The sequence below is a fragment of the Streptomyces sp. NPDC005566 genome (assembly GCF_040605575.1).
In the GTDB taxonomy this organism is placed as follows: Bacteria; Actinomycetota; Actinomycetes; order Streptomycetales; family Streptomycetaceae; genus Streptomyces.
In genome coordinates, this window is sequence record NZ_JBEXDB010000021.1 from 74,882 (window position 1) to 132,552 (window position 57,671).

General features: G+C 71.2%; 36 protein-coding genes (1 of these 36 cut by a window edge). 15 read left to right on the forward strand and 21 right to left on the reverse strand.

The window, feature by feature from the left end; translation table 11 throughout:
• Positions 1-693 precede the first annotated feature (693 nt).
• From prfB to ABZS61_RS29050, 3 genes are all read right to left on the reverse strand, one after another.
• Positions 694-1,800, reverse strand: a complete 1,107-nt coding sequence (gene prfB, locus ABZS61_RS29040; RefSeq protein ID WP_356427534.1) for a peptide chain release factor 2 — start codon at positions 1,798-1,800, stop codon at positions 694-696.
• Between the two features lie 70 nt (positions 1,801-1,870).
• The gene (locus ABZS61_RS29045; RefSeq protein WP_356427537.1) at positions 1,871-3,109 is read right to left on the reverse strand and encodes a serine/threonine-protein kinase; all 1,239 of its coding nucleotides are present in this window, start codon (positions 3,107-3,109) and stop codon (positions 1,871-1,873) included.
• Positions 3,110-3,256: 147 nt separating this feature from the next.
• On the reverse strand, positions 3,257-4,915 hold the full coding sequence (locus ABZS61_RS29050) for a serine/threonine-protein kinase (RefSeq protein WP_356427540.1): 1,659 nt from the start codon (positions 4,913-4,915) through the stop codon (positions 3,257-3,259).
• 441 nt (positions 4,916-5,356) lie between these two features.
• On the opposite strand from ABZS61_RS29050, the gene ABZS61_RS29055 reads away from it, so the two are divergent.
• From ABZS61_RS29055 to ABZS61_RS29075, 5 genes are all read left to right on the forward strand, one after another.
• Entirely contained in the window at positions 5,357-8,716 is a 3,360-nt protein-coding gene (locus tag ABZS61_RS29055; RefSeq protein WP_356427543.1) for an FHA domain-containing protein, read from the forward strand.
• A 240-nt stretch (positions 8,717-8,956) separates the two neighbouring features.
• Positions 8,957-10,315 carry an extracellular solute-binding protein gene (locus ABZS61_RS29060; RefSeq protein WP_356427546.1) on the forward strand — a complete coding sequence of 453 codons (1,359 nt, stop codon included), beginning with the start codon at positions 8,957-8,959 and terminating at the stop codon, positions 10,313-10,315.
• A 4-nt stretch (positions 10,316-10,319) separates the two neighbouring features.
• On the forward strand, positions 10,320-11,696 hold the full coding sequence (locus ABZS61_RS29065) for a sugar ABC transporter permease (RefSeq protein WP_356427549.1): 1,377 nt from the start codon (positions 10,320-10,322) through the stop codon (positions 11,694-11,696).
• The gene (locus tag ABZS61_RS29070; RefSeq protein ID WP_356427552.1) at positions 11,693-12,610 is read left to right on the forward strand and encodes a carbohydrate ABC transporter permease; all 918 of its coding nucleotides are present in this window, start codon (positions 11,693-11,695) and stop codon (positions 12,608-12,610) included. Before ABZS61_RS29065 ends, ABZS61_RS29070 begins: the two co-directional genes overlap by 4 nt.
• A gap of 181 nt (positions 12,611-12,791) precedes the next feature.
• The gene (locus ABZS61_RS29075) at positions 12,792-15,032 is read left to right on the forward strand and encodes a bifunctional glycosyltransferase family 2 protein/CDP-glycerol:glycerophosphate glycerophosphotransferase (RefSeq protein ID WP_356427555.1); all 2,241 of its coding nucleotides are present in this window, start codon (positions 12,792-12,794) and stop codon (positions 15,030-15,032) included.
• 91 nt (positions 15,033-15,123) lie between these two features.
• On the opposite strand, the gene ABZS61_RS29080 is transcribed toward ABZS61_RS29075, so the two are convergent.
• The 6 genes from ABZS61_RS29080 to ABZS61_RS29105 all read right to left on the reverse strand — a co-directional run bounded on the left by ABZS61_RS29080 (position 15,124) and on the right by ABZS61_RS29105 (position 26,538).
• A complete protein-coding gene (locus ABZS61_RS29080; RefSeq protein WP_356427558.1) occupies positions 15,124-16,272 on the reverse strand; it encodes a glycosyltransferase in 1,149 nt (382 codons plus the stop codon).
• On the reverse strand, positions 16,269-19,115 hold the full coding sequence (locus tag ABZS61_RS29085) for a CDP-glycerol glycerophosphotransferase family protein (protein WP_356427561.1): 2,847 nt from the start codon (positions 19,113-19,115) through the stop codon (positions 16,269-16,271). The genes ABZS61_RS29080 and ABZS61_RS29085 overlap by 4 nt, the downstream gene beginning before the upstream one ends.
• Positions 19,112-22,567, reverse strand: coding sequence for a CDP-glycerol glycerophosphotransferase family protein (locus ABZS61_RS29090; RefSeq protein ID WP_356427564.1), 3,456 nt, complete (start codon positions 22,565-22,567; stop codon positions 19,112-19,114). The genes ABZS61_RS29085 and ABZS61_RS29090 overlap by 4 nt, the downstream gene beginning before the upstream one ends.
• Before the next feature lie 157 nt (positions 22,568-22,724).
• Positions 22,725-23,642, reverse strand: coding sequence for a TylF/MycF/NovP-related O-methyltransferase (locus tag ABZS61_RS29095; RefSeq protein WP_356427567.1), 918 nt, complete (start codon positions 23,640-23,642; stop codon positions 22,725-22,727).
• An 11-nt stretch (positions 23,643-23,653) separates the two neighbouring features.
• Complete coding sequence (locus ABZS61_RS29100; protein WP_356427570.1) at positions 23,654-24,388, reverse strand: methyltransferase domain-containing protein; 735 nt, start codon at positions 24,386-24,388, stop codon at positions 23,654-23,656.
• Positions 24,389-24,489: 101 nt separating this feature from the next.
• Positions 24,490-26,538 carry a bifunctional glycosyltransferase family 2 protein/CDP-glycerol:glycerophosphate glycerophosphotransferase gene (locus tag ABZS61_RS29105; protein ID WP_356427573.1) on the reverse strand — a complete coding sequence of 683 codons (2,049 nt, stop codon included), beginning with the start codon at positions 26,536-26,538 and terminating at the stop codon, positions 24,490-24,492.
• A 101-nt stretch (positions 26,539-26,639) separates the two neighbouring features.
• Between ABZS61_RS29105 and ABZS61_RS29110 the strand changes: the two genes are divergently transcribed.
• On the forward strand, positions 26,640-30,041 hold the full coding sequence (locus ABZS61_RS29110; protein WP_356427576.1) for a CDP-glycerol glycerophosphotransferase family protein: 3,402 nt from the start codon (positions 26,640-26,642) through the stop codon (positions 30,039-30,041).
• A gap of 33 nt (positions 30,042-30,074) precedes the next feature.
• On the opposite strand, the gene ABZS61_RS29115 is transcribed toward ABZS61_RS29110, so the two are convergent.
• Complete coding sequence (locus ABZS61_RS29115; protein ID WP_356427579.1) at positions 30,075-30,680, reverse strand: TetR/AcrR family transcriptional regulator; 606 nt, start codon at positions 30,678-30,680, stop codon at positions 30,075-30,077.
• A 140-nt stretch (positions 30,681-30,820) separates the two neighbouring features.
• Between ABZS61_RS29115 and ABZS61_RS29120 the strand changes: the two genes are divergently transcribed.
• Complete coding sequence (locus ABZS61_RS29120) at positions 30,821-31,762, forward strand: ABC transporter permease (RefSeq protein WP_356427633.1); 942 nt, start codon at positions 30,821-30,823, stop codon at positions 31,760-31,762.
• Positions 31,763-31,772: 10 nt separating this feature from the next.
• On the forward strand, positions 31,773-32,552 hold the full coding sequence (locus tag ABZS61_RS29125) for an ABC transporter ATP-binding protein (protein ID WP_356427636.1): 780 nt from the start codon (positions 31,773-31,775) through the stop codon (positions 32,550-32,552).
• A 69-nt stretch (positions 32,553-32,621) separates the two neighbouring features.
• Here the strand turns inward: ABZS61_RS29125 and ABZS61_RS29130 are convergent, their stop codons facing one another.
• The 3 genes from ABZS61_RS29130 to ABZS61_RS29140 all read right to left on the reverse strand — a co-directional run bounded on the left by ABZS61_RS29130 (position 32,622) and on the right by ABZS61_RS29140 (position 39,264).
• Entirely contained in the window at positions 32,622-37,634 is a 5,013-nt protein-coding gene (locus tag ABZS61_RS29130; protein WP_356427582.1) for an NAD-glutamate dehydrogenase, read from the reverse strand.
• A 413-nt stretch (positions 37,635-38,047) separates the two neighbouring features.
• Positions 38,048-38,728, reverse strand: a complete 681-nt coding sequence (locus tag ABZS61_RS29135; RefSeq protein WP_356427584.1) for an HAD family hydrolase — start codon at positions 38,726-38,728, stop codon at positions 38,048-38,050.
• A 29-nt stretch (positions 38,729-38,757) separates the two neighbouring features.
• Entirely contained in the window at positions 38,758-39,264 is a 507-nt protein-coding gene (locus ABZS61_RS29140) for a hypothetical protein (protein WP_356427587.1), read from the reverse strand.
• 287 nt (positions 39,265-39,551) lie between these two features.
• Between ABZS61_RS29140 and ABZS61_RS29145 the strand changes: the two genes are divergently transcribed.
• The gene (locus ABZS61_RS29145; RefSeq protein WP_356427590.1) at positions 39,552-39,980 is read left to right on the forward strand and encodes an Rv3235 family protein; all 429 of its coding nucleotides are present in this window, start codon (positions 39,552-39,554) and stop codon (positions 39,978-39,980) included.
• Between the two features lie 248 nt (positions 39,981-40,228).
• Here ABZS61_RS29145 and secA read toward each other — a convergent pair whose 3' ends face one another.
• On the reverse strand, positions 40,229-43,051 hold the full coding sequence (secA, locus tag ABZS61_RS29150; RefSeq protein WP_356427593.1) for a preprotein translocase subunit SecA: 2,823 nt from the start codon (positions 43,049-43,051) through the stop codon (positions 40,229-40,231).
• A 241-nt stretch (positions 43,052-43,292) separates the two neighbouring features.
• Here secA and ABZS61_RS29155 point away from each other — a divergent pair, with 241 nt between their 5' ends.
• Positions 43,293-43,868, forward strand: a complete 576-nt coding sequence (locus ABZS61_RS29155) for a GNAT family N-acetyltransferase (protein WP_356427595.1) — start codon at positions 43,293-43,295, stop codon at positions 43,866-43,868.
• A 76-nt stretch (positions 43,869-43,944) separates the two neighbouring features.
• A complete protein-coding gene (locus ABZS61_RS29160) occupies positions 43,945-45,120 on the forward strand; it encodes a crosslink repair DNA glycosylase YcaQ family protein (protein WP_356427597.1) in 1,176 nt (391 codons plus the stop codon).
• A 30-nt stretch (positions 45,121-45,150) separates the two neighbouring features.
• Here the strand turns inward: ABZS61_RS29160 and ABZS61_RS29165 are convergent, their stop codons facing one another.
• The 7 genes from ABZS61_RS29165 to mtnA all read right to left on the reverse strand — a co-directional run bounded on the left by ABZS61_RS29165 (position 45,151) and on the right by mtnA (position 53,664).
• Entirely contained in the window at positions 45,151-45,891 is a 741-nt protein-coding gene (locus ABZS61_RS29165) for a response regulator transcription factor (protein ID WP_356427599.1), read from the reverse strand.
• A 188-nt stretch (positions 45,892-46,079) separates the two neighbouring features.
• The gene (raiA, locus tag ABZS61_RS29170) at positions 46,080-46,769 is read right to left on the reverse strand and encodes a ribosome-associated translation inhibitor RaiA (protein ID WP_356427602.1); all 690 of its coding nucleotides are present in this window, start codon (positions 46,767-46,769) and stop codon (positions 46,080-46,082) included.
• A 330-nt stretch (positions 46,770-47,099) separates the two neighbouring features.
• The gene (locus ABZS61_RS29175; RefSeq protein WP_356427605.1) at positions 47,100-47,819 is read right to left on the reverse strand and encodes a ComF family protein; all 720 of its coding nucleotides are present in this window, start codon (positions 47,817-47,819) and stop codon (positions 47,100-47,102) included.
• 106 nt (positions 47,820-47,925) lie between these two features.
• Positions 47,926-49,758: an LpqB family beta-propeller domain-containing protein gene (locus ABZS61_RS29180; protein WP_356427639.1), complete on the reverse strand. Its 1,833-nt coding sequence runs from the start codon at positions 49,756-49,758 to the stop codon at positions 47,926-47,928.
• Positions 49,759-49,786: 28 nt separating this feature from the next.
• Positions 49,787-51,823, reverse strand: coding sequence for an MtrAB system histidine kinase MtrB (mtrB, locus tag ABZS61_RS29185; RefSeq protein WP_356427608.1), 2,037 nt, complete (start codon positions 51,821-51,823; stop codon positions 49,787-49,789).
• Between the two features lies 1 nt (position 51,824).
• Positions 51,825-52,514 carry a two-component system response regulator MtrA gene (mtrA, locus tag ABZS61_RS29190; RefSeq protein ID WP_187281934.1) on the reverse strand — a complete coding sequence of 230 codons (690 nt, stop codon included), beginning with the start codon at positions 52,512-52,514 and terminating at the stop codon, positions 51,825-51,827.
• A 4-nt stretch (positions 52,515-52,518) separates the two neighbouring features.
• Positions 52,519-53,664: an S-methyl-5-thioribose-1-phosphate isomerase gene (gene mtnA / locus ABZS61_RS29195; RefSeq protein WP_356427611.1), complete on the reverse strand. Its 1,146-nt coding sequence runs from the start codon at positions 53,662-53,664 to the stop codon at positions 52,519-52,521.
• Between the two features lie 140 nt (positions 53,665-53,804).
• Between mtnA and ABZS61_RS29200 the strand changes: the two genes are divergently transcribed.
• The 4 genes in view from ABZS61_RS29200 to ABZS61_RS29215 are tightly spaced (at most 4 nt apart) and all read left to right on the forward strand, a layout consistent with a single transcriptional unit that may run on beyond the window.
• Complete coding sequence (locus ABZS61_RS29200; RefSeq protein ID WP_356427614.1) at positions 53,805-55,019, forward strand: hypothetical protein; 1,215 nt, start codon at positions 53,805-53,807, stop codon at positions 55,017-55,019.
• A 4-nt stretch (positions 55,020-55,023) separates the two neighbouring features.
• Positions 55,024-55,716 carry a DUF4129 domain-containing protein gene (locus ABZS61_RS29205; RefSeq protein WP_356427616.1) on the forward strand — a complete coding sequence of 231 codons (693 nt, stop codon included), beginning with the start codon at positions 55,024-55,026 and terminating at the stop codon, positions 55,714-55,716.
• A complete protein-coding gene (locus tag ABZS61_RS29210; protein ID WP_356427619.1) occupies positions 55,713-56,954 on the forward strand; it encodes a DUF4350 domain-containing protein in 1,242 nt (413 codons plus the stop codon). Before ABZS61_RS29205 ends, ABZS61_RS29210 begins: the two co-directional genes overlap by 4 nt.
• Positions 56,951-57,671, forward strand: partial view of a MoxR family ATPase gene (locus tag ABZS61_RS29215; protein WP_356427622.1) — the 5' portion only. It continues 299 nt past the right edge of the window; 721 of the gene's 1,020 nt are visible here — the first part of the coding sequence; it begins with the start codon at positions 56,951-56,953; the stop codon falls past the right edge of the window. The genes ABZS61_RS29210 and ABZS61_RS29215 overlap by 4 nt, the downstream gene beginning before the upstream one ends.

A 57,671-nucleotide genomic window follows, 5' to 3' on the forward strand; every position in this document is an offset into this window, starting at 1 on the left:
GGCGCCACCGTCAGCACCGCCATCGGCGCCACCGTCAGCACCGCCATCGGCGCCACCGTCAGCACCGCCATCGGCGCCACCGTCAGCACCGCCATCGGCGCCACCGTCAGCACCGCCATCAGCACCGCCGTCAGCACCGCCGTCAGCACCACCGTCGACCCCGCCGAGGGGGTCGTCGAGGGTCACCTGGGCGCTCAGTCCGTTGTCGCCGGCGTCCACGCCGATACCGAGGCCGAGGCCGGCGGCCTGCGCGGCACCCGCAACCGTCAGCGAGGCACCCGCAGCAATAACCGCACCAGCGGCTATGCGCGCGACGCGGATTCGCGTCTTCTTCGTCATCTGTTGCTACCCCCAGTAGCTGATCTCGTCATTGGAGCAGCCATATGCGGTCCGCGGCCCTGCGGGGTCACGCTCTGCAGGGCCACGCCGTACCGTGGTCATCCCGCCCGCCCCCGATCACACCTGTCCCAGACATACGCATGCTGCTCCAGCAGCCTGGCCAGAGTTAAGGACTACGTCAAGGCCGTTCCGAGGGCATACGCGCCGCTATGGGGGTTCTTGACGGCTATTCGGGACCACGACTGTGACGCATTCACCACACGGTCCCCTCAACTCGCCTTCGCGCGACGGGAGAACGCGGTCGGGCCCGGGGCAGGATTCCCTGCCCCGGGCCCGACCGCCGTACGGGTACGGCTACTTCTCACTCTGCTTGCGCCAGCGGATGCCGGCCTCGACGAAGCCGTCGATCTCGCCGTTGAACACCGCTTCGGGGTTGCCCATCTCGAAGTCCGTACGCAGGTCCTTGACCATCTGGTACGGGTGCAGGACGTACGAACGCATCTGGTTTCCCCAGGAGTTGCCGCCGTCGCCCTTGAGCGCGTTCATCTTCGCCTGCTCCTCCTGGCGGCGGCGCTCGAGGAGCTTCGCCTGGAGGACGTTCATGGCGGACGCCTTGTTCTGGATCTGCGAACGCTCATTCTGGCAGGAGACGACGATGCCGGTGGGCAGGTGGGTCAGGCGCACCGCGGAGTCCGTGGTGTTGACGCCCTGGCCGCCGGGGCCCGAGGAGCGGTACACGTCGACGCGGAGCTCGGACTCGTCGATCTCGACGTGGTCCGTCTGCTCGACCACGGGCAGCACCTCGACACCCGCGAAGGACGTCTGGCGGCGGCCCTGGTTGTCGAACGGGGAGATCCGGACGAGCCGGTGGGTGCCCTGCTCGACGGAGAGCGTGCCGTAGGCGTACGGCACCTCCACCGCGAAGGTGGTCGACTTGATGCCGGCCTCTTCGGCGTAGGCGGTCTCGTAGACCTCGGTCTTGTAGTTGTGCCGCTCGGCCCAACGCAGGTACATGCGCTGGAGCTTCTCGGCGAAGTCGGCCGCGTCGACGCCGCCGGCCTCGGCGCGGATGGTGACGAGGGCCTCGCGCGCGTCGTACTCACCGGAGAGGAGCGTGCGGACCTCCATCTCGTCCAGCGCCTTGCGGACCGACTGCAGCTCGGACTCGGCCTCGGCCAGCGCGTCGGCGTCGCCCTCGTCCTCGGCGAGCTCGAAGAGAATGGAGAGGTCGTCGATGCGGCCGCGCAGGGCCTCGGCCTTGCGGACCTCGGCCTGGAGGTGCGAAAGCTTGCTGGTGATCTTCTGGGCCGCCTCCGGGTCGTCCCAGAGGGACGGCGCCGCCGCCTGCTCCTCGAGCGCGGCGATATCAGCCCTCAGCGCATCCAGGTCCAGGACGGCCTCGATCGACCCCATGGTCGAGGAGAGGGACTTCAGCTCTTCGGAAATATCGACGACTGCCACGGGTCCAGCCTAACGGCTGGACGAGTGAACCTGTTCCTCCCCCGGCGCCGGGCCCTCCCGGGGGTGGTCCTCAGGGCGCCGCCGGCGCCGAATTCTCGGTGTCCTGGGGGGTCGCGCCCGCGTCGTCACCGCTCGTGGCGAGCCAGCCGCCCACTCCTATGGCCACGCACAGGGCGACCACTGCGGCACCAAGGGTGATGCGGCGCTTGCGGACGGCGGCGGACTTGTTGCGTGCCGATCCGGGCCTCGGACGCCCGGGGGCGCGCGGGGCGCGTGCCGTGCCCAGGGGGCCGCCGGCCAGCTCGTCGGGTGCGGGGACGCGCATGCTCGTGTGGGTGTCCCGGTTGGAGTCCGGGGTGGAGCCCGGGACCAGCGGGACCGCGCCTCGGCGGCGCGGCTCGTCCTGGGCGGGTGTGTACTGCTGCTCGTCGTACATCTGCGGCTCGGCCTCGGCATCGGGCTCGTCCACGTCCAGCGGAGGTATCCCGGACAGCAGCGGAAGCAGCTCGCGCAGCCGGACCGCGAGCTCGGAGGCGCGCAGCCGGGACGCGGGGGCCTTGGCCAGGCACTGGACCAACAGCTGCCAGAGCTCCTCGGGGATGCCCGGGAGGGGGACGACCGTCTCGGTGACGTGGCGGCGCAGCACCGCGCCCGGGTGGCCGCCACCGAAGGGCGTGAAGCCCGCCAGGAGCTCGTACAGCACGGTCGCGAGGGCGTAGATGTCCACGGCGGCGCGCGGCGGGAGGCCCTCGACGATCTCGGGGGCCAGATAGTCCGGCGTGCCGATGATCTTGGTGGCCTTGGTGCGGCGCGGGGTGTCGATCAGCTTGGCGACACCGAAGTCGGTGAGCAGTGCCGGGTGCGAGCCCCCGGGGCCCAGGGGGCCCTCCATGTCGAGCAGGATGTTCTCCGGCTTGACGTCGCGGTGGACCACTCCGGCGCGGTGCGCGGCCGCGAGCCCGTCGGCCACGTCAGCGATGATCGCCGCGGCGGCCTCGGGCGCGAGGCGGCGCTCCCGGTCGAGACGGGTGCGCAGATCGGTGCCCCGTACGAGGTCCATGACCAGAGCCAGGTCGTTGCCGTCCACGACGAGGTCGCGCACGGCGACCACGTGCGGATGATCGAGCCCGAGCAGGGCTGTGCGCTCCTGCACGAACCGGCCCACGAGCTCCTGGTCGGACGCGAGGTCCTCACGGAGCAGCTTGATGGCGACGGGACCCTCGGGCCCCTCGCCGAGCCACACCGTGCCGGCGCTGCCGCGCCCCAGAATCTGGTGGGCGGTGTACCGGCTGCCGATATTCCGTGCCAAGACTGCTCCCTCAGCGGCTGGCGTTGACCCCCCGGTCGACAAAGTTACGCGGCTATCGGGGTGTTGCGTGCCCTGGATGGCGCCAACCTTCACTTCTGCGGGCGAAATAGGCCCGCAGAAGTCGACAAAGGCACAGAGTGGGTGACGTTACTGGCCGCTGGGCGGCACGTCACCGCTGCTGCCGCCCAGATCCTCGAACCAACCGGAGACCTTGGAGATCCCGTCCCCGATCGCCTCCCAGTACCCCTTGCCCTGAGCCACCCAGTCCTGCAGGGGCGTCAGTTCCCAGATCAGCCAGCTGGCGACGATCAGCAGCAGCACGGTGAACAGGCACCCCTTGAGGCAGCCGAGCCCGGGGATCCGCATCGGGTTGGAACTGCGCTGCCTGGGCTGGCGCGGGGCCGGCGGCTGGGGCGCCGGCTGCTGCGGAGGCGCGTACTGCTGACGCTGGGGCTGGTGTTGCGGCTGATGCTGCTGCGGCTGGTAGCGCTGAGGCTGCTGCTGCGGGTACTGCTGGTCGCGCCGGGGCTGCGGGCGCTGATCCTGCTGAGGCTGCCGGCGCTGCTGAGGCTGCTGGTGCGGCGGGGCCTGCTGCTGGCGCTGCGGGCGTCGGCGCAGAGGGTCCTGGCTCGGGTCGAGGTACTGGACCTGCGTTTGCTCGTTGCGGTCGCGGGCGGCCCTGAGCTGGGACTGCCAGGGGTGCGGCTCGTCGGGGGACGGAGCACCGGCGGGCCGCGGGGGTACGGGAGGCATGACCGCGGTCGGATCGGCGTGGCCGCCTCCCGGGGTCTGCTGCATCACGCTGGTCGGGGCGGCCGGGTCGTAGGACCCGGCGTTGCTCGGCAGCACCTGCGTCGCATCGGCCGCCCCCGGGGTCTCCGGTACGGCGGCGGGCGCCGGATCGGGCGCGAGCAGGGCGCCGACGCCCTCGGCCGCGGCGATCTGCGCCGAGTTCGCGTGCACCCCGACACCCGCGCCGACGGTACGCAGGGCGCGCGCCAGGCTCACGGCGCTGGGCCGCTGGTCCGGGTTCTTGCGCAGGCAGCGCTCTATGACGGTCCACAGCGGCTCGGGAACGTTGCCGGGCCGCCTGGGCTCCTCGCTGAGGTGCCGGTGCAGCACTTCGAGGGCGGTGCCCCCGGCGAACGGCGGGCGTCCGGTGACCAGCTCGTACAGCAGGATGCCCGCGCCGTAGATGTCCACGGCGGAGGTCTGCGGACGGCCCTCGGCCGACTCGGGCGCCACATAAGCGGGCGTGCCGACGAACTCATGGGTCCGGGTCAGACCCGGGGAGTCCGCGAGGCGCGCGATGCCGAAGTCGGTGAGCATCGGGTGCATCGCACCGTCCCGCTCGTCGAGCAGCACGTTGGCGGGCTTAAGGTCGCGGTGGACGACGCCGTCGGCGTGGCTGGCGGCGAGCGCGTCCGCGATCTGAGCGGTGAGCAGGGCGGCGGCGACCGGGGTGAGCGGGCCGTTCTCGCGCAGGTAACGGTGCAGGTCCGGGCCGTCGATCAGATCCATCACGAGGGCGAGCAGATCGCCCTCGACGACGAGGTCCCGGGTCCGCACGATGTTCGGGTGGGTGAGCCGCAGCAGCACGGAGCGCTCGCGGAGGAACCGCATCACGACATCCGCGTCGTTGGCGAGCTCCTCCTTGAGGACCTTGATCGCAACGGTCTCTCCGGGCTGCCCGGCGACAGCCGCCTCGGCACCCGCGGTCTCCCGCTGGCGGGCTCGCCAGACGGTGCCCGTGGCGCCGCGTCCGAGCGGCTCCTCGAGCAGGTACTTGCTGCCGACTGGCCGCACGTCACGCGCTCCCTGCTGATCGTTGTGCTCGCGGTCCCCCGGGTCCGCCCGGATGTTCCGGCCCACTCTAGTGCCGCCGTACCGGGCACCGGCCGGTCGTCCTCAGGTCGTCCTCAGGTCGTCCTCAGGTCGTGCCGGCGCTGTGTCCGGGGAAGACGCACAGGCGCGACCGTTGGTTGCCGAACGAGTGTGCAGCACTCCCCGGGCAGGACCAAGCAGGCACTTTTGCACCCACAGCCGACCATTCAAGATCACTAAGCGGTCACCCCCGGGCGTGTTGTCAGTGGCAGGTGCGAGGATGCCCCAAGCACGGAACTGTGAGGCTGAGATCCTCGCGCTCCGTGACGACCTGTACCGGACGACGCGTCCGTGCCGGGTGGGGGGAATCACAGGGCACCACCCCCTGCCGGGCACCCCGCGCAGAAGGGACCGCTGACGGCGATGCAGATCCGGCTGACCGTCCTCGCGCCGCGCAGCGGCCAGACCCCCACGCGCGCCTGCGACGTGCTCGTCACCGCCCCCGCGGGGACGGCTCTCGCCGCTGTCGCCTCCGGCCTGGCCGCTGCCGTGTCGGGGCCCGAGGGCTCCCTGGGCGGCGGCGCCGTCGTGTTGTACGCCGGGCGGGAGCGGCTCGACCCGCAGCGCTGCGCCCTGGGTGAGCCGCCCCTGGTCGACGGCGCGGTGCTCTCCCTCCAGTTGCCCGGTGAGGACGAGACGGCGGACGACGCCGTCCCCGCACAACTGCACGTGATCGCGGGGCCCGACGCGGGCGGGGTCCATCTGCTGCACGGCGGGCAGATCCGGATCGGCCGCTCCGCCGACGCCGACGTGCCGCTCGACGACCCGGACGTGTCCCGGCTGCACTGCGCGGTGACGGTCTCCGAGGACGGCCGGGTATCGGTCGCCGACCTCCGCTCCACCAACGGCACCGCCCTGGACGGTACGGAGATCGGCGAGCGCCCGGTCCCGCTGACCCCGGGCGCACTGCTGCGCCTCGGCGAGTCGACACTCCGGCTCACCGCAGGCACCCGTACGCCGGCGCTCGCGACGGCACCCGACGGCGAGGGCCACCTGAGAGTCGCCCGGGCGGACCCCCGGGGCACCGCGGCAGCCGGTGCGAGCGTCCACGGAGACGGGGAGCGGGAGGAGCACGGCGGCTGCGGAGGACACAGCCATGCCTACAGCCCCGCCCCGGCGGCCCCCTCCGGCCACGGCGCGGACGAGGCGTACGGCGACACCCCCGCGGGGCACGGCGAACACCGCAGCGGACCGGCCGCCGCCCGGCCGCAGCCCGCCCACGGCCGCGGCGACGCCCCCACCGAGGGTGACGCTCCGCGGCGCGGCGGCATAGGGGCCTGGGCGCGCCGCCTGACGGGTGGCAAGGGCGACCCGGGCAACGGGGCGGCCGGTGGGCCGCTCCCGGCCGAGGGCGCAGAGCAGGAACTACTCTCCCCCTCCGTGGGATCACCCGCTCCTCCGGCCCCGGCAGGCACCTGGCCCGACCCCGCGACCGTGCTCCTCACCGCGCTCGGCCCCGGCCCGCGTCTGTGGGAGCGCGACACGGCCCACCCGGAGGCCCTGGTCGTACGGCTGGGGACGACGGAGCGGGCCGACCTGCCCGCCGTGCCGGTCACCGTGGGGCTGCGGGAGGCCGGTTCGCTCGGGCTCGCGGGGCCCAGGGCACGACTGTCCGGACTCGTCCGCTCGACAGTGGCGCAGCTCGCCGCGCTGCACTCCCCGTTCGACCTGGAGATCGTGCTGATCAGCACGGACCGGGCCCGCGGCACCGACGAGCGGCGGCGGGAGTGGTCATGGCTCGGCTGGCTGCCGCATCTGCGCCCCATGCACGGCCAGGACTGCAGGCTGCTCCTCGCCTTCGACAGGGAGCAGGCCGAAGCACGTACGGCCGAGCTGGTGCGCCGCCTGTACGAGGGGCCCCTCGGCCCCGGCTGGGCGAGCGCGGACCGGGCCGCGGTGGCCGAGGCCGCCCGCCACCACTCGGGGCCGTACACGGTGGTCATCGTGGACGGCGACCCGGGTTCGGCGGCGCTTCGCGAGAGCACGGCCGGGCTGGCCGGTGCGGGGGCGGCGGCCGGAATCCATCTGATCTGCCTGGCAGAGACCCCGGCGGCCTCGCCCACCTCCCCGGTCGCCGCGACCTACGACACCGCGTGCCGGGCCTCGATCGCCTTCCGCGAGTGCGGGGCGGTCGCCATGCTGAGCGGCGATGTGGCGACCGCGTTGCGGCTGCTGCGTACGGCCGGCGGCCAGGCCGCCGGGCACGGCACCGTCGCCGCGGTGGACGCGGTGTCGGCGGCCTGGGCGGAGCGGTTCGGGCGCGCCTTGGCCCCGCTGCGCGACGAGGGCTCGGCCGCGTTGCCGGGCAGGCCCGTGGCGGCGGCCGCGCTGCCCCCGTCCGCCCGGCTGCTGGACGAGCTGGGCCTCGCCAGGGCCACCCCGGCCTCCCTGATGGCCCGATGGGCGTCCACGGCCGAGGAACAGCCGGGGGCGACGGTGCGCACGGCCGCTCCCGCGGGCGGGGACCTGGACACGACGGGTTCCGGCCGCACCCTGAGCGCCGGCCCCCGGGTGGGACAGCAGCGTCCCGGCTCCGACCAGGGGCACACGCCGTTCCGGGGCAGCGGACCCACCAGCTCCGGGTCGGGGCGTTCCGCGTACTCCCCGGCGGCCGGCGTGCCCGAGCAGCGGCGCGAGGCACAGGCGCCCGCCGCGGCCGTGTCCTCCGGCTATGCCGGGCGGCCCGTGGTCGTGCTCGGCGCCGGACCCCGCGGCCCCCTCTCCATCGATCTGGCCGACGAGGGCCCGCACCTGCTGGTCGAGGGGCCCGCCGGCAGCGGCCGTACGGAACTGCTGCGGGCCGTCGCCGCATCGCTGGCGTCCGCCGCCCGGCCCGACCGGCTCGGCATCCTGCTGATCGACGGGGCGGGCGGCGAACACGGCGAGCGCGGCGAGGGCCTGCGCCCCTGCACGGAGCTGCCGCACGTGTTCACGCACCTGGTCGCCTCCGACCCCGTACGGATGCGGGAGTTCGCCCAGGCGCTCGGCGGCGAGCTGAAGCGCCGGGCCGAGCTGCTCGGCCCGCTGGACTTCACGGCGTGGCACGCGCGGTACGAGGAGTCGCAGGCGCTCGGCAGCCGCCGCCCGGTCAACATCGTCGAACAGCGCGGCGATCTCGAATCACCTGCCAGCGGCACCCTGCGGCTGCGGACCACGGCCCGGTCCACGGATCCCGGCCCTTCTCCGCTGCCCCGGCTCGTCGTCCTGGCCGATGACTTCGATGCCCTGGTCGCCCCCGCGCTCGGCAGCCCCGGCCGCCCGGCCGCCGGATCCGTCGTACGGGCGCTGGAGGCCGTGGCCAGGGACGGCGGACGGCTCGGTGTCCATCTGGTGGCCACCTCCGCCCGTCCTGACCGCACCGAGGACACGGAGCTGGCCCGCGGGGCCCGGCTGCGTATCGTGCTCGATCCGCCCGTCGTACCGCCGTCACCGGACGAAGCCTCCCCGGGCCGTGGCCGGCTGGGGCATCCGGACGGCAGGGTCACCCCGTTCCAGGGCGGCCGGGTCACGGGCCGCATCCCGCGCACGGCGACCCTGCGTCCCACGGTCGTCCCGCTGGAGTGGGAGCGGATGGGCGATCCGCCGACCCGTCGTCCGGTCCGTGAGCTGGGCAACGGGCCGACGGACCTGGCTCTGCTGGCCAGCGCCCTCGATCGGGCGGCCCGTTCGGTGAACGCCGAGCGGCTGCCCCCGCTGGTCCCGTTCCCCGCGTCGCCTTCCTGAACCCGTTCCGCGCGCCTCCGTCCTGAACTCCGCTCTTTCTTCGGCGCGTTGGCCTCACGTCACGAGCCCATCACGATCACCCGGTTGAGGGCGAGGGTGGTATTGCGGCGCCCGTACACCCGGCGTAGGACTGTGCGCACGGACGATGTGAACCGCACGATGTGAGACGTGGCCGGCACCCGAGAGTCCCACCGTCGGTGCTGGTCCGCACACATGCGCGCACGAGAAACGGGGCACGGAATGCGCACAACCCTTCGAATGCGTAGGGCCGCACTGGTGTTCACCGCGATCGGGGCACTGGCCCTCACCGGATGCGGTGACGATGGCGGCGCCAAGGACGAAGCGGGCGAGGGCTCGGGCAAGGAAAGTCCGTCGAGCGTCGCGCTGCCGAAACTGGACGGCGAGAAGGTCTCGGTCGCCGCGGTCTGGACGGGGCCGGAGCAGGCCAACTTCACCAAGGTGCTGGACGAGTTCGAGAAGCGCACGGGCGCGACGGTGACCTTCGTGCCGGCGCAGGACCCGATCGTCAACTTCCTCGGTACGAAGATCGCGGGCGGCCAGCCCCCGGACGTGGCGATGATCCCGCAGGTCGGCGCCATCCAGCAGGCGGTCGCGAAGAAGTGGGCGAAGCCGGTGGGGGCCGAGGCTAAGGCCCAGCTGAGCAAGAACTACGCGAAGGTCTGGCAGGACCTCGGCACGGTGGACGGCACCCAGTACGGCGTCTACTTCAAGGCCGCCAACAAGTCCCTCATCTGGTACAACGCCGCGGCGTTCGAGAACGCGGGCGCGAGTGAGCCGAAGACCTGGAAGGACTTCATGGCCACCGCCGAGACGGTCTCCGCCTCCGGTGTCACCCCCGTCTCCGTCGGCGGCGCGGACGGCTGGACGCTCACCGACTGGTTCGAGAACATCTACCTCTCGCAGGCCGGTCCGGAGAAGTACGACCAGCTGGCCAAGCACGAGATCAAGTGGACGGACCCGTCCGTCAAGGACGCGCTGACCACGCTCGCCGAGCTCTTCGGGAAGCCGAGCCTGATCGCGGGCGGCGCCGACGGGGCGCTGCAGACCGAGTTCCCGGCGTCCGTCACCCAGACCTTCACCGGCGGGGACCAGCCCAAGGGCGCGATGGTGTTCGAGGGCGACTTCGTCTCCATCAACATCGCACAGACCAAGGCGAAGATCGGTACGGACGCCAAGGTGTTCCCGTTCCCGGCCGTCGGCGCGGACTCCCCCGTGGTGACGGGCGGCGACGCCGCCGTGGCGCTCAAGGACAGCAAGGGCGCCCAGGCGCTGCTGACCTGGCTGGCCTCGACGGACGCCGCGAAGATCTGGGCCGAGGCGGGCGGGTTCATCTCGCCCAACAAGGGCCTGGACGTGGCCGCGTACCCCAACGATGTGCAGCGCAAGATGGCCGAGGCGCTGATCGCGGCCGGTGACGACGTCCGGTTCGACATGTCCGACCAGGCGCCCCAGTCGTTCGGCGGGACCCCCGGGAAGGGCGAGTGGAAGACGCTCCAGGACTTCCTGAAGAACCCGAAGGACATCGCGGGGACTCAAGCGAAACTGGAGTCCGACGCGGCCGAGGCGTACAAGAGCTGACGGGATGACCACAGCGACCGCGGGGGGCGCCGGAGCGGTGCCCCCCGTCGACAAGCGTCCTGACGGCGAGCCGAAGCCCGTACGCACGCGCAGGAGCGTGACCGGCACCCGCAGGGTGTTCGCGGCGGCGTTCCTGCTGCCTGCCCTGGTGCTGCTCGGCGCACTCGTCGTCTATCCGATCGTGTACTCCGTCTACCGGTCCTTCTTCGACCAGGCGGGCACGGGCTTCGCGGGCATCGACAACTACACGTCGCTGTTCACCGACGACACCATCCGCACCGCGGTCAAGAACAACCTGATCTGGGTCGTCGTCGCGCCGACGGTCTCCACCGTGCTCGGGCTGATCTTCGCGGTGCTGACCGAACGCATCCGGTGGGGCACGGCGTTCAAGCTGATCGTCTTCATGCCGATGGCGATCTCGATGCTGGCCGCGGGCATCATCTTCCGCCTGGTGTACGACCAGGCGCCGGAGCGCGGGGTCGCCAACGCCGTGGCGGTGGGTGTGCACGACACCTTCGCCGAGTCCTCGGGCTTCCCGAAGGCGCATCCGCTGCCCGTCCATCCGCTGAAGGCGGGCGGCGGCGGTTCCTTCGTCACTAAGGAACCGGTCCGGGCCGGCTCCCCGGTCCAGCTGCCGCTGGTCGGTGTGGCGCCCGCCAAGATGCCGGGCGACGCCGAGCCGGCGAAGGCCGCCACCGCGGCGGACGGGAAGATCACCGGTACCGCGTGGCTGGACTTCACCAAAGGGGGCGGCGGCAGACCCAACGTCGTGGACCCGAAGGAATTCGGCCTGAAGGGCATCACGGTCGAGGCGGTCAAGGACGGCAAGGTCGTCGCCTCGGCGACCGCGGGCGCGGACGGGGTGTTCACCCTGCCCGCATCCGCCGACGGCGCGGAGCTCCGGCTGCCCGCGGCGAACTTCCGGGAGCCGTACAACGGGGTCGACTGGCTCGGCCCGTCCCTCGTGACACCGGGGATCATCGGCAGCTACGTCTGGATGTGGGCGGGCTTCGCGATGGTGCTGATCGCGGCGGGCCTGGCGGGCCTGCCGCGCGAACTCCTCGAGGCGGCCCGGGTGGACGGCGCCAACGAGTGGCAGGTGTTCCGCCGGATCACCGTCCCGATGCTGGCGCCCGTCCTCGCGGTGGTGCTGGTCACCCTGATGATCAACGTACTGAAGATCTTCGACCTGGTCTTCATCATCGCGCCCGGCTCCACCCAGGACGACGCGAACGTCCTGGCCCTCCAGCTGTACCGGTCCTCGTTCGGCACGGACGCGGACCTCGGGGTCGGCAGCGCCATCGCCGTGCTCCTGCTGCTGCTGGTGATTCCGGTGATGCTCTTCAATGTCCGCCGGATACGCAAGGAGGGGCGCCGATGACCACGACCGAGCCGGTGAGGGCCACAGGGGTCCCCGCTGCCACGGCCGGGCCGGTGAAGGCCAAGCCGTCCCTCGCCTCGCGGGCAGCGGCCCGCGCGGGCGGCGGTGTCATGCGGGTCTTCCTCATCCTGGTGGGCCTGTTCTGGCTGATGCCGACCATCGGACTGCTGCTGTCCTCGCTGCGCGGGGCCGAGGACATCGCGGCCTCCGGCTGGTGGAAGATCTTCACCGCCCCCTCGGAGCTCACCTTCGACAACTACCAGCGCCTGCTGGACAATTCGGTCATCACCGATTCGCTCCTCAGCACGGTGCTGATCACCGTCCCCACGACGTTCCTCGTCGTGGTGATCGGCTCGCTCGCCGGATACGCCTTCGCCTGGATGGAGTTCCCCGGCCGCGACTGGTGGTTCCTGGTGGTCGTCGGACTGCTGGTGGTCCCCGTACAGGTCGCGCTGATCCCGGTCTCCGAGCTCTTCGGCACCCTCGGGATATTCGAGACGACGTTCGGCGTGATCATGTTCCACACGGCGTTCGGCCTGCCGTTCGCCATCTTCCTCCTGCGGAACTTCTTCGCGGAGATCCCCCGCGAACTGCTGGAGGCCGCGCGGCTCGACGGTGCGGGCGAGATCCGGCTGTTCACCCGGGTCGTGATGCCGCTGGGCGGCCCGGCGATCGCCTCGCTGGGGATCTTCCAGTTCCTCTGGGTGTGGAACGACATGCTCGTCGCACTGATCTTCGCGGACTCGGAGTCCCCGCCGATCACCGTGGCCCTGCAGCAGCAGGTCCGCCAGTTCGGCAACAACATCGACGTCCTGGCGCCCGGCGCCTTCGTGTCGATGGTCATCCCGCTGGCGGTGTTCTTCGCCTTCCAGCGGCAGTTCGTCTCCGGCGTGATGGCGGGCGCCGTCAAGTAGCGGCACCCCGGCGGCACAGCATCGACGAACATGCGTTCGTCAACGTCGCGGCGGCCCGGTCACTCCTGACCGGGCCGCCCTACCTCGTACTTCCCCCGAATGCCACATCCTGCGTAACCAAGTCACTCCATCGGCCGTTTGCGGGCCACCTGCCCGCCCGCGAGCGACCCCTGGATGTGTTGTGCCCCGGTTCAGTGTCATCGTGCCCGCGTACCGGGTCCAGGCGTACCTGCACGCGTGTCTCGACTCCGTGCTGAACCAGTCCTTCAAGGACTACGAAATCATCGTGGTCGACGACTGTTCACCGGACGCCTGCGGCCCGATCGCCGACGAATACGCCTCCCGCGACCCCCGGGTCAGCGCCGTCCACCTCCCGCACAACTCCGGCCTCGGACCGGCCCGCAACGCCGGTGTGGCCAGGGCGAACGGCGACTACCTGCTCTTCCTCGACGGCGACGACACCTTCGCCCCCGAAGCCCTGCAGACGATCGCCGACCGGCTCGCCGCGACCGGCGGTCCCGACGTCCTGGTCTACGACTACGCCCGCACCTACTGGTCGGGCGAGAGCGTACGCAACACCTTCGCCCAGCACCTCGCCGAGACCGGACCCGCCTCCTTCCGGCTCGCGGAACGCCCCGAGCTGCTCAAGGTCCTGATGGTCGTCTGGAACAAGGCCTACCGCCGCGAGTTCATCGAGGCCGAGGGCTTCACCTTCCCGCCCGGCTACTACGAGGACACCCCCTGGACCTATCCGGTGCTGATGGCCGCCGGATCGATCGCCGTCCTGGACGCGGTCTGCGTCGGATACCGCCAGCGGCGCCGGGGCAACATCCTCTCCACCACCACCCGCAGGCACTTCGACGTCTTCGACCAGTACGACCGGGTCTTCGCCTTCATCGACGCCCGGCCCGAACTCGCCGTCTGGCGGCCGGTGATGTTCCGCCGGATGCTCGACCACTTCTCGACGCTGTTCACCTCCCGCGGCCGGCTCCCGCGCGGAACCCGGGGCCAGTTCTTCCGCCTCGCCCGCGCCCACTGCCGCCGCTACCGCACCCCGGGCGCCCCCGTACCGCGCCGCGCCCGGCTTCGGCACGGGCTGTTCCGGCTGGGCGCCCACCGCACGTACCGCGCCCTGTGGGCCGCACAGCAGCTGCGCGGCCGGCTGCGCCGAGGTACGGAGGCGCTGCGCCGCGTGGTGCGCGGAGCCGTCCTCCAGCTGCACTACCGCGTCCAGCTGCGGCTCCCGGTCCGGCCCTCGGACGCGGTGTTCGCCGCCTACTGGAACCGCGGCTACACCTGCAGCCCCGCAGCCGTCGAGGAGACGGCCCGCGCGCTGGTACCCGGGCTGCGCACCTCATGGATCTGCCGCCCCGAGGACGCGCACACCGTGCCGGCGGCCACCCGGGTGCTGCACCCGGGGACCTTCGCCTACTGGACGGCCCTGGCGCGCTCCAGGTACCTCGTGAACAACGTCAACTTCGACCGGCGGCTGGTGAAGCGCCGCGGCCAGGTGCTGCTGCAGACCCACCACGGAACGCCCCTGAAGACGATGGGCACCGACCTCGTGCACCGTCCGGCCGCAGCCGGCTCCATGGACTTCGAGGCGCTGCTGCGCAACGTCGACAAGTGGGACTTCTCGCTCTCCGCCAACCAGCACTCCACCCTCGTGTGGGAGCGGACCTACCCCTCCGGCTACACCACGCTGGAGTACGGCAATCCGCGCAACGACGTCTTCCGCCGCACCGGCCCCGCCCGGATCGCGCAGCTGCGCGAGAGCCTGGCCGTCCCGGCGAGCAGCACCGCCGTCCTGTACGCCCCGACGCACCGCGACTACCGGCGCGACCAGCAGCACACCCTGGACCTGGACCAGCTCGTCCGCGTCCTGGGCCCGCACTTCGTGATCCTGGCCCGCTCCCACTACCTGGACACCGGATCCGCGGCCCGCACCATCGCCGGGCGCACCCCGCACCCCCAGATCATCGACGTCAGCGCCCATCCCTCCGTCGAGGAACTCTGTCTCGCCTCGGACGCCCTGATCACGGACTACTCGTCGCTGATGTTCGACTACGTCAACCTGGACCGGCCGGTCGTCCTGCACCTCGAGGACAGCCAGGCCTACGAGGCGGCGCGCGGCACCTACTTCGACCTGGAGGGGTTCCCGCCCGGGGCGGTGGCGCGCAGCCAGGACGAGCTGCACGAGATCTTCGCCACGGACCACTGGCGCGGCCCGCGCTCGGCGCAGCGGCGGGCGGCGTTCCGTGCCCGGTTCTGCCCGTACGACGACGGGCACGCGGCAGAAAGGGTGGTGCGCCGGGTCTTCCTGGGCGACACCTCGGGGCTGCCGCTGCCCGTTCTGACCGGCGGCCGGGGCCCCACGGGGGTGCCCCGGCAGGTGACGGTGCGGGAGTACACCAACGGGTGAGGTGTGCGGGGCAGGCCCCCCGCACACCTGCCCCGCACGCCTCACCGTGGAACGCTGGGTGTTCCTGGAGCGCTGAGTGTTCCTGGAACGCTCAGCGCTCCAGGAGCGCGAACAGCTCTTCCCAGCGGCGCACGATCTCCGCCTCGGAGAACCGCTGGACGTTGACCCGCGCCCGGTCCCCCATCGCATCCCGCATCCGGGGGTTGCCGGTGAGCCGCAGGAGCCGGTCGGCCAGCTCACCGATGTCCCCGGCGGGCGCGAGCAGCCCGTCCTCGCCGTCGCGCACGATCTCCCGCACTCCCGGCGCGCAGTCGAACGCCGCACACGGGACACCGCTCGCCATGGCCTCCATAAGCGCCAGCGGGAATCCCTCGCCGCGCGAGGACTGCACGAAGACGGAGGAGGCCGCGAGTGCGCCGGGAACGTCGTCCGTGCGGCCCTTCCACGCGACCGAGCCGTCCAGGCCCAGGCCCGCGCACTGTGCCCGCAGGCCCGCCTCGTCCTCGCCCGCCCCGTACACGTCCAGGCGCCAGTCGGGGCGCTGCGGGGCCACCAGCGCCCAGGTGTCCAGGAGCATGTCGATGCCCTTCTGGTCGGTGAGCCTGCCGATGCTCGCCACCGCCTTCTCGCGTCGCGGGGAGGGCACTTCGGGCAGCGCGGCCAGGGCGTTGGGCATGAAGCCGACGTTGTTCATCCCGTCTCCCGCCCAGATGTCGGCGTCCTCCTCGGTCAGGACGAGCCAGTGGTCGAGCCCCGCGTAGAGGTTCTTGATCCAGCGGTAGCGGTGGCTCGCGCGGGAGTAGTCGTAGGACTCATGGCTCATCCCGACGATCCGCAGTCCGGTGGTGTCCGCCTCGCCGACCCATTCCATCGCCCAGACCTGACTGACGATCACCACGCCGCCGGGCCGGGCGGCACGGAAGATCTCCGAGAGCCGGTCCACCGCCTGCCGTTTGCGGGCCGCGCGGGCCGCCTCCTCGCGCCGGGCCGTGAACCGGAAGCGGTCCCGCACACCCCGGGGGGTCCAGGGGGTCGGCGGATGGGACGGGTACAGCGGTGTGACGGGGTAGCCGGGCGGGTCGGGCAGGGCCATCCTCAGCTCGGCCGCGTGGATGCCGATGGTGTGGACCCGGTGGCCCTGCTCCTGGAACAACTGGGCAGTCCGGTGCATCCACGCGGTGACACCCCCGAGTTCGTCCGTGCTGTTCGCGACGATGAAGACATCACGGCTGCGGCTCATCGGCCCGCCTCCCCGGTACGCGCGGCGGACACATGGCGGGCGAACACGGTGTCCACGACGGCACGTGCCGCGTCTCCCCGGTCGTAGCAGCCGAACTCCGCGGCGAAGGCCCTGCGTGCCGCCTCGAAACCGGTGTCCGCCGCCTTCAGGCGGGCCAGCACACCGAACAGCTCGTCCTCGGTCTCCACCACTGGTCCCGGCGCCTTGGCACGCAGGTCGAAGTAGCTGCCCCGCTCGGCGGCGTACGCGTCGAGATCCGGCGCGAAGAGAACGACCGGCCGGTCCAGGAGCGCGTAGTCGAACATGATCGACGAGTAGTCGGTGACCAGCACGTCGGCGAGCGCCAGCAGCTCGCTGACGTCGTGGTGGCCGGAGACGTCCACGACCGTCCCCGGCGGGCACACCGGCAGACTCGCCGCGTCCAGGTAGTGCGCACGGACCAGCAGCGTGTACTCGTCCCCGAAGCGCTCCGCGAAGCGCGCGGCATCCAGCAGCAGCCGTCGGCGTTTACGCTTCCCCGGCCCGCCCCGGAACGTCGGCGCGTACAGGACCACCTTCCGGTGGTCGGGCAGGCCGAGTTCCCCGGCGAGCGCCGGACGCGGCAGCCGCCCCTCCGCCTCGTCCCTGGCACGCGCGGCCACCAGGACGTCGTTGCGCGGATAGCCGGTGCGCAGCAGCACCTCCTCCGGGAGCCGGTACGCGGCAGCGAGGGTGCGCACATCGTGCTCGGAACGGACGAGGAAGTGGTCGAAGCGGTGCACCGCCTCCTGGAGCCGCTCACGCTGCGGGGCGTTCTGCAGGCGCACCCGGGTCTCGTCGAAGCCCATGCGCTTGTACGCCGATCCGTGCCAGGTCTGCAGGTACGTGGTGCGGGCGGGCTTGCTCAGGGACTGCGGGAAGCCCTGGTTGTCGACCCAGTACTCGGCCCGGGCGAGTGCCCACAGGTACCGCCACGACCAGCGGCGCACGAGCCGTGCGTCGGCCGGGAAGCCGTCCGGGGAACTCTCGTACGACCAGACGCAGCGCAGCGGCAGCCCTCTGCCGCGGACCTCCTCGTGGATGGCCCGGGGACTGTCGCCGTAACAGGTGCCCATGTGGCTCTCGAAGACCACGGACCCCTTGCGCACGGGCATCCGCAGGAACCAGGAGTGGTAGACGGATGCCTTCAGCCCCCGGGCGTGCAGCCGGTCGCGGCGCCTGCCCAGGGCCCGCACCAGGAGCCTCGCCCTGCGGGCGGGGCGGAAGTGGGTCGCGTAGTGGACCAGTCGCCGGACCGTGCGGGCGGGGCGTCGGCCGGCTTCGAGCCTGAGCGCCAGGTGGTCCTTGAGCGTGACGTAGGGCTGCCAGGTGTCCCCGGCGGCCCGGCCCAGGCGGGGCAGGGCGGGACAGCGGTCCGCCGGGCCCACGAGGTCGTGGGCGGCGAAGAGGTCGCTGACCGAGCGCACCGGGCCGTCCTCCAGCACCATCCTGGCGTCCCACACGGTGTCGCCGGCGCCGAGGGGGCGCAGGCCCCGGGTGAGGTCGGCGCGGGCCCGCCAGCTGATTCCGGTGGCGTCGCGCCGGAGTTCGTCGACCGGCAGGCCGAACGTGCGGGAGCCGTCCCGTACCCGGAACTCGAGTCGGGCGCGGGGAGAGTCCCCCGGGCCCGTGTGCGCGGGCAGGACGAGGCGGCCCTCGATCAGGACCCGGCCGCCCCCGGTCTCGTACCGGGTGATCCTGTTCATCAGCTTCAGCTCACCGAACGTTCGGTGCTGGTGGCCGAGTTCGGTGACGTCCAGCGCGGGATCCTGCTCCTCGCCCTGCCAGTACACCCGCCCGTCGTCCCCGGTGGTGAGCGGTGCGGCCACCGTGCCCCGCCTGCGCAGGGCGTACGCCGCCGCGAGCACCCCGTCCGCGTCACCGCGCTCCAGCAGCCGGACACCCACGCGTTCGACAGGCGCCAGGGTGAGCAGCGCGGGTTCGGGTACGCACTCCGGCAGCACCCGGGCTGCTCTCCGGGCGATCCGGTCGCGCTCGGCGGCGGGCAGCTCCGGGAACGACCGCACCAGCGGCACGAGGTGGTCGGTCAGGAAGGCACGCTCGCGCTGCTCGCAGAGGCCGGTGAGCCCTTGGGCCACCAGGACGTGGCACACGCGCCGGTGGGCCTCGACGAGTCCTGCGAGGCCCGGGCCGCGGTCGGGTAATGCCTGCCCGGAGACGATCCGGCGGCGTACCAGCGCGATCCGGCCGACCACCGCCGCCGCCAGAGGACCGAACATGGTTTCGCTGTGGGTGAGGTCCTCGTCGTAGCGCAGCCCGTGCCGCTCCAGGGCGTCGCGCCGCAGGCAGAAGCCCGTCACGAGCGCGTCGTGCACGGAGAGTTCGGGGGCGTCGGTGAATCGGGCGAGGGTCCGCGAGCGTGCGAACAGTGTGCTCTGCCAGGCCGGTTCCTGTTCCTTCACCCCGTCCCCGGTGAGCCGGCTCCAGCACCCGGCGACCAGGTCGGCGCGGGTGCGTGTGCCCGCCTCCCAGAGGGTGCGGCAGGCGTGCTGCTGAAGGCGTTCGCCGCCGCCCAGCACGAGGACGTAGGTGCCCCGGGCCGCGTCCAGCCCGGTGTTGCGCAGAGCGGCGGTGGAACGGGCCGGCGGCTCGGCGACGAGGAGACGGACCCGGTCCGGGGAGAGACCGGCGAGGGATTCGGCCGCCGCGCGGACGGCGGCGTCGCCGTCCGCGCGCAGGACGACGAGGGCCTCGACGGAACGGAGGCTCTGGTCGAGCACGGACTCCACGGACGCACGCAGGGCCGCGGCGTCCGTGGAGTCCGCGGCAGCGGTGACCACACAGCTGAAGTCGGGGGCGTTCACGCCTGCACCCCCTTCAGCATCAGATCCACGACCTGCGCCGACGCCGTACCGTCGTCGAGGTCGCAGAACGACTCACGGAACCGGGCGTACGCGTCCCGGTGGCCGGCGCTCGCGTACTCCGGGTCGCGCAGGGCATCGACGACACCGGCCGAGGTGGGGACCAGCGGGCCGGGCGCCCTCGCCTCGAAGTCGAAGCAGAAACCGCGCAGGGTGTCGCGGTAGTGCTCCAGGTCGTAGGTGTGGAAGATCATCGGCCGGCCGGTCTGCGCGAAGTCGAACATCAGGGACGAGTAGTCCGTGACCAGGACATCGCTGATCAGCATCAGTTCGGCGACGTCCGGATGGCGCGACACATCACGGACGAAGTCACTCTCCGGGACGCTCCCGCCGACCATGTAGTGGCGGCGCACCAGCAGGACGTAGTCGTCACCGAGCGCCTTCTGCGCCTGCTCCAGGTCCAGTTGGAGATCGAGGCCGTACCGCCCGCTCCGTCTGGGCCCGTCCTCGCGCCAGGTGGGGGCGTACAGGACGACGCGGCTGCCCACGGGTACGCCGAGCGACTCCCGTACGGCGGCCGCGACCTTCTCCCGGTCGGGGGCGTACAGCAGGTCGTTGCGCGGGTAGCCGCACTCCAGTACCTGACCGGTGTGGCCGAAGGCACGGCGCAGGACCGGAGTGGAGAAGCTGTTCGGGGACACGAGCACGCTCCACTGGGCGGCGCGCTGCGGCAGGGACGCCATGTACGCCGTGTCCGCACAGGAACTGCCCGCCAGGTCCCGCCCGATGCGCTTGAGGGGGGTGCCGTGCCAGGTCTGCACGACGAACTGCCCCTCGGACCGTTCGAACCACTCGGGCAGCTGTGTGTTGGTGACGATCCAGCGGCTGCGGGCCAGTGCCTCGTACCACTCGGCGCTGTACAGGGTCACGGCGCGGACCCCGGCGGGCACGGCGGCCTGCTGGTCGCGCACCACCCAGAGGTGCTCGGCACCGGTGGCGCGACGCGCCAGTTCCTCGTGCACGGCTCGCGGCGAGTCCGAGTACTGGCGCCCGTCGAAACTGGAGTACAGCACGGCCGGGCGCAGGTCCCCGCCGCGCGCGGCCGCATAGCGCTCGCGCAGTCGGCGCTGCCCGTAGGCGCCCCGGTCCCGCACGTCCAGGGCGCTCCCGGACCGCAGTGCGAGCCGGTCGTGGGAGAGGCGCTCCAGGGTGAAGCCACGCCCCTCGGCCTCCCGGTGCAACGGCAGACCGGCGTGGAGCTGGGGCGCCACACGCAGCGGCAGGTAGTTCTCCGGGTCCCTCTCGCCCTGCTCGCGCAGGAACGGGTACCAGCGGCCCTCGGCGAGCGGGAGGGTGCCCCAGGTTCCCTCGACGGCCTCGGGAGAGAGCTCCGCACGGAATCCGGTGTCCACGCGCTCCACGCCGAAGGCGGCCTCCTCCTGGTGACCGCTGTGGCGCAGGCACAGTTCCGCCCGGCGGCCCGCGGCCACCGGGAGGTTCCCCTCGATGACGAGGCCGCCGCCCTCCGGCCACGACAGGCGTACGGCTACGGCCTGCACGGTCCGGTCGGTGAGGACCAGGTCGCCCGAGGGGTTGGCGGCGGCATACAGTTCGCGGTCCCCGGCCAGCGGATACCGGCCTGCTTCGGTCTCCGGGCGGGCGGCCACCGTCACCCGGCCTCCCCCTCCGACCAGTTGGACACCCCAGTCGCCGTCGGAGCCCCGGAAGGCGTCGAGCGGCACCTCGGCGAAGACGGTGTCCGGGCCCGCCCCCTCCTCGCTGAGCACCAGGGGGAACTCCCGGGTCTCCTTCGTACGCCACTCCTGGATCCGCAGGGCGGTCGGCGCCCCGCCTCCCAGAAGCCGCACCGCGATCCGGACGCCGTCGCCGTCGGCCGTCGCCCGGTGGCCGGCGAGCACGGCACCGATCCGCTCGGCCCGCAGCTCCAGCTTGTTGCCGGAGAGCACCGGGACGATCCGGGTGCGCTCGTCGACGTACCGCACGGCCGGTGCCGCCGGATTGCCGAGCAGCCGCATCGGTCCCCGGCGCGGCCGTCCCCCGCCGACGACGACGGACTCCAGCTTCCAGACCGTCCGGGTGTTCCGGCCCGTCCCTCCGGCGGCGAGCCGGCGAGGGTCGACGACGGTCTCGAAGCCGGACCGTTCGTAGTGGTGCAGCGACCTCCCCGATCCCGCCGCCGCCTCGTCCGTCGCCGTCGTACGCATCCGGAGCGGAATCAGCCGCCGGCCCGACCTGAGCCAGCCGGCCCCGGCCGACCTCCCCGGGGCGTTGCGGACGTACGCGTACCCCGTGAGGTGCAGCTTCCCGTCCCGCCAGACGGCCTCGGTGAGATGCGCGTGCACGGGGAGGTCCGCGCCGGCGAGCGCGGTGACGCGGCGCGGGAGGGGGCCGTCGACGCCTGGGTACTCGGCCCTCGGGCGCAGCAGGCCGCGGACGTGGAAGGTGTCCCGGTCGCGTGACTCATGGGCGAGGAGAGCGAGCAGCTCCGTCATCCTGCGTTCCCGGATCAGCTGCCACTTGACCCGCAGATGCAGGGGCAGTGCGTCGAGGACGGCCTGTTCGACGGTGTCGGCGAAGGCGTTCGCGTGCGTGAGGAAGGCCTCCCGGAAGGCGGCGTCGCCGTCCGGGAGCGCCTCGATGAACAGCCACAGATCACCGGAGAGCACATGTTCGTGGTAGCGGCGCCGGGCTTCACCCATGCCGCGGTCGGCGAGGAACCGGCTCACGGTGGAGACCGCGGTGACCCGGTCACGGATGCCCCTGGCCACCGCGCGCCGGGTGGTGATCGAACCGTCGCGGTCCCGCCAGTGGTAGACGGGCTCCTCGACGACGTCCACGGAGCGTGCCAGGAAGTACGCGGGGAGGACCACCGCGATGTCCTCGTACAGGACTCCGGCCGGGAAGGCGAAGGAGTGCAGGTCCCAGAACGACCTGCGGAACACCTTGTTGCAGGCGATGCGGTCACCGAGCAGGATCCAGTCCCGGGTGACGTGCGTGGCCCTGCGTGCCCTCTCCATCGGCTTGCGGAACATCGGGGACTGCTCGAGCGCACCGTTCGCACGCAGCCTGAGCACGTTCCCGGTGGCGAAGTCCGAGCCGGAACTGTCGAGTTCACCGAGCATCCGCGCATAGGCGCCGGGCGGCACGATGTCGTCGCTGTCGACGAACGCCAGGAACTCCCCGTCCGGATGAGCCTGTCCGGCCCCGGCGTTGCGCGCGGCACCGAGCCCGGCGTTCTCCTGCCTGATCAGCCGGAAACGCGAGTCCCTCCTGGAGAACTCCAGTGCCACATCGGCACTGTTGTCGGTCGAACCGTCGTCGACCATGACCACCTCGAGATCGGTCATGGTCTGTTCGGCCAGCGAGTCCAGGCAGGCTCCGAGGTACTCCTCGACGTTGTAGAGCGGGACGACGACGGTGAGACGGGGTGCCATGCGCTGCGCACGATCCTTCCGGGCGGACAACCTCAACTGGTCTTCTGCAACAGGTCTTCTGCAGCAGGCCTTCTGCGGGGCCTTCTGCGGGGTCTTCTGCTTAACGAACGAGCCCCGTGCCGGGGAGGCACGGGGCTCGCGGGTACCGGCGGACCGCTCAGGGCTTGACGGCGATCCGGCCCTCGTCCATGCGCAGCAGCAGCAGCCGTGCGCCGGTCTCCTCCAAGAACTCGTCGACGGCCTGGCGCGAGCCCTGCCAGTAACCGTAGTCGTCGATCAGGAGCACCCCGCCGCTCACCAGACGCGAGTAGAGGTGCTCCAGCTCGTGCTTGGTCGAGGCGTACCAGTCGGTGTCCAGACGGAGGATCGAGATCTGCCCGGGCGCCTGCTCCGGCACGGTGTCCTCGACCTTGCCCTGCACGTAGTGGATCCGGTCCTTCGGGTACGGGACGCTCTCGAACCCTGCCTGCACGTCCTCCAGCGAGGCCACCGCCCAGATCGGCCGGTCCCTGCCCTGGGCGTCCAGGAGCTCCTGGGCCGACCGGCCGTCGCGCCGCAGGTCCTCCGCGGTGGGCGGGGTCATGCCCTCGTACGTGTCGAAGAGGTACAGGTCGCGACCGGTCTCACCGAGCGACAGCAGCGTCTTGGCGCAGGCCTGCATGGAACCGCCGCGCCAGACACCGCACTCGACGATGTCGCCGGGGATGTCGTGCTTGACGATGTGCCGGGTGGCGAGGACGAAGGCGTTGAGCCGCTCCGGCGAGGTCATCGTGTACGGCTTCACCGCACGGATGATGTCCTTCGCCTCGTCGTCGTAGTCCGCCGGGAGACGGGGGGCGGCCTTGGCTACCGGCTTCTTCGGCGCCGCAGGCACGTCCGCCGCAGCCACGTCCGCCGCAGGCCGGTCCGTCGCCACCGGCTGCCGGTCCGCCGTGCCCGCCGTCGGTGCCGGGGCGGAGCGGGGAGCGGGCACGGTCGCGCGCCTGAGCTGGTACCCGGTGAGTTGCTGAAGGACGCCGTTGACGGCGTTGCGCCAAGCCATGCCGCCGGAGAGTACGCGCGTTTTGCGGCTCATGTCATCTTTCGTCAACCTGTCGTTGATGTGACGGGCCGGCTCTCCGGGCGCCCGCACCGCTCCCGCCCGTCCAGTGGGCGCGGCAGCGGCACCCGGTCCACTCCGCCGACCCGGTTGGCCCACCACACCGCCGTCTCCCGCACGGCGAACATCGCCACCCGGTTCCTCAGCCGGGTCACCGGCCGGGGATGACGCTGCGGCCTGCGGAAGACGCCGACGGAGTCGCCCCAGTAGGCGGCCTTCGTGTCGATGGCCCCGTAGTCGTGCCAGATGCCCTTCGTGGGCGGGAAGTCCGTGTACGCCTCGCAGAGTTCGAGGCGGGAGTGCGCGGCCATCGCGCGAAACCCGTCGGGGTAGTAGCGCCAGCAGTCCTGCGCGTCGTGGGCGTGCCCGCGCGAGGGGGCGGTGACGAAGGCGTAGCCGCCGGGCTTCAGCACCCGGGCGATCTCCAGCATCGACACCCAGAAGAACGGGATGTGCTCGAACGCCTGGCCGGACAGGACGACATCGGCACTGCGCGACGTGGCGGGGATGCGGTAGGGCCGCCTCATCACCGCGTCGACGTTGGGCCCGTCGAGCACGTCGACACCGAAGTAGTCGATGTCGTGGCCCGCCAGCAGCCCCCGGTGCGTGCGGGTCTGCTTGCCGGAGATCCGCGAACCGAGGTCGACGACGCGGTGCCTGCGGGACTTGGGCAGATACTCCTGGATGCAGAGTTCCATCTGCTCGTAGGCGGACCTGTGCATGGCCTTCTCCCAACGTTGCGGTGTGCGCGCGCTGTTGAACACAACGACGAAGGGGTACGGAGGGGTACGGAGGGGCCGCCCCGTACGGGTGATGCGGGGCTTCATTCCGGGTCGGCGGGGAAGATCCGCCGCACCACGCGTTCCGCCGCGCGCCCGTCGTCGTACGGGCAGAACCGGCTGCGGAACGCGGCGCGCAGCACGGCCGCGTCCGGCGACCGCCACGCCCCGCCGAGGAGCAGCTCCCGCAGCTGGTCCTCCGTGGTGGCGACGGCCCCGGGGGCGTCGCCGGGACGGCCGGAGAGCAGATCGACGTAGGTGCCGCGTGCGGCGCGGTAGGCGGCCCAGTCCGGCGCGTAGGTGATGATCGGGCGGTCCAGGCAGGCGTAGTCGAACATCAGGGACGAGTAGTCGGTGATCAGCCCGTCGGCGGCCAGGAAGAGCTCCTCGACCCGCGGGTGCCCGGTGACGTCGACGACCCGGTCCCCGACGCCCGGTACGGCCGCGCGCCCGTAGAAGTAGTGGGCCCGCACCAGCAGCACGTACTCCGGTCCCAGAGCGCGGGCGAGGCGCTCCAGGTCGAGGCGGGGGACGAAGCCCTTCCGGTAGTCGCGATGGGTCGGCGCGTACAGCAGGACGGTCCGGCCGGGGGCGATGCCGAGACCGGCACGGATCTCCTCGGTCCGCTCCCGGGTGGCCGTGAAGAGGATGTCGTTGCGCGGATAGCCGAGCGGCAGGTGCTCGTACGAGGAGGGGTAGACACGGTCCCAGACCTCGGTGGTGTGCGGGTTGGACGACAGGCTGAAGTCCCACTGGTCGGTGTGGGCGACGATCCGCTCGAAACTGACACCGCCTGTGAGGGCGGGATACGGGCGCTGGTCCAGGCCCATGGTCTTCAGCGGGGTCCCGTGGTGGGTCTGCAGGTAGATCTGGCCGGGGCGCTTGGTGAAGCCCCCGGGGAAACTGGAGTTGTTGACGAGGTACGTGGCGGTGGCCATGGTCCGCCAGTAGGCGCGGGAGCCCTCGATCACGTACGGCACCCCGGGCGGCATCCGGTCGCGGTGGCGGGAGGAGACGACCCAGACCCCGCGGATGTGCGGGACGAGTTCGCGGGCCTTGGCATAGATCGCGGCCGGATTGCACGCGACGCCCCGGTTCCAGTAGGCCCCGTACACGGCGAGTCCGGGGTCCAGCGGCCGGCGGAGGTCCAGGCGGTAGGCGGCCCGCATCACGCGGGCGCGCAGCGACTTCCTGCCCGCGCGCAGGGCGGCTCGTGCCCGCGTGCGCCGGGCCAGGACGGCTCCCCGGGCGCGGTGTGCGGCGTACCGGCCCGGGAGCCCTGCGGCGCGGAAGAAGTCCGCACGGTCGGCGGGGGCGATCCGGCCGGGGTCGTCGAGCACCGCCCTCAGGTGCGCGGTGCGGGCGGCCCGGATCCGCGGGTCGCCGCCGGTCGCGGTGACCAGTCGCCCGTACTCGTCGATGACGGCGAAGTGGGCGCGGCCGGGTGTCGTGGCGAACGTGCCGGTGCGGCGCAGGTGGTGGCGCACGCAGACCCGGTCGAGTGCCGCGAGGGTGCCCGCGTCACACGCCAGGAGGGCCGCACGGTGGACGGGCACGACATCGTCGTACGGCCCCTCGGTGAAGCGCAGCCCGTGGGCGGTCCAGAACGCACGGCGGAAGAGCTGCTTGCGGGCCGCGGGAAGGGCGTCTCCCGGCCGGACCTCGCCCCACCAGTCGACGCAGTCGTGGCCGAGGCCCAGCACGTCCGGCCGGTCCGCCACCACCCGTTCGGCGATCTCCGCCAGCGCGCCCGGCATCAGCAGGCCGTCCCCGTCGAGGAAGAGCAGGTAGGTCCCGCGCGCCTCGGCGGCCCCGGCGTTGCGGGCGGCGCCCAGGGCCCCGGACTCCCCCGGGTCCCCCGGAGCGCCCGGGCTCACCGGGTCGCCCGGGACACCGAGGCCGTCCGGGTGCAGCACGCGCACCCGGGGGTCGCGCTCGGCGAACTCCTGCGCGATGGCCAGGCCGCCGTCCGGCGAACCGGTGTCGACGGCGATCAGCTCCCAGTCCCGTACCGACTGGTCGATCACGGACTCCAGGGCCGCCCTCAGGTACCCCTGAACGCGGTGGACGGGCATGACAACACTGAGGAGCATGGCAGCCGAGCGTAGTGCGGACCCCCCACCTCCCGGGACGAAGCTTCACCCGTTCGGGTTAGCGCCGGTGACCCGGGGCGCTCACCCCGGTTGAGCCGTACATGAAGCCACTCCTCAGCGTCGTCGTCCCCGTGCACAACGTCGAGGAGTACCTGGAGGAGTGCCTCGCCTCCCTGGCCGGCCAGTCCCTCGACGCACTCGAAGTGGTGCTCGTCGACGACGGCTCGACGGACGGCAGCCGCCGGATCGCGGAGGACTTCGCCCGCCGGGACGCGCGCTTCCGCTGCGTCCACCAGCCCAACGCGGGGCTGAGCGCCGCCCGCAACACGGGTGTTGCCCGCACCACCCCCGGCGTCCCCTACCTGGCGTTCGCCGATAGCGACGACATCGTCGTGCACGACGCGTACGAACGGATGGTGGCGTCCCTGGAGTCGACCGGATCGGACCTGGCGACGGGCAATGTGTGGCGGCTGAACGAGCAGGGAAGGCAGCAGGCCTGGCAGTACCGGTGGCTGACCGCCGACCGCCCCCGTACCCACATCACCCGTGACGCCCGGCTGCTGTCCGACCGGGTCGCCTGGAACAAGGTTTTCCGGCGCTCCTTCTGGGACCGGCACGCGTTCACCTTCCCGGTGGGCAAGCTCTACGAGGACACCCCCGTGATGATCCCGGCGCACTACCTCGCCGGATCGGTGGACGTGCTGCGCGAACACGTCTACTACTGGCGGGTGCGGGAGGGGTCGATCACCCGGCGGCGTACGGACGTGAGGGGCGTACGGGACCGGATCGAGTCCTGTGAGCGGGTCAGCGCGTTCCTGGCGGGCCGCGACCCCGTGCAGCAGCGGCGGTACGACGCGTCCTGCCTGCGCGACGACTTCGTGTACTTCCTGGAAGGGCTCCCGATGGGCGGCCCCGCCTACCGCACGGCGTTCATGGCCGGCGCGGGCGCCTTCCTCGACCGTGCGGGCAGCGCCGTGCAGGCCGGGCTGCCGGCCGAGGCCCGCATCAGGTGGCAGCTGGTGCGCGAGCGCAGGCTGGACGAGCTGCTGGCCGTCCTCGCGTTCGAACGGACCAACGGAGCCGGTACGTTCACGGTGGAGGGCCTGCCGGGTCGGCGCCGGGCGGCGCACCCCGGGGTCGCCGGCGGCAGGGGCACCGGGGCGCGGCTGGGCCGGGGCGACCTCCCCGCGGTGGCACGGCTGGTGGGGGCCGCCTGGGGCGAGGACGGAAAGCTGACGCTCCGCGGGTACGCGTACATCCGCAACCTGCCGGCGGAGGCGGCCCGCCACTCACTGAAGACGGCAGTGCTCCGCACGGCCGGAAGCAGGCGGCTGCGGGCCGTGCCCGTACGCACGGTCCGGATGCCCAGGGCCACCGCCGACTCCGGGCAGGACCTGCACTGCTACGACTACGCGGGCTTCGACATGGTCCTGGACCCGGAGCGGCTGGGGCCGGGCAGCCGGCTGGTGGGCGTGGTGGTGGCCGGACACGGCGTCGTGCGGCGGGCGGCCCTGCGCGCGGTGGACGCCGCCGCCGCCCAGCCGCTCGTCCACGACCTGGGGGGCGGACGCCGGGCGGTGCTCGGATACCGGGACGGCAGGCTCGAACTGACCGTGACCCAGCTGCCCGCCCTGGCCCTCGCGCACGACGGCGGGCGCGACACCCTGGAGCTGACCGGACGGCTGCACGGGACCGTCCGGCCGACCGCCCTGGTACTGACCCGGGACGGGGCGGCCGAACACAGCGTCCCCGTGCGGCACGGGGACGGCGGCCTGTTCACCGTACGAATCCCCCTCGCACAGCTGGCCGCCGAGCCGGCCGGTGCTCCCCGCACCCCCCGCGAGGTGACCCCGGAGCCGGAAACCCGGTGGCGCGCCGCCCTCGTGACCGGCGGCACCCGCGTCCCGCTCGCCGCTGCCCCGGACCTGCCGCCACCGGCCCTCGCGGACCCGGCGGGCCACCTGGTACTCGACGTGACCGGCCACCCGTTCGTGGACCACGCGGAGTCCGTGCCGGGCGGCGGGCTGATCGTCGAGGGGACGCCGTACGCCCCGGGGGCGCTCGTCCTGCGGCACGGCACCCTGGGCGAGACGGTGGCCGTCCCCGCCGAACGGCGGGGAGACCGGTTCGCCGCGCTGCTCCCCCGCCCGCCCCGCGAGGGCGACTGGGAGGTGCACCTGGACGGCCGGCCCGTACGCGTGGCGGCCGCGCTCGCCGCCCGGCTGCCGGTCCGCGCCGCGACAGCCGGTGCCGCCTCCGGGTCCACCGCGGAATTCCGTCTCGACCGCCGTCACGGCGACCGGCTGACCGTGCACGCGGAACCGGCGCTCGGCGAGTCCGAGCGGGGCGCGTACCGCCAGGGCCGTCTGCGTACGGCGCACTACCCGGCGCGGCGCGGGCTGCCGCTCCGGGACGTCGTCCTGTACAGCGGCGGTGACTCCCCACGCGCCGTGCACGCCGAGCTCGTACGCCGGAGCACCGATGTCGAGCACCTCTGGGTCACCGACGGATCCGCCGCGGGCGCCGACCGGGTACCGCCCGCGGCCGTGCCCGTCGTCGCGCACGGCACCGCCTGGTACGAGGCGCTGGCGCAGGCCCGCCGGATCGTCACCGACGGGCCGCTGCCCGCCTGGTTCGAGCGCCGTCCGGAGCAGACGGTCGTACAGACCTGGCACGGCACCCCGCTGGGCCGGTTCGGCCTGGACCTGGCCGACACCCTGTACGCCGACCACCAGGACCTCGCCTCGCTGCCGCACCGCTCCGCCCAGTGGTCGGTCCTGGTCTCCCCCAGCCGCTACGCCACCCCGCATCTGCGGCGCGCCCTGGCCTACGGCGGCGAGGTACTGGAGGCAGGTTCACCCGCCAACGACCTGCTGTTCGCGGCAGGGCGGGACAAGAGGGCCGAACAGGTACGCCGGGAGCTCGGCATCCCGGAGGGCCACCGCGTCGTGCTGTACGCCCCGACGTACCGCGACCATCTCGCCCACGCCCCGGGCAGCCTCCCGGCCGGTTCGCCCCGGCTGTACCGCTGGGAGTCCGCACTGGACCTGCCGGCGCTGGTGCGGGAGCTCGACGGCCGCACCACGGTCCTGGTCAGCAGGCATCCGCGGGTGACGGGCAGCCTGCCGGCCGGCCCGGCGCTGCGCGACGTGTCCGCGCACCCCTGCACCGCGGAGCTGCTGTTGATCGCCGATGTCCTGGTCACCGACTACACGGGCCTGGTGTTCGACTTCGCACTCACCGGCCGCCCGGTGCTCTTCCACACCTACGACCTGGAGCACTACCGGGACACCGTGCGCGGCTTCTGCCTGGACTTCGAGACCCGTGCGCCGGGCCCCCTGCTCGTCACCACGGACGAGGTGGCCCGGGCCCTGCGGGCCACCCCGGAGTCGGCCGCCCTGCACTCGGACGCGCAGGAGAGCTTCCGGCGGGAGCACTGCGACCTCGACGACGGCGGGGCGGCCGGCCGGGTCGCGGACCGGCTGCTCGGCGGCGGTGCCTGAGCTCTGCCGGCCGTCCCGGCGCGGCCGGCCTCCTCAGGCTTTGAGCGCCCGGACCGCCGATGCGGCGAGGTCGTCCAGGTACCCCTTGGGCAGATCACCGCGGACCACGACGAGGCGCCAGTAGAGCGGCCCGATGATCAGGTCCAGCGCCCGGTCCGGATCGCTGCCCTCGGGCAGTTCGCCCCGGGCCACGGCCGCGCGTACGACGACGGCGGCCACCCCCTGCTGCTGATCCAGCAGGGCGGCCTTGATGGCGTCCGAGATCTCCGGGCTGCGTGCCGCCTCGACCAGCAGGTCCGGGATCACCTGCGAGGCGACGGGGTGGCGCAGGGCGTAGGCGGCGAGTTCGAGCACGGCGCGCACGTCCCCGTACAGCGAACCGGTCGCCGGTGCGGGCATCCCCTGGGCGGCCACCGCAGCGACCAGGTCCAGGACGAGGTGGAGCTTGGACTTCCAGCGGCGGTACACGGCGGTCTTGCCGACGCCGGCACGCCTGGCGATGCCCTCGATGGACATGCGCGCAAAACCCACCGCGGCGAGCTCCTCGAAGACAGCGCCGCGGATGGCGTCGGTCACGTCCTCGCGCAGCACGGCGGCGCCTGCCGGGGTGCGGCGCCTGGTTCCCCGTTCGGTGGTCATGGACCGCATGATAGTCCGTAACGACGAAACGGTTGCGTTGCGACGTACAAACGTCCTAGTGTCAGCGTTGCGACGATACGGTGCCGTCCCATCCGACGGATCCGCTCGCCCTGTTCCTCCTGCCTCCGTCGAAAGCGATCGTGGTGAGCCAGACAGCAGCCCCGCCGGCCCCGGTGGACCCCGCTCCTCCCGTTCTCCTCCCCGTCCACGAACCCGGTGAGCTGGCCGCGCTCGCCGCCCGGCACGGGCTGACCGTCAGCGGGGCCCGGCCCTCTCTCGGGGAGTACGTCCGGCAGCTCTGGGGGCGCAGGCACTTCATCACCGCGTTCGCCACCGCCAAGCTGACCGCGCAGTACAGCCAGGCGAAGCTCGGCCAGATCTGGCAGATCATGACCCCGCTGCTGAACGCGACGGTCTACTACTTCATCTTCGGCGTCCTGATGAACACCAAGCACGGAGTCCCCGACTACGTGCCCTTCCTCGTCACCGGCGTCTTCATCTGGACCTTCACCTCCAGCTCGATCACGGCGGGCACCCGGGCCATCAGCGGCAACACCGGGCTCGTGCGCGCCCTCCACTTCCCGCGCGCCTCCCTGCCGATCGCCCTGGCCCTCCAGCAGCTCCAGCAGCTGCTGTTCTCGCTGGGCGCGCTCTTCATGATCCTGCTCGCGTTCGGCCAGTACCCGCGGCCCTCCTGGCTGCTGGCGATCCCGGCACTCGCCCTGCAGGCCCTGTTCAACACGGGGATCTCCATGGTCATGGCACGGCTGGCCGCGAAGACCCCCGACATCGCCCAGCTGACGCCCTTCGTCCTGCGGACGTGGATGTACGCGTCGGGCGTGATGTGGAGCCTCGACACCCTGCTGACGGGCGACCGGGTCCCGCAGTTCGTCCTGCTGGCCCTCGAGTGCAATCCCGCCGCCGTCTACATCGACCTGATGCGGTACGCGCTCATCGACAGTTTCACCGGGGCGCAGCTGCCCCCGCATGTGTGGGCCGTCGCGACGGGCTGGGCGCTCGTCTGCGGGATCGGCGGTTTCGTGTACTTCTGGAAGGCCGAGGAGCGGTACGGACGTGGCTGACACTCCCGACATGGACACGCGTGTTCCCACCGTCGTCGTCGACGACGTCCACATCACCTATACGGTCAACGGCGCCCGCACCGGGAAGGGCAGCGCCACCTCCGCCCTGAACCGGATCGTGTCGCGCGGCCAGCCGCGCGGCGCCCGCCAGGTGCACGCCGTGAAGGGCGTCAGCTTCGCCGCGTACAAAGGTGAGGCCATCGGCCTGATCGGTTCCAACGGGTCCGGCAAGTCGACGCTCCTCAAGGCCATCGCCGGCCTGCTGCCCCCGACGAAGGGCCGGGTCCACACCCAGGGCCAGCCGTCGCTCCTCGGCGTGAACGCCGCCCTGATGAGCGACCTGACCGGGGAGCGCAACGTCGTACTCGGCGGGCTGGCCATGGGCATGACGCGCGAGCAGATCCGCGAGCGCTACCAGGCCATCGTCGACTTCTCCGGCATCAACGAGAAGGGCGACTTCATCACGCTGCCGATGCGGACGTACTCCGCCGGCATGGGTGCCCGGCTGCGCTTCTCGATCGCAGCCGCCAAGAGCCACGACGTCCTCCTGATCGACGAGGCCCTGTCCACGGGCGACGCGAAGTTCCAGCGGCGCAGCAAGGACCGGATCCTGGAGCTCCGCAAGGAGGCCGGCACGGTCTTCCTCGTCAGCCACAGCAACCGGTCGATCACCGAAACCTGCGACCGGGCGCTCTGGCTGGAGGCGGGCACGCTGCGGATGGACGGTCCGGCCAAGGACGTCGTCGCGGAGTACGAGAAGTTCACCGCCCCCGCGAAGTCCAAGAAGTGACACGACCGCCGGACGGGCCCATCGGCCCGTCCGGCGGTCGCGGTCGTGGCGGCCGGCGGCCGCCTCCCCTCACGCGTGCGTACGCAGCAGCGTCCTCATCGTCCGCATGGCCACGGACAGGTTCGCCAGGTCGAAGGCGTCCGAGCCCTGGATCTCCTCCAGGGTGGAGCGCGACCGCGTCAGGATCGCCGCGTTCTTCTCCTCCCAGGCCTCGAACCGCTGCTCGGGCGTCGACGTCCCGTTGCCGACGGACAGCACGTCCGACGTCAGCGCGGCGTGCGCCGCGTACAGGTCCTCGCGGATGGAGGCGCGGGCCATGGACTGCCACCGGTCGGCGCGCGGCAGTTCGATGATCCGGTCCATCAGCTGAGTGATGCCCAGCCGGTCGGCGAGGTCGTAGTAGACCTCGGCCACCGACAGCGCGTCCTTGCCCGTACGGTCCGAGATCGCCACGATGTCCAGCGCCGGGAAGGCCGAGGAGAACCCGGCCACCCGCACCGCCAGCTCCTCGGGGACCCCCACCGAGGTGAGTTCGTCGAGGATCGACCGGTACCACTCGAGGTCGGCACCCCTGAGCAGCTTGGGCAGCTCGTTCCAGACCTGTCCGACACCGTCGCGGAAGAACTCGATGGTCTCGGCGATCTCGACCGGCTGCGGGCGGTTGCCGAGCAGCCAGCGCGCACCGCGCTCGACGAGCCGACGGGAGTGCAGACGGATCCGGGTCTGCACATCGGCGGCCACCTGGTTGTCGAGCGCCTCGACGGCGTCCCACACCTGGGAGAGACCGAAGATCTCACGCGCGGCGAACTGCGCCCGCACGATCTCCTCCAGCGACGCCCCGGTCTCCTCCCGCAGCCGGTGCAGGAACGTCGAACCCGCGGTGTTCACGGTGTCGTTGACCAGTACCGTCGTGATGATCTCGCGACGCAGCGCGTGCCCGTCGACGGCCTCCGGGAAGCGTTCGCTCAGCTGCTCGGGGAAGTAGGCGTGCACCAGTTTCTGCAGATGCGCGTCGTCAGGCAGGCTGGTCGAGATCAGCTCGTCGGCCGCCGTGATCTTGGTGTACGCGATCAGCACGGCGAGTTCGGGCTGGCTCAGGCCCTTGCCGTGGTTGAGCAGTTCGCGGATCTGCCGGTCGTTCGGCAGGAACTCCAGCGCCCGGTCCAGGTGTCCGTCGCGGCCGAGCCTGCGCATGAAGCGCTGCTGTGCGTGGAGCAGTGACGGTGCCTGGGCACAGGCGTTGGAGAGGGCGATGTTCTGCGCGTAGTTGTTGCGCAGGACCAGCCGGCCGACCTCGTCGGTCATCTCGGCGAGCAGCTTGTTGCGCTGCTTGACGGTCATGTCGCCGTCCCGGACCAGGCCGTTAAGCAGGATCTTGATGTTCACCTCGTGGTCGGAGGTGTCCACACCGGCGCTGTTGTCGATCGCGTCGGTGTTGATCCGGCCGCCGGCCCGGGCGAACTCGATGCGGCCCAGCTGAGTGGCCCCGAGGTTGCCGCCCTCGCCGACGACCCGGGCCCGCAGGTCCTCGCCGTTGACCCGGATCGCGTCGTTGGCCTTGTCGCCGACATCGGCGTTCGACTCGGCGGACGCCTTGATGTACGTACCGATGCCGCCGTTCCACACGAGGTCGACCGACGCCTTGAGGATGTTCTGCATCAACTCGGCGGGCGTCATCTTGGCGACCTTCGACTCGATGCCGAGGGCCTCACGGATGTGCGCGTTGATCGGGATCGACTTGGCGGTACGCGGATGGATCCCGCCGCCCGCGGAGAGCAGGTCCTTGTTGTAGTCGGCCCAGGAGCTGCGCGGCAGGTCGAAGAGGCGGCGCCGCTCGGCGTACGAGGTGGCGGCGTCCGGATTCGGGTCGATGATGATGTGCCGGTGGTCGAAGGCGGCGACCAGCCGGATGTGCTCGGAGAGCAGCATGCCGTTGCCGAACACGTCACCGGACATGTCGCCGACGCCGACGACGGTGAAGTCCTCGGTCTGGGTGTCGTGGCCCAGCTCGCGGAAGTGCCGTTCGACGGACTCCCAGGCACCGCGGGCCGTGATGCCCATGCCCTTGTGGTCGTAGCCGGCGGAGCCGCCGGAGGCGAAGGCGTCACCGAGCCAGAAGCCGTACGCGACGGCGACGTCGTTGGCGATGTCCGAGAACTTCGCCGTTCCCTTGTCGGCGGCGACGACGAGGTAGGTGTCGTCCTCGTCGTGGCGCACGACATCGGCGGGCGCCACGACCTCGCCCATCACCATGTTGTCGGTGATGTCGAGCAGCGCCGAGATGAACGTCTTGTAGGAGGCGATGCCCTCCGCCATCCAGGCGTCACGGTCGACGGACGGGTCCGGGAGCTGCTTGGCGACGAACCCGCCCTTGGCGCCGACCGGCACGATCACGGTGTTCTTGACCATCTGCGCCTTGACCAGGCCGAGGATCTCCGTACGGAAGTCCTCCCGCCGGTCAGACCAGCGCAGACCACCGCGGGCGACCTTGCCGAAGCGCAGGTGAACGCCCTCGACACGAGGCGAGTACACCCAGATCTCGAACGCCGGGCGGGGCGCGGGAAGGTCCGGGATGGCCTGCGGGTCGAACTTCATCGAGATGTAGTCGTGCGGCTCGTGGTCGTCGGCCAGCTGGAAGAAGTTGGTCCGCAGCGTGGCCTTGATGACGGTGAGGAAGGAGCGCAGGATCCGGTCCTCGTCGAGCGAGGCGACCTGGTCCAGGGCCCCGTCCAGCTCCTCCAGCAGTCCGTCGGTCAGCTCCGTGCCGGCCTTCTGGCGGCTCGGCGACATCCGGGCCTCGAAGAGGGAGATCAGCAGCCGGGTGGTGTGGACGTTGTTGTGGAGGGTGTCCTCCATGTAGTCCTGGCTGAAGGTCGAACCCGCCTGGCGCAGGTACTTCGCGTAGGCACGCAGCACCATCGCCTGACGCCAGTCGAGCCCGGCGCCCAGCACGAGGGAGTTGAAGCCGTCGTTCTCCGCCTTGCCGGTCCAGACGGCGGCGAACGCCTCCTGGAAACGCTCCCGTGCGTCGTCGGCGAGGTAGCCGCCGTTGCCGGCGGCCTTGGGCATGCGCAGGCCGAAGTCGTAGACCCAGGCGTGCGTACGGTCCGCACAGCGCAGCTCGTACGGACGTTCGTCGACGACCTCCACGCCGAGCCGCTGGAGCGCGGGGAGCACTGCGGAGAGGGAGACCTGCTCGCCGGTGCGGTAGATCTTGAAGCGCCGCTCGCCGGGTCCGACACCGACCGGCTCGTACAGGCTGAGCGCGAAGTCCTTCCGCTCGCTCTTGAGCGCTTCGAGGTGGACCAGGTCGGCCACGGCGGCGCGCGGCGAGTGGTCGGCCTTGTAACCCTCGGGGAAGGAGTGCCCGTAGCGGCGCATCAGTTCGGCGGCGCGTTCCTCGCCGCACTCGGCGTTGAGCGCTTCCTGGAAACCGTCAGCCCAGGAGCGGGCGGCCTCGACGAGACGGGCCTCGATGCGGTCCGCGTCCGCGTCGGTGAGGTGCTGCAGCTCGGTGCCCGGCGGGACACGGACGACGAAGTGCAGCCGGGAGAGGATCGACTCCGTGTTCCAGGCGGTGAAGTCGACGTTGGTACCGCCCAGTTCCTCCTTGAGGATGTCGATCAGCCGGAGTCGCACACCGGTGGTGTAGCGGTCGCGCGGCAGATAGACGAGCGCCGAGTAGTAGCGCCCGTACTCGTCCTGACGCAGGTACAGCCGCAGCCTGCGGCGCTCCTGGAGGTAGAGCACGGAGGTGACGATGGAGCGCAGCTGGTCGACGGGCGTCTGGAAGAGCTCGTCGCGCGGGTACGTCTCCAGGATCTGCAGCAGGTCGCGGCCGTCGTGGCTGTGGGGCGTGAAGCCCGCACCCTCGAGCACCTCGGCGACCTTGCGGCGCACGACCGGCACCCGGCGTACGGACTCGGTGTACGCGGCGGACGAGAACAGGCCCAGGAAGCGCCGCTCACCGATGACGTTGCCGTCGGCGTCGAACTTCTTCACCCCGACGTAGTCGAGATAGCTGGGACGGTGGACGGTCGCGCGGCTGTTCGCCTTCGTCAGGACCAGCAGCTTGTGCTCACGGGCCTTGGCGCGGGCGTCGGCGGGCAGCCGGTCGAAGGACGGGCTCACCGGGTGCGCCTCGTCCTCGCTGTGCTGCGGGTCGGAGCGCAGGATGCCGAGTCCGGTGCCGGCGACGACGGTCAGCGCGTCGCTGTCCCTGAGCTCGTACTCGCGGTAGCCGAGGAAGGTGAAGTGGTCGGTCGCGAGCCAGCGCAGCAGCTCGCGGGCCTCCTCGACCTCCTCGTCACCGAGTTCGTCGAGGGGTTCGGCGGGGAGCTCGTCGGCGATCCGCAGAGCGGCGTCGCGCATCTTCTCCCAGTCCTCGACGGTCTCCCGCACATCGGACAGGACACGGAGCAGATCGGCGGTGATCTGCTTCAGATCGGCGCGGTCGGTCTCCCGGTCGATCTCGACGTGGATCCACGACTCGACGAGCGCGTCGTGCGGCAGTTCGGCCTGGGCCTCCTCGCGGCCCTTGCCCCTCTTCACACCGGTGGCCCGGTGCCTGTCGTCGGCGAGGACCTCGATGAGCTTGCCCGTGACATCACGACGGACGACGACCTGCGGATGGATGACGAGATGGATGCCCCGGCCCTGCCGGGACAGCTCGTTGGTGACCGAGTCGACCAGGAACGGCATGTCGTCGGTGACGACCTCGACGACGGAGTGGCTGGACGTCCAGCCGTTCTCCTCGACCGTCGGGGTGTGCACCCGGACGTTCGCGGTGCCCTGCGGGCGGTTCTCCGCGAGGCGGTAGTGGGAAGAGGCAGCCCCGAAGAGATCGACCGGGTCGCGGCCGGTGACGTCCTCCGGAGCGGTGTGCAGGTAGTAGCGCTGGAGGTAGGCGAGCAGCATGTCCTGGCCCGGCCGCTCGCTCTGATCGGCCCCGCTGCCGGCCTCGGCAAGGCGCACCCGGGGGGTACCCACCGGGCCGCCGGCACCACCGCCCGGACTGTTGTCAGCTACCCGGGCCGCCCGTGCGAGCAGCTCGGCCTTGGCTTCGTCCAGCTTGGTCTGCATGTCCTCTGGCTCCTGTCGCGCGCCGTTGCGTGACGTAGGTGAGAAAAGACGACGTACCGCCACGACACGGGGTTTCCGGTCTCGGTCGACGCTATGCCGCCATGGGAGATACCCGGGACCGTATCGGCCATTTTCGGCAGTCGGCCCGGGGTTCGGAGATCGCGGATCGCCCGGGTGCTGTAGCACTCCGGGCGTAGGCCGGGGGCTTCGCTGCCCCCGAGGCGTATCGCGCTGATCACGGCACCAGGCTATCCCCCCGGCACCCACAACCGTCATGAGCCGCATATGTACAAAATACGAACCCGAACTTTGACACTCTGGACATCGCGCCGGGGCGTTCCGGTACGTATCGGCCGAGGCGGCATGCCTCCGCCCGCCGGATGCCGCAGGCCCCACCGGCCCGTCGGTCCCCGTCAGACCGCCATCAGTTCGGCCAGTGCGACAGCCTCGGCCAGGGTGTCCACCACCGGCACCCCCGCCGCCTCCAGGCTGCTACGGCTGTGCGAACCACCGGTGTAGAGCACCGCACGCGCCCCGACATGGGCCGCGGCCACGGCATCGTCCACCGCGTCCCCGATGACCACGGCACGCTCCGGCGATATCCGGGCGAACTCCTCCAGGGCGACGAAGTGCCGCTCCATGTGCTGGGCCTTGCTTCCGCCGGACGGCCCGGTGCGGCCGTCGACGCGCACGAAGTGCCTCTCGATGCCGTACCCCCGCACCACCGGCACCAGCTGCTCGTGGCCGTACATGCTGAGCAGCGACTGGCTGTGGCCCGCCCGCCGCCACTGCGCCAGCAGTTCCTCGACGCCCTCGGTCAGGGCGCAGGCGACCCGCTGCTCGGCGTAGTGACGGTGGAAGATGCCGTCCATGCGGTCCCACTCGGCCTCGGTGGGCAGCCGGCCGAGCAGGCGCTCGTAGAACTTGGGTATCGGCACGCAGTACGTCTCGCGGTACTGCTCCAGTGTGATCGGCGCCAGGTCGATCTCCGCGAAGGCGGCGTTCGTCGCCCCGATGACCGCGTGGATGTCGTCGAGCAGTGTGCCGTTCCAGTCCCAGACCAGATGAGTGTGTTGCTTACCCGGAGTCGCCATGGAAGAAAAATACTCGCCGGGTACGACACTCAGCCGATCAGGCCGGGGATCTCCTGCACCCCGAACCACAGCAGCTCGTGGTCCTCCGCACCGTCCACCGTGAACTGCGCGTCGTCGTCACCGAGGTCCGCCGCCCCCAGGGCGGCCGCTGCCGCCGCGACGTCCTTCTCGGCGTCATCGGCGTCCACATGCACGGCGGCGGCCTTCGACAGGGCCACGGGGGCCGCGATGCGCACCTCTCCGAGCGAGGCCGCGTCCAGGATGTGATCCGGGTCGGCGACCGCCGCCCCGTCCGCCACGTCGAGCGCGACGACCACCCGGCGCCGGGGCTCGTCAGGCTTCCCGGCGATCAGCCGCAGGGAAGCGGAGGCGGCCCGGTTGAGCGCCGCGTACTCCAGCTCCTCGATGTCGTCGGAGACGTACCACTCACGCAGCCCGGGAGTCACCGCATAGGCGGTGAGCGGCCCGGGACCGACCTCGCCCGCCCCGTGTGCCGCTGCGAGACCGGAGAGGGTCAGAGGGACGTACACACGCATGGCTGACCGCTTTCGTAGTCGACGACGCCCTCAGGATACGTGGGAGGTCCCCCATCAGGGTTCGCGAGCCGCCCCCTCCTGTCCACCTCGCAACGGCCGTCACCCCCGCCGGTCCCCTTGCGGCGCCAGGCCCGCCACCCGGATAGGTGATCTCTGAGGCGGCCCGTCCCGCGCAGAACGCGGGTTGCGGGCCGGGGTGCCGTCCCCGTAGAAGGTCCCCAACAGAAGTTACCGCCCGGTATCGCTCGGTATGCGACCGGGCTCCGGACAGCACGGGGGCTATGACCATGAGCACGGACAAGACCAGGCCCGCCGGACGACGCGACCGGTCAAGGCCGGGCACCGTACCGCCGCAGCGGGCACCCCACCGGCCACGGCAGCCACTGCGCCCGCACCAGTGGTTCGCCGAACGCCTGCTCGCCGTCCTCAGCGGCCAGCGCCCGGTGCACTGGATGCTCGGCCACACGATCGGCGAGGCCTACGACCAACTGGCCGAACTCGCTCCGGGCGCCCCGCTCGGCGCGGGAAGCAGGCGCCCCGTCGTACGCACCTGCCACGGCGCCCAGCCGGCCACCGGCGTCGTGGAGGCCTTCGCCAGCATCGAGACGGGAGAACAGGTCCGCGCCATGGCCTTCCGCCTGGAACAAGGCCCCGACCTCCGCTGGCGCTGCGCCGCGGTGGACCTCGGAGGCGAACGCCTCTCCGCCGTCGGATGACCCGCACCTGAGCACACCGGCCCGGCGGACCGACGCCACGACGGTCCGCCTCGCAGGCCGCCGCGACCCGCGCCCGACGCCCTGCGAGGCGGACGGCCCACCGCAGGCCCCCACGTGCCCGCGCAGCGCCCCACGTGGCCTCGGCAGCCTGCCAGGGCCCCCGGCAGCCCTCACCGGCCCCGCAAGAAGAAACGGGCCTGGGCCGGACACCACGTGGTGTCCGGCCCAGGCCCGTCGAACGATGAGCGCTACTTCTTGCGGCGACGCCCGCCGCCACCGCTCTTCTGCGCCTTGCGGCGCTCCGCACGCGTCATCCCGTCGCCCTCGGAGCGATCGCTGTCCCCGTTGGAGAAGTCGCCCTCGACGATGCCGCCCTCCCCGTCCACCGTGGGAGCGGAGAAGTGCAGCCGGTCCGGACGCTGCGGGGCGTCCAGGCCCTTGGCCCGGATCTCCGGACGCGCGGTGGCCGCCACAGGAGCGCCCTGCTTCGAGAGCGAGGTCCGCTCCGCCGCATCCTGCACCGGAACCTCCTCGACCTGCTGCTCGACCTGGACCTCCAGGTTGAACAGGTAGCCGACGGACTCCTCCTTGATGCCCTCCATCATGGCGTTGAACATGTCGAAGCCCTCGCGCTGGTACTCGACCAGCGGGTCCTTCTGCGCCATGGCCCGCAGACCGATGCCCTCCTGGAGATAGTCCATCTCGTAGAGGTGCTCACGCCACTTGCGGTCCAGGACGGACAGGACCACGCGCCGCTCCAGCTCGCGCATGATGTCCGAGCCGAGCGACTTCTCGCGCTCCTCGTACTGCTCGTGGACGTCGTCCTTGACCGACTCGGCGATGAAGTCGGCGGTGACCCCGGCCAGGTCACCCGCGGCGTCCTCGAGCTCGGCGACCGTGACCTTCACCGGGTAGAGCTGCTTGAAGGCACCCCACAGCCGGTCCAGGTCCCACTCCTCGGCGAAGCCCTCGGCGGTCTCCTGCCGGATGTAGTCGTCGATCGTGTCGTCCATGAAGTGACGGATCTGGTCCTGCAGATCCTCGCCCTCCAGGACACGACGACGCTCACCGTAGATGACCTCGCGCTGCCGGTTGAGCACCTCGTCGTACTTCAGGACGTTCTTACGCGTCTCGAAGTTCTGCTGCTCGACCTGCGACTGCGCGGAGGCGATCGCGCGGGTCACCATCTTGTTCTCGATCGGTACGTCGTCGGGAACGTTCGCCATCGACATGACGCGCTCGACCATCTGCGCCTTGAACAGCCGCATCAGGTCATCGCCCAGCGAGAGGTAGAACCGGGACTCGCCCGGGTCGCCCTGACGGCCGGAACGACCGCGCAGCTGGTTGTCGATGCGCCGCGACTCGTGCCGCTCGGTGCCCAGGACGTAGAGCCCGCCGAGGTCCTTGACCTCGTCGTGCTCGGCCTTGACGGACTGCTCGGCCTTCTCCAGAGCGGCGGGCAGCGCCGCGGCCCACTCCTCGACGTGCTCGACGGGGTCGAGGCCGCGCTGGCGCAGCTCCGCCTCCGCGAGGTCGTCGGGGTTGCCGCCGAGCTTGATGTCGGTGCCTCGTCCGGCCATGTTCGTGGCGACGGTGACGGCACCCTTGCGGCCCGCCTGGGCGATGATCGGCGCTTCCCTGTCGTGCTGCTTGGCGTTCAGCACCTCGTGCTGGACACCCCGCTTGGAGAGCTGCTGCGAGAGGTACTCGGACTTCTCGACCGAGGTGGTGCCGACCAGGATCGGCTGCCCCTTCTCGTGCTTCTCGGCGATGTCGTCGACGACCGCCGCGAACTTCGCGACCTCGGTGCGGTAGATCAGGTCCGACTGGTCGGCGCGCACCATCGGACGGTTCGTCGGGATCGGCACGACGCCCAGCTTGTAGATCTGGTGGAACTCGGCGGCCTCGGTCATCGCCGTACCGGTCATGCCCGAGAGCTTGCCGTACAGGCGGAAGAAGTTCTGCAGGGTGATCGTGGCGAGGGTCTGGTTCTCGTCCTTGATGTCCACCCCTTCCTTCGCCTCGATGGCCTGGTGCATGCCCTCGTTGTAACGGCGGCCGGCGAGGATACGGCCGGTGTGCTCGTCGACGATCATAACTTCGCCGTCGATGACGACGTAGTCCTTGTCCTTCTTGAAGAGTTCCTTGGCCTTGATGGCGTTGTTGAGGTACCCGACGAGCGGCGTGTTCACCGACTCGTAGAGGTTGTCGATCCCGAGCCAGTCCTCGACCTTCGAGACACCGGGCTCGTGGATGGCCACGGTCCGCTTCTTCTCGTCGACCTCGTAGTCGCCGGTCTCCTCGATGCCCTTCAGCGGGTTGCCCGCCTCACCCCTGGTGAGACGCGTGACCAGCTTGGCGAAGTCCCCGTACCACTTGGTGGCCTGGTCGGCCGGGCCGGAGATGATCAGCGGCGTACGGGCCTCGTCGACGAGGATCGAGTCGACCTCGTCGACGATCGCGAAGTTGTGGCCGCGCTGGACGAGCTCGTCCTGGGACCACGCCATGTTGTCGCGGAGGTAGTCGAAGCCGAACTCGTTGTTCGTGCCGTACGTGATGTCGCAGGCGTACTGCGCACGGCGCTGCGCCGGGGTCATGTTGGCGATGATGCAGCCGACCTCGAGACCGAGGAACTTGTGGACCCGGCCCATCATCTCGGAGTCACGCTCGGCCAGGTAGTCGTTGACCGTGATCAGGTGCACTCCCTTGCCGGAGAGCGCGTTGAGATAAGCGGGCAGGGTGCCGACGAGGGTCTTGCCCTCACCGGTCTTCATCTCGGCGACGTAGCCGAGGTGCAGGGCGGCTCCACCCATCATCTGAACGTCGTAGTGGCGCTGTCCGAGGACGCGCTTGGCGGCCTCACGGACGGTCGCGAATGCTTCGGGAAGCAGGTCGTCCAGGCTCTCGCCGTCCGCGTACCGTTCCTTGTACTCGTCGGTGAGCGCCCGCAGCTCGGCGTCGGAGAGGTTGACGAAGTCCTCTTCGATGGAGCTGACCTGGTCCGCGATGCGGTGCAGTTTGCGCAGGATCTTGCCTTCGCCTGCACGCATGAGCTTGTTGAAGACGGACACTGAGGCTGGTCTCCTTGCCGGTCGGGCCTGGCACTGGGTCGTGTAATGGACTCTGGCGCGGGCACGGCAGGTCGGCCCCACCGCAACGGCCATCGTAAGCGAGGACCCCGCCGCGCCGGGAGGGCTGCCACAGCGTTGCCCCCGCCGCACCCTTCCAGGACAACGGCCCAGGGGTGCGGAAGGTGCCGGGAAGCCCCAAAAGTGCTCGCATCCCGGGCGCCGGAACACCCACAATCCCCGCATGGAACCGATCACCCTCACCACCGAACGCCTGGCCCTGCGGCCCTTCGGGCCCCAGGACGCGGAGAGGGCGTACACCGCCTGCCAGGATCCGGACATCCAGCGGTGGACGGTCGTTCCCTCCCCGTACACCCGCGCCGACGCCGAGCTCTTCACCGGAAAACTGTCCCCGTCCGGCTGGCAGGAGGACTCGGCGTACAACTTCGCCGTGGTGCTCCGGGACGACGGACAGCTCGTCGGCGCCCTCGGCCTCACCCGGCTGAGCCACCCGGGCACGTACGAGGTGGGCTACTGGACGGCCCGGGAGCACCGCGGCCTCGGCTTCACGACGGAAGCGGTCCTCGGCGGGGCCCACTGGGCATTCACCGCGCTCGCCGCGGACCGCCTCGAATGGCGGGCCGAGGTCGGCAACGACCCGTCCCGGGCGGTCGCCCGGCGTGCGGGCTTCCGCATGGAGGGCGAGCAGCGGTCCGCACTGGTCAACAAGGGGATACGGCGCGACACCTGGACCGGGTCGCTGATCCCGGCAGATCTGGGACTGCCCGGCACCCAGCCGTACCTGCCGGCCCGTTCCTGAACCGGTCCGCTCCGCAGTGAGGAGCAGTCCCGAAGACCCGGGCGGGATGTCAGTGCGGCCCTCTAGGGTTCGATGCATGACGTCTGCGCCGCCTCCCGTCCTCGAACTCTCCGCCGACCAGGCGCGCCGGATCGCCCTGCGGGCCCAGGGCTTCCTGGGGGCCCCCGACCGCCGGGGCGGAGTGCCCGGGGTGCTGCGCCACCTCGGGGCCGTCCAGCTCGACACGATCTCGGTCCTTGCCCGCTCGCACGAGCTCGTGCCCTACGCGCGTCTCGGCGCCGTCGGCCGGCGCACGGTCGACGACGCGTACTGGTCGGGTGGCCGCTCGTTCGAGTACTGGTCGCACGCCGCGTGCATCCTGCCTGTCGAGGAATGGCCGCACTTCGCGTTCCGCCGCCGCGCCTACCGCGCCCGCCCCCACTGGAACCACGACCTGCCCGACGGGGCGTACGACACGGTGATCAAGCAACTGCGCGCCGAGGGCCCGCTGACGGCGACCGAGCTCGGCGGCGCGAAGAACGGCGGGGAGTGGTGGGACTGGTCGGCATCGAAGGTCGCCGTCGAACGGGCCCTGATGTACGGCGAGGTGGTGTGCACCCAGCGGCGCAGCTGGAAGCGCGTCTACGACCTGGCCGAGCGCGCCGTTCCGGAGGCCCTGCTCCACGACGACCTGGACGACACCGAGTGCCTGCGCCGGCTGGTGGCCCTGGCGGGCCGTTCGCTGGGTGTCGGAACCCGGGCGGACATCGCCGACTACCACCGGCTCAAGGGCGAGCAGTTCGACGCCGTGGTGGCGGACTCCGGGCTGGTCCCGGTATCGGTGCGGGGCTGGGCCAAGCCGGCCTGGGCGGACCCGGAGGCACTGGCCTCCGAGCCCCGCGGCCGGCACCGTACGACGCTTCTGTCGCCGTTCGACTCGCTGATCTGGGAACGGGCACGGACCGAGCGGATCTTCGGCTTCGCCCATCGCCTGGAGGCCTACGTGCCCAGGCCCAAGCGGATCCACGGCTACTTCGCGATGCCCCTGCTGGCGGGCGGCAGCCTCCAGGGCAGGGTCGACCCGGCACGCGAAGGCACCACGCTGGTCGCCCGACAGGTGTCGCTGGAGAGCAGGAAGACCGTCCCGCCGATGGCCGAGGCGCTCGTCGAAGCCGCTTCCTGGGTCGGCTGCACGGATGTCCGGCTGGAGCGGGTCGACGCCCCGGAACTGCGGGAGCCGCTCATGGCGGAAATCGCCCGCATCCTTGCGTGAGCCAAGCGGGCGGGGGCACGGCGCCGACCGCTATCTGATCTCGAGAATCTTCTCCCGCATGGCATAGACCACGGCTTCCATCCGGGAGTGCAGCTGGAGCTTCTCCAGAATATTGCGGACGTGGTTCTTCACGGTGTTCTCGGAAATGAACAATTGCTTGGCGATATCGCGGTTGTTCATCCCCGTCGCCACGAGCTTGAGAACTTCGAGCTCCCGCTCCGTGAGCCGCGGTGCCGGGACCAGCCGGCGCTCGTCGGTGCGCTGAATCATCGACTTGAACTCGGTGAGCAGTTTGGAGGCCATCGACGGACTGATCTGGGACTGCCCGTCCGCCACCGCGCGAATGGCCGTGGCCACCTCGTCGGTGGAGATCTCCTTGAGGAGATAGCCGGTGGCGCCCGCCTTGATCGCTTCGTAGAGGTCGGCTTCCTCATCGCTGATGGTCAACATGATGATCTTTGCACTGGGTGCCACCTCCTTGATGGAGGTGCACGCCTCGATGCCGCCGCGCTTGGGCATCCGTACGTCCATCAGCACGATGTCGGGCAGCAGGTCCGCGGCCTTGTCGACCGCCTCCGCGCCGTCACCCGCCTCGCCCACGACCTGGATGTCCTCCTCCTGCGCGAGGACGATCTCCAGACCTCTGCGGAACAGCGCATGGTCATCGACCACAAGAACCCGGATGGGTTCCTTGCGGGAACTGCCGTCGTCCGCACCGGCTGCGTCGTAGCCGGCGTTCGTATCACGCACGGGCCCGAAGGTCTCCGCCATCGTTCCTCCCCCTGAAGGCCACGGCCTGAGGTCACAGGCTGTCCGCCAACGGCACTTCGCAGAACACCGATTGGCTTGGGACGCCATGATTTCATGCCCGGGCGCCGGTGCAGTGATCCTGTTGTCGCACGCGGGTGCCCCCGGGGGCGCGCAAGCGCTTCCAGGGGCACCACGAGAAAGGAATGGCGTCAGCCGCCGAGCGCACCGCCCGCGCCGCCCGCTTCGTCAGAGGCAAGCGGGTCGGTCCTCAGATGAATGACACCGTAGTCGTAGGCGTGCCGTCGGTAGACGACACTGGGCTCCTTGGTCTCGGAGTCGACGAACAGGTAGAAGTCGTGCCCGACCAGCTCCATCTCGTAGAGCGCCTGGTCGAGCGTCATCGGTGCTGCGACGTGCGTCTTCTCGCGCACCACGAGCGGTCCCTCGCCCTGAACCTCGAGCGAACCGATCCTGGTGGTGGGCACGGCCGACGGCGTCTCCTCGGGGATCAGCTCGCCGTCCCCGTTGAACGATGCGGCGTCCGGCACCACCTCACCCACTTCGGATGCGGACAAGCGGCCGTTGCCGCGCCGGCTGTAGCGCTTGTCGTGCTCCTTGCGCAGTCGCGCGTCCAGCTTGTCGGTGGCCAGATCCAGCGCAGCGTACGGGTCGCCGGCCGCAGCTTCCGCCCGGATGACCGGCCCGCGCGAGCGGAGCGTGATCTCCACCCGTGCCGCACGGTCGGCCTGACGGGGATTCGGCTCCTTGGACACCTCGACGTCGAGACTGATCACCTTGCCGTCGAACTTCTGGATCTTGTCCAGCTTCAGCTTCTCGGCCACGTGCTTGCGGAACCGCTCGGGCACCTCGGTCTTGCGGCCCTTGACGACGATGTCCACGCAGAACTCCGTTCCCGGATCACTCCGCTTCAGCGGCGGAGCGTCTCCCTTTTGCACCAGGCCCCGGTGATCGCCGGAGCCGCGGACTCGGTGACGTTCACCTCCTCCTCCCCCGTCGGCGAGGTCTCCACCCCACCGAACTTCCGTGCTTCTGGCCTACTGGTGAGTTGCCTGCCCGAAACCTGGTGGTGCATTCATCGAGGTTCGGCATTCACCGTTCCTCACAACCGAACATAGCCTGCCCACCACCGTGTCGGCACCCGCTACTCGCGCGTACCTCCGATCAGGGCCCTTTACCCACTCACTACCTGCAACGATGCAATTCTTCTGTCAGTTCCGGTTTATTTCGAAAGCAGACGGAGAAGCTGAGACAACCGCAGCCCGCAGGACGGGCGCAGCACCATGTCCGGCGCCTCCCGCCGCACGGACAGCGCGTGCCGCCTCGGCCAATGACGCCCCCGTCGTGAGCAGGTCGTCCACGAGCACCACCCGGCCGCCCTCGAGCCATCGCCACCCACCGGCCGCGACCTCCAGCGCACCTGCCAGATTCACTTGCCGCGCCCTGGCCCCGAGCCCTGCCTGGTCCGCCACCGCACGCCGCTGGCGCAGCACGGCGGCCACCCCGGCCGCAGTTCCCCCGCGCCGTAGCTCCGCCGCGGCGGCCAGCGCGATCCGCCGCGCCGGATCGTGACCACGGGCGGCCGTGGCCCGCCGCGCCGACGGTACGGGCACCAGCAGCAGGGGCCCCGTTTCACCCGACTGCCCCGTCCCGGCCCTCACGGCGCCCGCCAAGGCCCCGCCGAGCGCCCTTGCGAGCCCGAGTGCCCCTCGCTCCTTGTGGGCCAGCAGCATCGCGCGTACCGCGTTCTCGTACGGCGCCGCAGCATGGACCACAGGCAGCCCGGCAGGCTCGGGATCAGGCCTCACACGCCGCGGGCCTGCGGCCAGCACCGCGGCACACTGCTCGCACAGCTCCGTGCGCGGCCTGCCGCAGCCACCACAGGCCGCCGGCAGGACCAGCCCGGCGATCTCCCGCCACCATCCCCGCACGGCCCCACTGTGCCCGGGCCGCGCGCACCCGGCCAGACCTGTGGACAACGTCTGTGGACAACTCGGACCGGGCACGGCCGGAGGGCTTCCCCCGGCGCCCATGCGGTCAGCCCGGATAGACCAGCGAGGATCCGTCCTTGAGCACCGTCTGCCAGTTGTCGCCGGGCGACAGCTTCACTATCCCGTCGACCTCGGTGTCCGCCATCAGCGGCAACTGCTCGTCGTCGGCCGCCGCGATAGCCGTCACCTGGTTCACACCGGGCAGGACACCGGAGGCCGACGTCGAACCGTCAGCCTCCACGTAGCGGACCTGCTGCACACCGCCCTCCTCCCTGCCGACCACCACGAGGCGGCTGCGGCCCGACCAGGAAACGGCAGTCACATCGGCCAGCTGGGGCGCCGCCTGGCGCAGGTCCTGCACCGAGACCCGCTCGGCCTCCCCGGACCCGGTCCGCTCGACCCGCCCGATCTTCAACGTCGTATGCCCGTCCTCGAACACCCTGAGTGCGATCCGCACCCCGTCTGCCGACATCCGCAGCGCTTCGATCCTCCCGCCGTCCAGACCGGGCACCTCGACCTCCTGCGGTGCGCCCTGCCCGTCCGTCAGCCGCAGCAGCCTGGGGCCGGCCGGATCACGGTCGGCAACCCACAGGTCGCCCCGGCCGTCCCAGCTCGGCGCGGACAGCCGGTCCTCGGCCTTCTTGGCCCGGCTGCTCACGACAGGCTCGGCCGGTTCGCTCTCCGCGACGAGGGAGGACACATAGAGGTCCTGCTGATTCGCCGAGACGGCGGCAGCCTGCTGTTCGTCCCGGGCCACCCCGACGGCGCTCATCGCCACCGGCCCGGCGCCGAACGGGCCGATCACCGGCTCCGGCTCCGGCTCCGCGTCACCCTTGTCGGCCCCGGGGAGGCGCTGCACGTGCCCCTTGTCGTCCACGAAGTACTGGCTGTCGGGAGCACCGGAGGCGTGGTCGGAAGCGAACTCGTCCGCCTCGTCCGCCCCGAGGGAGCACAGCGGGCCCCGCCCGCCCTGGAGCTCGACCTGACCGACCCGCGCGGACGTCAGGTCCCGCAAGGTGACGAGCACCTGGGCCGCCATCATCCGGCAGGCACCCTGGCCGACCTTGTCGGCCTTCTTGTTGAGCGGCACCTTCAGGACGTTCTGGTCGTCGGGCGCGAGCGAAGTGACCCCGCGCTTCAGTGCCGTACCGGTGGGGAAGCGGGAATCGACGACCGGCCTCAACCAGTCGGACGGCCCCTCGAGCAGCGTCCGGACGGTCTGGGCCGCCGTGTCCATCCGCGTGACCGGATCCGTCCGGTTCCGTACGTAGACGGTGTCGGCGACCAGTGCGGAGTCGCTGTCCGCCCGCCCGGCGGCGAAGTAGTACTTGTTCACGGACCGGTAGAGCCGCTTGAAGTCGGACTGCCCGAGCACCAGACCGTCCGGCACGATGTCGATGCGCCACTCCTGCTTGCCGTCCGACCCCTTCTGGCGCACCAGGTGCAGCATCTGGGAGTAGTCCGTCGGTGCGAGCGGCCGGTAGGAACTCTGCGCGTCAACGGACGCCACCTGATCGCCCGTGAGGGTGTAGGTGGTCTCCGCGCTCCTGCGCTCCTTGTCGTGGAGCGAGGGACCGTTCCGGTTGGGCGCCTTGGCGAGCACCGTGGTGCCGTGGCTCGGCTTCCAGGTGCGGGCCGCCTCCTCGGTCAGGTACGTGCGGGTCGTCCTGAAATCGGGGTCGTCGCTCGTCATCGACTCCAGGAAGCCGTCCACGACCTCGAGGGGCGCGGCGCCCTCCCTCGGCGGAACGGCGTACACCTGCACCTGGGAATCACCCGGCTGCGAGGCATCGACCGCCTTGACGTCACCCGTGACCGGCATCGCTCCGCACGCGGACAGGACCACGATGCCGCAGCCCAGTAGCGCGGAAACCCGCACCGCACGTCCATGCCCACCCCGGCGGCGGTCAGTTTCCACGAGTCGTGTCCTCCTGGTCCGGATCCTGCGTCTCCTGGTCGGCCCCGCCCGGCCGCTCCCCGGCCGGACGCGACACCACGCGTGCGCCATTGCCCGGCAGGGCCGCCGGATGCACCGAAACGTGAGCCTGACGCGGGGCCACCGGGGCACGTGCCGACACGGGCAGTTGCTGCGACCGCGCCGAGGACCCGGTCTGGTTCGGTACGGACATCAACCGGTGGTCGGCCGCCGGCGGAGCAGCCTCGGCCCGTTCCCGGTTCTCCCGGTTGCGCCGCGAATCCTCCGGCTCCAGCGGTATCGGCGATCCCCGCAGCGGCTCGTCCGCCGTACGGGGCAGGGTGAGGCGGAACTGCGAACCGCCACCGGGCTCGCCCCATGCCTGCAGCCAGCCGCCGTGCAGCCGCGCGTCCTCGACGGCGATCGAGAGGCCCAGTCCGGTGCCCCCGGTCGTCCGGGCACGCGCCGGGTCGGCCCGCCAGAAGCGATTGAAGACACGGGTCGCCTCGCCCGGCTTGAGCCCCACCCCGTAGTCCCGGACGGCCACGGCCACGGCACCCTGGGCAACCTCCATGCGCACCACGACGTCCCGGCCCTCGCCGTGCTCGACGGCGTTGACGACGAGGTTGCGCAAGACCCGTTCGACGCGGCGCGCATCGGCCTCGGCCACCACCGGCTGCTCGTCGCCGATGACCCTGATGCGGCTGCCCTTGCGCTCGGCCAGCGGTTCGGCGCCGCCGATCACGCGCCGTACGACCGTACGCAGATCTATCGGTTCGGCTTCCAGGGCCGCAGCACCCGCGTCGAACCTGCTGATCTCCAGCAGGTCGGACAGGAGCGACTCGAAACGGTCGAGCTGGTCACCCAGCAGCTCCGCGGAACGCGCGGTCACCGGATCGAAGTCGACACGCGCGTCGTGAATGACGTCGGCGGCCATCCGCACGGTGGTCAGCGGGGTCCGCAGCTCATGACTCACGTCCGAGACGAAACGCCGCTGCATCCGGGAGAGCTCCTCCAGCTGCTGGATCTTCAGCTGCAGGTTCTGCGCCATCTTGTTGAAGGCCTCACCGAGCCGGGCGATGTCGTCCTCGCCGGTGACCTTCATCCGTTCCTGGAGCCGGCCGGCGGAGAGCCGCTCGGCGATCCCCGCGGCCATGCGCACGGGGGTGACGACCTGGCGTACGACGAACCAGGCGATGCCCCCCAGCAGCACGACCACGAACAGACCCGCGGTGGCCAGCGTCGTCGTGACCAGCGTCAGGGACTTCTCCTCCTGCGTGAGCGGGAAGAGGTAGTACAGCTCGTACGGATTGTGGTCGATGTCGTAGAGCCGCTTGCCCACGACGAGTCCGGGCTGCGGATCCTTGCCGTGCGAGTAGCGGATCAGGGAGTACGTCTGGAACGCCCCGGGCCCCTTGTCCACGGCCTCGCGCAGACTCTGCGGCACGCTGGACGCCTCCACGCTGCCCGAACCGCGCGGTGCGCGACTGGTCGCACTCTGCGCGGCGGAGTCGGCACTGAGCGCCACCACGTTGAAGGCGTTCGTGCCACCGCTGGCGAGCTGATCGACCAGCTCGGTGCGCCAGGAGGTGTTGGCCGTCATGCCGTCGGCGCCCTCGTCACCCTGGCCACCCGGGACGAGCGGCGCGTTCGCGTTCGCCTGGGCGGCCGCGAACCCGCCGGCCGCCTGCGTCTGCGCGGCCTTGCCCTTCGCGTCGAGCAGGCCGTTGCGCACCTGCCCGATCACGACGAAGCCCAGCACCAGCACCACGGCGATCGACATCAGCAGGGTGCCGGCGACGACCCGCAGCTGCAGGTTGCGCCGCCACAGCCGCACAGCGGGCAGCAGCGGCCGCCGGAGCCACCGCATCAGAAGACGCAGCACGGGGCCACCGGGCGTCCGGTCCTGGAACAACCGGCCACCCTGCCTGAACCGGTTGTACCGGGATGACCTCCGTGCCTGACCGGCAGCCCGCTCCGTACGGACTCCCGGCCCCCCGGGTTTCGGAGCAGCGCTGCCCAGGGTCATGTCAGCTCGGTCCGGCCTTGTAACCGACACCGCGGACGGTCACAACGATCTCCGGACGCTCCGGGTCCTTCTCGACCTTGGAGCGCAGCCGCTGGACATGCACATTCACCAGACGGGTGTCGGCGGCGTGGCGATAACCCCACACCTGCTCGAGCAGTACCTCGCGGGTGAAGACCTGCCACGGCTTGCGGGCGAGCGCGACCAGCAGGTCGAACTCGAGCGGGGTGAGGGCGATCGACTGCCCCTCCCGCTTCACCGAGTGACCGGCCACATCGATGACCAGGTCCCCGATCGCCAGCTGCTCCGGCGCGGGCTCTTCGGACCTCCGCAGACGTGCCCTGATCCGGGCCACCAACTCCTTCGGTTTGAACGGCTTGACGATGTAGTCGTCGGCCCCGGATTCCAGGCCCACCACCACGTCAACCGTGTCGCTCTTGGCAGTGAGCATGACGATCGGCACACCAGACTCGGCCCTGATCAGCCGGCAGACCTCGATGCCGTCCCGTCCGGGCAGCATGAGGTCCAGCAGCACCAGGTCCGGCTTGGCCTCACGAAATGCAGCCAGTGCCTTGTCGCCGTCCGCTACGAACGACGGTTCGAAACCTTCTCCCCGCAGCACAATGCCGAGCATCTCGGCCAGTGCGGTGTCGTCGTCGACGACAAGGACGCGTCCCTTCATAAACGACATCATCCCATTAGCTAATCGTTACCTGCGATGACCTGGCACACAGCTCTGCCAGTCCGACCCCCGTTACCGGGGAAATGATGCCCTCCTCCGTGACGATCGCCGTGACCAGTTCGGGCGGCGTGATGTCGAATGCGGGGTTGTACGCCTGGGCTCCCGGGGGTGCCACCGACTGCCCGCCCCCCTCACCCCCGGCCGAGACATTCCGCGAAGATGTGAGCTCCGTCACTTCTACCGCGGAACGCTGCTCGACGACTATGGATGTGCCGTCCGCGGTGTCCAGATCAACCGTCGTGGTCGGCGCCACGACGATGAACGGCACATGGTGGTACTTGGCAAGCACTGCCAACGGATAGCTCCCCACCTTGTTGGCCACCGAGCCGTCCGCGGCGATGCGGTCCGCCCCGATGAGTACGGCATCCACCTCCCCCGCGGCAAACAGCGAACCCGCCGCGTTGTCGGTGAGCAAGCTGTACGGCATGCCGTTGCGTGCCGCTTCGAACGCCGTCAGCCTGGCTCCCTGGAGCAGCGGACGGGTCTCGTCCACCCACAGCCGCCGCAGGCTACCCGCCCGGTGTGCTCCCAGAGCCACCGCGAAGGCCGTGCCCTCGCCCCCCGATACGAGCGCTCCCGTGTTGCAGTGGGTCAGCAGCCGATGCCCCCCGTCGGGCAGGAGCTCAGCCAGCAGCTCCAGACCGTACTGCGCCATACGCCTGCTGGCGGCCGCGTCCTGGCGGTGCAGTGCCCGTGCCTCCGCCAGGGCAGCCCCGGCAGCCTCCTGAGGGCCGGCACCGTTCCCGACAGCCGCCCCGTGCACCCGCGCCACGCGCCGCGCCCCGTACCCGAGATTTACGGCGGTGGGCCGCGCCGCCTCCAGCAGCTCCGCCGCCCGCACGACGTCGTCACCCCGGGCAGCGGCCAGTGCCACGCCATAACCTCCGGCAATGCCCAGCAGGGGCGCACCGCGCACTGCCAGCATCCGGATCGCCCGGACCAGCGCGGGCACGTCGGCGCACACCAGCTCGACCTCCTCCGAGGGCAGCCGGGTCTGGTCGAGGAGCACCACCGCGGGACCTTCCGGTGGCTCGTCCCAACGGAGTACGGAGAGGGCCGGAGGCTCGATGCCCACCGGCGATTGCGCGTCCTGATCAGCCATCTGCCCAGTCTGCCCGCTGAGCCGCCCGCACACGAAGGCGAGAAGGAGATACAGCGCCCGGCCCGCACCGGAGCAACGCGTGGCACGATGGCTGCCAACCTGCCGCCCCGATGAGCGGTCAGGACCGTGAAGGAGCGACAATGAACGACTCTCCGGGCTGGGCTACGCCCGGATCTGCACCCTCCGACGGCCAGGAGGCGGGCATCCCCCGGCCTTCTTCTCCCGTCGACGGAAGCGGCCCCGGCGGACAGTGGTCCCCTGCACAGCCGCCTCCGGGGCAGTGGTCCCCACCGAGCGCTCCCGGCAACGGTCCGGGCGGACCCCCGCCCGCCCCGGGCTGGGGCGGCGCACCCCCGCAGGGCCCGGGCCCCGGATGGGGCCGGAAGCCCATGGCGGCGAAGCCCGGAGTCATCCCTCTCCGCCCCCTGGGCGTCGGAGAGATCCTCGACGGCGCCGTGTCCACCATGCGCGCCCACTGGCGCACCGTCCTGGGCATCAGCCTCACCGTCTCCGTCGTCTCCGAGATCGCCGTCATCCTCCTGCAGCGCTACCTCCTGCCGGAACCGAAGTCGGTCGACCCGAACGCCGTCGGGGCCGAGGCCATCCGCCAGGCCGCCGACTCGGCGCAGTCGAGCCTGCTCACCAGCGCCCCGGCCGCGCTCATCTCGATGATCGCCACGCTCTTCATCACCTCCGTGCTCACCGTGGTGATCAGCCGCTCCGTGCTCGGCCGCAAGGCGACGCTCTCCGACGCCTGGACCGAGGCCCGGCCCCGGCTCCTTCCGCTCCTCGGGCTGACGCTGCTGATGAGCCTGATGAGCGCCGCCGTGATGATCGTGGGACTGCTTCCCGGCATGCTGCTGGATGGCGGCGCCGGGCTCGCCCTCGCCTTCGTCGGCTTCATCGGCGCCTGCGTCGTCGTCGTGTGGCTGATGGTCCGCTTCTCGCTCGCCGCACCGGCGCTGATGCTGGAGCGGCAGTCCGTCCTGACCTCACTGCGCCGCTCCGCGAAGCTGGTCAGGGGCACGTGGTGGCGGACGTTCGGCATTCTCGCTCTCACGTACCTGCTGGTCATCGTCGTCGCCCTGATCATCGTGATCCCGTTCGGCATCATCGCCGTGACCGTGGACAGCGACGGCCTGAGCGAGTTCCTCAACAGCAGCTCCACCGACTTCGGCTGGCCCTTCCTCATCATCACGGGCGTCGGTGAAGTGATCATCTCGACGCTCACCTACCCCTTCACCGCAGGAGTGATCGCCCTGCTCTATGTCGACCAGCGCATCCGCCGCGAAGCACTCGACCTCGACCTCGCCCGGGCCGCGGGCGTGCCCGGCTACGACACCCCCAGGAGCTGATGCGGTGACGGGGGCGGGGGGCACCACAACAGCACAGCGGCTCATCCGGGCGGGCGAGGACATACCCGTGGACATCCCACGCGTCCCCGCCCGCGAAGCGGCAGAGGACGAACTGTCCGACCCGATGTACCACGAACACGATCCGAACCTTCTCGAGCGCGCTCTCGACCGCTTCTGGGAATGGGTCGGCGACCTCTTCGACGGCGCCACCGGGTCCGCGCCGGGCGGCCCGCTCGGGCTCGTCGTCATCGCCGTCGTCGTCATCGCTCTGGGAGCGGCCCTCTGGTGGCGGCTCGGCACACCCCAGCGCGCCGTCCGTCCGTCGGACGCCCTGTTCGGCAGCAGCGCCCGCAGCGCTGCCGAGCACCGCACCGCAGCCGAGGCGCACGCGGAGGCGCACCGCTGGACCGAAGCCGTCCAGGAACGCATGCGCGCAGTCGTACGCTCCCTGGAGGACCGGGCCGTACTCGACCCGCGACCGGGCCGCACCGCCGACGAGGCGGCCGCCGACGCGGGCCGGCTCCTACCCGCCCACGCCACCCGGCTCCGCACGGCCGCCCGGGTCTTCGACGACGTCACATACGGGGGCCGTACGGCCGACCGGGCCGCGTACCTGAACCTGTGCACCCTCGACCAGGACCTCGAGGACACCAGACCCCTGCTGACCGCTCCCACGACACCGGGGACAGCCGGATGACCGAGGCCACCACCATCGCCACCACCTCCGCGTCCCGCACACCGCACCAGATCTGGCTCCGGGTCCGGGGCCTGCTCCTCGCCCTCCTCCTTCTCGTCGTCGCGGGCGTCACCTTCGCCGCGCTCCGCTCCGGCGACCAGCACGGCCGACTCGATCCCCGATCCGCGGACCCGTACGGCAGCCGGGCCGTCGCCGAACTCCTCAAGGACCGTGGCGTCTCCGTCAGCGTCGTCACCACGCTCGACGAGGCCACCGAGGCGGCAGGACCCGACACCACCCTCCTCGTCGCCGGCCCCAACGTGCTGACCACGTACCAGCAGCACCTGCTCCGGACGGCGACCGGTGACACCGCAGGCCGCACGGTCCTCGTCGCCTCCGGCCCGCCGTCCGTCGCACGGCTCGCCCCCGGTGTGCGGGCGGTCTCCGCAAGCCGCGTGACCCCGCGCCCGCCGGACTGCGAACTCCCTGCCGCACGCACCTCCGGAACAGTCGACGCGGGCGGCATCCGCTACGCGACGGACGCCGCCGGAGCCACCACCTGCTACCCGGACGACGGGCTTCCCACCCTCCTGGTCCTCCCCGGCAGGGAAGCCGGCGACACCGTCCTGCTCGGCTCCCCCGACATCCTCCACAACAACCGCCTGGACCAAGAGGGAAACGCTTCCCTCGCTCTCCAACTCCTCGGCTCCCGACCGCATCTCGTCTGGTACCTCCCCTCGCTCACTGATCCCTCCGCCAACGAGGGCCATACGGACGACGGCGCTGATGGCGGAAGCGAGGACGGCGAGGACGAGTCGGCCGGCGAAAGCGGGTTCATCGACCTCATCCCCTCCGGCTGGCTCTGGGGAACGCTCCAACTGGCCCTCGCCGCCGTCCTCACGGCCGTCTGGCGTGCTCGACGCCTGGGCCCCCTGGTCACCGAGCGGCTGCCCGTGGCCATCCGGGCCTCCGAGTCCACCGAAGGCAGAGCACGCCTCTACCGCAAGGCGAACGCCCGCGACCGGGCCGCCGACGCACTGCGCTCCGCCACTCGGAACCGCATCGCTCCACTCCTCGGTGTCTCCTCCCGCGACACCGACTCCCCCGAGGTCCTCCTGCCTGCCGTCTCCGCGCGTCTCACCACCACGGACGGCGACCTCCGCACACTGCTCTTCGGCCCGGCCCCCGCCGACGACACCGCACTTGTCCTTCTGACCGACCAACTCGACGCCCTCGAAAGAGAGGTACGCACTTCATGAGCGCCCCGACCCCGGAGCCCAACGAGCCCGCGGCACCCGCAGGGACCCTTGTGGCCCCCGCGATTTCCGACAGCGCCCGCGCATCACTGGAAGCTCTGCGTTCCGAGATCGCCAAGGCCGTGGTCGGCCAGGACCCCGCCGTCACCGGACTCGTGGTCGCGTTGCTCTGCCGAGGCCACGTCCTGCTCGAAGGCGTCCCCGGAGTCGCCAAGACCCTCCTGGTGCGCGCCCTTGCCGCTTCCCTCGAACTGGACACCAAACGCGTACAGTTCACGCCCGACCTGATGCCGAGTGACGTCACGGGCTCACTCGTCTACGACGCCCGCACCGCCGAATTCTCCTTCCAGCCCGGACCGGTGTTCACCAACCTCCTGCTCGCCGACGAGATCAACCGCACCCCTCCCAAGACGCAGTCCTCCCTTCTGGAGGCCATGGAGGAACGCCAGGTCACCGTCGACGGCACCCCCCGTGCGCTGCCCGACCCCTTCCTTGTCGCAGCCACCCAGAACCCCGTCGAATACGAGGGCACCTACCCGCTGCCCGAGGCCCAGTTGGACCGTTTCCTCCTGAAGCTGACCGTGCCCCTGCCGTCGCGTGCCGACGAGATCAACGTCCTGACGCGCCATGCCGACGGATTCAATCCCCGCGACCTCAAGGCTGCAGGCATACGGCCCGTTGCCGGCCCCGCAGATCTGGAAGCCGCCCGCTCCGCCGTCG

Coding starts and splice junctions, on each gene's coding strand:
- ABZS61_RS29110 (WP_356427576.1), top strand. CDS start 26,640: ATGAAGCCACTCCTCAGCGTCGTCGTCCCCGTGCACAACGTCGAGGAG.
- ABZS61_RS29125 (WP_356427636.1), top strand. CDS start 31,773: ATGGACACGCGTGTTCCCACCGTCGTCGTCGACGACGTCCACATCACC.
- ABZS61_RS29140 (WP_356427587.1), bottom strand. CDS start 39,264: ATGCGTGTGTACGTCCCTCTGACCCTCTCCGGTCTCGCAGCGGCACAC.
- ABZS61_RS29145 (WP_356427590.1), top strand. CDS start 39,552: ATGAGCACGGACAAGACCAGGCCCGCCGGACGACGCGACCGGTCAAGG.
- ABZS61_RS29080 (WP_356427558.1), bottom strand. CDS start 16,272: ATGAGCCGCAGCCGTGATGTCTTCATCGTCGCGAACAGCACGGACGAA.
- mtrA (WP_187281934.1), bottom strand. CDS start 52,514: ATGATGTCGTTTATGAAGGGACGCGTCCTTGTCGTCGACGACGACACC.
- ABZS61_RS29105 (WP_356427573.1), bottom strand. CDS start 26,538: ATGCTCCTCAGTGTTGTCATGCCCGTCCACCGCGTTCAGGGGTACCTG.
- ABZS61_RS29100 (WP_356427570.1), bottom strand. CDS start 24,388: ATGCACAGGTCCGCCTACGAGCAGATGGAACTCTGCATCCAGGAGTAT.
- ABZS61_RS29200 (WP_356427614.1), top strand. CDS start 53,805: ATGAACGACTCTCCGGGCTGGGCTACGCCCGGATCTGCACCCTCCGAC.
- mtnA (WP_356427611.1), bottom strand. CDS start 53,664: ATGGCTGATCAGGACGCGCAATCGCCGGTGGGCATCGAGCCTCCGGCC.
- ABZS61_RS29160 (WP_356427597.1), top strand. CDS start 43,945: ATGACGTCTGCGCCGCCTCCCGTCCTCGAACTCTCCGCCGACCAGGCG.
- ABZS61_RS29060 (WP_356427546.1), top strand. CDS start 8,957: ATGCGCACAACCCTTCGAATGCGTAGGGCCGCACTGGTGTTCACCGCG.
- ABZS61_RS29055 (WP_356427543.1), top strand. CDS start 5,357: ATGCAGATCCGGCTGACCGTCCTCGCGCCGCGCAGCGGCCAGACCCCC.
- ABZS61_RS29095 (WP_356427567.1), bottom strand. CDS start 23,642: ATGAGCCGCAAAACGCGCGTACTCTCCGGCGGCATGGCTTGGCGCAAC.
- ABZS61_RS29155 (WP_356427595.1), top strand. CDS start 43,293: ATGGAACCGATCACCCTCACCACCGAACGCCTGGCCCTGCGGCCCTTC.
- ABZS61_RS29115 (WP_356427579.1), bottom strand. CDS start 30,680: ATGACCACCGAACGGGGAACCAGGCGCCGCACCCCGGCAGGCGCCGCC.
- ABZS61_RS29065 (WP_356427549.1), top strand. CDS start 10,320: ATGACCACAGCGACCGCGGGGGGCGCCGGAGCGGTGCCCCCCGTCGAC.
- ABZS61_RS29165 (WP_356427599.1), bottom strand. CDS start 45,891: ATGGCGGAGACCTTCGGGCCCGTGCGTGATACGAACGCCGGCTACGAC.
- ABZS61_RS29135 (WP_356427584.1), bottom strand. CDS start 38,728: ATGGCGACTCCGGGTAAGCAACACACTCATCTGGTCTGGGACTGGAAC.
- mtrB (WP_356427608.1), bottom strand. CDS start 51,823: ATGACCCTGGGCAGCGCTGCTCCGAAACCCGGGGGGCCGGGAGTCCGT.
- ABZS61_RS29070 (WP_356427552.1), top strand. CDS start 11,693: ATGACCACGACCGAGCCGGTGAGGGCCACAGGGGTCCCCGCTGCCACG.
- ABZS61_RS29130 (WP_356427582.1), bottom strand. CDS start 37,634: ATGCAGACCAAGCTGGACGAAGCCAAGGCCGAGCTGCTCGCACGGGCG.
- ABZS61_RS29210 (WP_356427619.1), top strand. CDS start 55,713: ATGACCGAGGCCACCACCATCGCCACCACCTCCGCGTCCCGCACACCG.
- ABZS61_RS29090 (WP_356427564.1), bottom strand. CDS start 22,567: ATGGCACCCCGTCTCACCGTCGTCGTCCCGCTCTACAACGTCGAGGAG.